General features: G+C 58.3%; 49 protein-coding genes and 6 tRNA genes (2 of these 55 running past the window's edge). 30 read left to right on the top strand and 25 right to left on the bottom strand.

Annotation, left to right across the window (positions count from 1 at the left end; translation table 11 throughout):
• From ACTNA2_RS05115 to ACTNA2_RS05080, 8 genes are all read right to left on the bottom strand, one after another.
• Window positions 1–300, bottom strand: partial view of a hypothetical protein gene (locus ACTNA2_RS05115; protein ID WP_427717870.1) — the 5' portion only. It extends 276 nt beyond the left edge of the window; 300 of the gene's 576 nt are visible here — the first part of the coding sequence; it begins with the start codon at window positions 298–300; its stop codon lies beyond the left edge, outside the window.
• Window positions 301–1,179, bottom strand: a complete 879-nt coding sequence (locus tag ACTNA2_RS05110) for a phosphoribosylaminoimidazolesuccinocarboxamide synthase (RefSeq protein WP_154516897.1) — start codon at window positions 1,177–1,179, stop codon at window positions 301–303.
• Window positions 1,180–1,297: 118 nt separating this feature from the next.
• Window positions 1,298–2,863: a sensor histidine kinase gene (locus ACTNA2_RS05105; protein ID WP_154516828.1), complete on the bottom strand. Its 1,566-nt coding sequence runs from the start codon at window positions 2,861–2,863 to the stop codon at window positions 1,298–1,300.
• Between the two features lie 11 nt (window positions 2,864–2,874).
• Entirely contained in the window at window positions 2,875–3,597 is a 723-nt protein-coding gene (locus ACTNA2_RS05100; RefSeq protein WP_006236208.1) for a response regulator transcription factor, read from the bottom strand.
• A 152-nt stretch (window positions 3,598–3,749) separates the two neighbouring features.
• Window positions 3,750–4,913, bottom strand: a complete 1,164-nt coding sequence (locus ACTNA2_RS05095) for a hypothetical protein (protein ID WP_427794048.1) — start codon at window positions 4,911–4,913, stop codon at window positions 3,750–3,752.
• A 47-nt stretch (window positions 4,914–4,960) separates the two neighbouring features.
• Window positions 4,961–5,224, bottom strand: a complete 264-nt coding sequence (locus ACTNA2_RS05090; RefSeq protein WP_427717875.1) for a TIGR03905 family TSCPD domain-containing protein — start codon at window positions 5,222–5,224, stop codon at window positions 4,961–4,963.
• A 129-nt stretch (window positions 5,225–5,353) separates the two neighbouring features.
• Window positions 5,354–6,700, bottom strand: a complete 1,347-nt coding sequence (gene purB, locus ACTNA2_RS05085; RefSeq protein WP_154516820.1) for an adenylosuccinate lyase — start codon at window positions 6,698–6,700, stop codon at window positions 5,354–5,356.
• A 192-nt stretch (window positions 6,701–6,892) separates the two neighbouring features.
• Window positions 6,893–6,967: transfer RNA gene (locus ACTNA2_RS05080), tRNA-Gly, on the bottom strand.
• 298 nt (window positions 6,968–7,265) lie between these two features.
• On the opposite strand from ACTNA2_RS05080, the gene ACTNA2_RS05075 reads away from it, so the two are divergent.
• Window positions 7,266–10,697 (top strand): SpaA isopeptide-forming pilin-related protein, encoded by a 3,432-nt coding sequence (locus ACTNA2_RS05075; protein WP_441048786.1) that lies wholly within the window; start codon window positions 7,266–7,268, stop codon window positions 10,695–10,697.
• Between the two features lie 62 nt (window positions 10,698–10,759).
• Here ACTNA2_RS05075 and ACTNA2_RS05070 read toward each other — a convergent pair whose 3' ends face one another.
• Window positions 10,760–10,978, bottom strand: a complete 219-nt coding sequence (locus ACTNA2_RS05070) for a hypothetical protein (RefSeq protein ID WP_427729007.1) — start codon at window positions 10,976–10,978, stop codon at window positions 10,760–10,762.
• A 20-nt stretch (window positions 10,979–10,998) separates the two neighbouring features.
• Window positions 10,999–14,109 (bottom strand): hypothetical protein, encoded by a 3,111-nt coding sequence (locus tag ACTNA2_RS05065; protein ID WP_441048785.1) that lies wholly within the window; start codon window positions 14,107–14,109, stop codon window positions 10,999–11,001.
• Window positions 14,110–14,307: 198 nt separating this feature from the next.
• Between ACTNA2_RS05065 and ACTNA2_RS05060 the strand changes: the two genes are divergently transcribed.
• Together ACTNA2_RS05060 and ACTNA2_RS05055 are read left to right on the top strand one after the other, a co-directional pair.
• Window positions 14,308–15,330 (top strand): helix-turn-helix transcriptional regulator, encoded by a 1,023-nt coding sequence (locus tag ACTNA2_RS05060; protein ID WP_441048784.1) that lies wholly within the window; start codon window positions 14,308–14,310, stop codon window positions 15,328–15,330.
• Entirely contained in the window at window positions 15,317–16,234 is a 918-nt protein-coding gene (locus ACTNA2_RS05055) for a helix-turn-helix transcriptional regulator (RefSeq protein ID WP_441048783.1), read from the top strand. The genes ACTNA2_RS05060 and ACTNA2_RS05055 overlap by 14 nt, the downstream gene beginning before the upstream one ends.
• Here the strand turns inward: ACTNA2_RS05055 and ACTNA2_RS05050 are convergent.
• Both ACTNA2_RS05050 and ACTNA2_RS05045 read right to left on the bottom strand, forming a co-directional pair.
• On the bottom strand, window positions 16,231–19,125 hold the full coding sequence (locus tag ACTNA2_RS05050) for a helicase C-terminal domain-containing protein (protein ID WP_441048782.1): 2,895 nt from the start codon (window positions 19,123–19,125) through the stop codon (window positions 16,231–16,233). The two genes, ACTNA2_RS05055 and ACTNA2_RS05050, sit on opposite strands and share 4 nt — an antisense overlap.
• A complete protein-coding gene (locus ACTNA2_RS05045; RefSeq protein ID WP_441048781.1) occupies window positions 19,119–20,084 on the bottom strand; it encodes a D-alanine--D-alanine ligase family protein in 966 nt (321 codons plus the stop codon). Before ACTNA2_RS05045 ends, ACTNA2_RS05050 begins: the two co-directional genes overlap by 7 nt.
• 85 nt (window positions 20,085–20,169) lie before the next feature.
• Here ACTNA2_RS05045 and rlmN point away from each other — a divergent pair, with 85 nt between their 5' ends.
• The gene (rlmN, locus tag ACTNA2_RS05040; RefSeq protein ID WP_441048780.1) at window positions 20,170–21,222 is read left to right on the top strand and encodes a 23S rRNA (adenine(2503)-C(2))-methyltransferase RlmN; all 1,053 of its coding nucleotides are present in this window, start codon (window positions 20,170–20,172) and stop codon (window positions 21,220–21,222) included.
• Window positions 21,223–21,414: 192 nt separating this feature from the next.
• Here rlmN and ACTNA2_RS05035 read toward each other — a convergent pair whose 3' ends face one another.
• The 9 genes from ACTNA2_RS05035 to rpmH all read right to left on the bottom strand — a co-directional run bounded on the left by ACTNA2_RS05035 (window position 21,415) and on the right by rpmH (window position 26,450).
• Window positions 21,415–21,669 carry a hypothetical protein gene (locus tag ACTNA2_RS05035; protein WP_154516796.1) on the bottom strand — a complete coding sequence of 85 codons (255 nt, stop codon included), beginning with the start codon at window positions 21,667–21,669 and terminating at the stop codon, window positions 21,415–21,417.
• Window positions 21,659–22,537 (bottom strand): ParB/RepB/Spo0J family partition protein, encoded by an 879-nt coding sequence (locus tag ACTNA2_RS05030; protein ID WP_427795191.1) that lies wholly within the window; start codon window positions 22,535–22,537, stop codon window positions 21,659–21,661. Before ACTNA2_RS05030 ends, ACTNA2_RS05035 begins: the two co-directional genes overlap by 11 nt.
• 19 nt (window positions 22,538–22,556) lie before the next feature.
• Complete coding sequence (locus tag ACTNA2_RS05025; protein WP_427729019.1) at window positions 22,557–23,357, bottom strand: ParA family protein; 801 nt, start codon at window positions 23,355–23,357, stop codon at window positions 22,557–22,559.
• A 130-nt stretch (window positions 23,358–23,487) separates the two neighbouring features.
• On the bottom strand, window positions 23,488–24,225 hold the full coding sequence (rsmG, locus tag ACTNA2_RS05020; protein ID WP_441048779.1) for a 16S rRNA (guanine(527)-N(7))-methyltransferase RsmG: 738 nt from the start codon (window positions 24,223–24,225) through the stop codon (window positions 23,488–23,490).
• 96 nt (window positions 24,226–24,321) lie between these two features.
• Window positions 24,322–24,891 carry a Jag family protein gene (locus ACTNA2_RS05015; protein WP_441048778.1) on the bottom strand — a complete coding sequence of 190 codons (570 nt, stop codon included), beginning with the start codon at window positions 24,889–24,891 and terminating at the stop codon, window positions 24,322–24,324.
• A gap of 44 nt (window positions 24,892–24,935) precedes the next feature.
• Window positions 24,936–25,706, bottom strand: coding sequence for a YidC/Oxa1 family membrane protein insertase (locus ACTNA2_RS05010; protein WP_154516790.1), 771 nt, complete (start codon window positions 25,704–25,706; stop codon window positions 24,936–24,938).
• Window positions 25,707–25,735: 29 nt separating this feature from the next.
• On the bottom strand, window positions 25,736–25,960 hold the full coding sequence (yidD, locus tag ACTNA2_RS05005) for a membrane protein insertion efficiency factor YidD (protein ID WP_154516787.1): 225 nt from the start codon (window positions 25,958–25,960) through the stop codon (window positions 25,736–25,738).
• Window positions 25,957–26,295, bottom strand: coding sequence for a ribonuclease P protein component (gene rnpA / locus ACTNA2_RS05000; RefSeq protein WP_154516785.1), 339 nt, complete (start codon window positions 26,293–26,295; stop codon window positions 25,957–25,959). Before rnpA ends, yidD begins: the two co-directional genes overlap by 4 nt.
• A gap of 20 nt (window positions 26,296–26,315) precedes the next feature.
• Entirely contained in the window at window positions 26,316–26,450 is a 135-nt protein-coding gene (gene rpmH / locus ACTNA2_RS04995) for a 50S ribosomal protein L34 (RefSeq protein WP_019127408.1), read from the bottom strand.
• A 345-nt stretch (window positions 26,451–26,795) separates the two neighbouring features.
• On the opposite strand from rpmH, the gene ACTNA2_RS04990 reads away from it, so the two are divergent.
• The 14 genes from ACTNA2_RS04990 to typA all read left to right on the top strand — a co-directional run bounded on the left by ACTNA2_RS04990 (window position 26,796) and on the right by typA (window position 42,043).
• Window positions 26,796–28,172, top strand: a complete 1,377-nt coding sequence (locus ACTNA2_RS04990; protein ID WP_441048777.1) for an ATP-binding protein — start codon at window positions 26,796–26,798, stop codon at window positions 28,170–28,172.
• Window positions 28,173–28,187: 15 nt separating this feature from the next.
• Entirely contained in the window at window positions 28,188–29,891 is a 1,704-nt protein-coding gene (locus ACTNA2_RS04985; RefSeq protein ID WP_441048776.1) for a DnaA ATPase domain-containing protein, read from the top strand.
• A gap of 238 nt (window positions 29,892–30,129) precedes the next feature.
• Window positions 30,130–31,233 (top strand): DNA polymerase III subunit beta, encoded by a 1,104-nt coding sequence (dnaN, locus tag ACTNA2_RS04980; protein ID WP_427729028.1) that lies wholly within the window; start codon window positions 30,130–30,132, stop codon window positions 31,231–31,233.
• Window positions 31,234–31,242: 9 nt separating this feature from the next.
• Window positions 31,243–32,349 (top strand): DNA replication/repair protein RecF, encoded by a 1,107-nt coding sequence (recF, locus tag ACTNA2_RS04975; RefSeq protein WP_427717918.1) that lies wholly within the window; start codon window positions 31,243–31,245, stop codon window positions 32,347–32,349.
• Window positions 32,336–32,899, top strand: coding sequence for a DciA family protein (locus ACTNA2_RS04970; RefSeq protein ID WP_441048775.1), 564 nt, complete (start codon window positions 32,336–32,338; stop codon window positions 32,897–32,899). Before recF ends, ACTNA2_RS04970 begins: the two co-directional genes overlap by 14 nt.
• Window positions 32,900–33,003: 104 nt before the next feature.
• Window positions 33,004–35,034 carry a DNA topoisomerase (ATP-hydrolyzing) subunit B gene (gyrB, locus tag ACTNA2_RS04965; protein ID WP_441048774.1) on the top strand — a complete coding sequence of 677 codons (2,031 nt, stop codon included), beginning with the start codon at window positions 33,004–33,006 and terminating at the stop codon, window positions 35,032–35,034.
• A 185-nt stretch (window positions 35,035–35,219) separates the two neighbouring features.
• A complete protein-coding gene (gene gyrA / locus ACTNA2_RS04960; RefSeq protein ID WP_441048788.1) occupies window positions 35,220–37,931 on the top strand; it encodes a DNA gyrase subunit A in 2,712 nt (903 codons plus the stop codon).
• Window positions 37,932–38,229: 298 nt separating this feature from the next.
• A tRNA-Ile gene (locus tag ACTNA2_RS04955) sits at window positions 38,230–38,306 on the top strand.
• 67 nt (window positions 38,307–38,373) lie between these two features.
• Window positions 38,374–38,449: transfer RNA gene (locus ACTNA2_RS04950), tRNA-Ala, on the top strand.
• Window positions 38,450–38,453: 4 nt separating this feature from the next.
• Window positions 38,454–38,530 (top strand) — tRNA-Ile (locus tag ACTNA2_RS04945).
• A 186-nt stretch (window positions 38,531–38,716) separates the two neighbouring features.
• On the top strand, window positions 38,717–39,217 hold the full coding sequence (locus ACTNA2_RS04940) for a bifunctional nuclease family protein (RefSeq protein WP_427748159.1): 501 nt from the start codon (window positions 38,717–38,719) through the stop codon (window positions 39,215–39,217).
• 45 nt (window positions 39,218–39,262) lie between these two features.
• Complete coding sequence (locus ACTNA2_RS04935) at window positions 39,263–39,607, top strand: hypothetical protein (RefSeq protein WP_441048773.1); 345 nt, start codon at window positions 39,263–39,265, stop codon at window positions 39,605–39,607.
• Between the two features lie 30 nt (window positions 39,608–39,637).
• The gene (locus ACTNA2_RS04930; protein WP_154516767.1) at window positions 39,638–40,087 is read left to right on the top strand and encodes a hypothetical protein; all 450 of its coding nucleotides are present in this window, start codon (window positions 39,638–39,640) and stop codon (window positions 40,085–40,087) included.
• Between the two features lie 117 nt (window positions 40,088–40,204).
• Window positions 40,205–42,043: a translational GTPase TypA gene (typA, locus tag ACTNA2_RS04925; RefSeq protein ID WP_154516764.1), complete on the top strand. Its 1,839-nt coding sequence runs from the start codon at window positions 40,205–40,207 to the stop codon at window positions 42,041–42,043.
• A gap of 104 nt (window positions 42,044–42,147) precedes the next feature.
• On the opposite strand, the gene ACTNA2_RS04920 is transcribed toward typA, so the two are convergent.
• From ACTNA2_RS04920 to ACTNA2_RS04905, 4 genes are all read right to left on the bottom strand, one after another.
• Window positions 42,148–43,293 (bottom strand): polymer-forming cytoskeletal protein, encoded by a 1,146-nt coding sequence (locus ACTNA2_RS04920; RefSeq protein ID WP_441048772.1) that lies wholly within the window; start codon window positions 43,291–43,293, stop codon window positions 42,148–42,150.
• Between the two features lie 184 nt (window positions 43,294–43,477).
• Complete coding sequence (locus ACTNA2_RS04915; protein ID WP_229770653.1) at window positions 43,478–44,167, bottom strand: trimeric intracellular cation channel family protein; 690 nt, start codon at window positions 44,165–44,167, stop codon at window positions 43,478–43,480.
• A gap of 301 nt (window positions 44,168–44,468) precedes the next feature.
• Window positions 44,469–44,559: transfer RNA gene (locus ACTNA2_RS04910), tRNA-Ser, on the bottom strand.
• Between the two features lie 48 nt (window positions 44,560–44,607).
• A tRNA-Ser gene (locus tag ACTNA2_RS04905) sits at window positions 44,608–44,698 on the bottom strand.
• A 493-nt stretch (window positions 44,699–45,191) separates the two neighbouring features.
• On the opposite strand from ACTNA2_RS04905, the gene rpsF reads away from it, so the two are divergent.
• The 12 genes from rpsF to carB all read left to right on the top strand — a co-directional run.
• Entirely contained in the window at window positions 45,192–45,485 is a 294-nt protein-coding gene (gene rpsF, locus ACTNA2_RS04900) for a 30S ribosomal protein S6 (protein WP_006235831.1), read from the top strand.
• A gap of 48 nt (window positions 45,486–45,533) precedes the next feature.
• Window positions 45,534–45,986, top strand: a complete 453-nt coding sequence (locus ACTNA2_RS04895; RefSeq protein WP_006235830.1) for a single-stranded DNA-binding protein — start codon at window positions 45,534–45,536, stop codon at window positions 45,984–45,986.
• Window positions 45,987–46,058: 72 nt separating this feature from the next.
• Window positions 46,059–46,325, top strand: coding sequence for a 30S ribosomal protein S18 (gene rpsR / locus ACTNA2_RS04890; RefSeq protein WP_006235829.1), 267 nt, complete (start codon window positions 46,059–46,061; stop codon window positions 46,323–46,325).
• Window positions 46,326–46,340: 15 nt separating this feature from the next.
• Complete coding sequence (gene rplI, locus ACTNA2_RS04885; protein WP_441048771.1) at window positions 46,341–46,880, top strand: 50S ribosomal protein L9; 540 nt, start codon at window positions 46,341–46,343, stop codon at window positions 46,878–46,880.
• 220 nt (window positions 46,881–47,100) lie between these two features.
• The gene (dnaB, locus tag ACTNA2_RS04880) at window positions 47,101–48,498 is read left to right on the top strand and encodes a replicative DNA helicase (protein ID WP_427718155.1); all 1,398 of its coding nucleotides are present in this window, start codon (window positions 47,101–47,103) and stop codon (window positions 48,496–48,498) included.
• 92 nt (window positions 48,499–48,590) lie between these two features.
• The gene (locus tag ACTNA2_RS04875; RefSeq protein ID WP_427717940.1) at window positions 48,591–49,877 is read left to right on the top strand and encodes an adenylosuccinate synthase; all 1,287 of its coding nucleotides are present in this window, start codon (window positions 48,591–48,593) and stop codon (window positions 49,875–49,877) included.
• Window positions 49,878–49,997: 120 nt separating this feature from the next.
• Window positions 49,998–51,302, top strand: coding sequence for a phosphoribosylamine--glycine ligase (gene purD, locus ACTNA2_RS04870; protein ID WP_441048770.1), 1,305 nt, complete (start codon window positions 49,998–50,000; stop codon window positions 51,300–51,302).
• 21 nt (window positions 51,303–51,323) lie between these two features.
• Complete coding sequence (locus tag ACTNA2_RS04865) at window positions 51,324–52,019, top strand: NUDIX domain-containing protein (RefSeq protein ID WP_195838565.1); 696 nt, start codon at window positions 51,324–51,326, stop codon at window positions 52,017–52,019.
• 82 nt (window positions 52,020–52,101) lie between these two features.
• Complete coding sequence (locus tag ACTNA2_RS04860) at window positions 52,102–53,871, top strand: ABC transporter ATP-binding protein (protein ID WP_441048769.1); 1,770 nt, start codon at window positions 52,102–52,104, stop codon at window positions 53,869–53,871.
• Window positions 53,872–53,890: 19 nt separating this feature from the next.
• A complete protein-coding gene (locus ACTNA2_RS04855; RefSeq protein WP_441048768.1) occupies window positions 53,891–54,856 on the top strand; it encodes a hypothetical protein in 966 nt (321 codons plus the stop codon).
• Window positions 54,857–55,267: 411 nt separating this feature from the next.
• The gene (gene carA, locus ACTNA2_RS04850) at window positions 55,268–56,713 is read left to right on the top strand and encodes a glutamine-hydrolyzing carbamoyl-phosphate synthase small subunit (RefSeq protein ID WP_441048767.1); all 1,446 of its coding nucleotides are present in this window, start codon (window positions 55,268–55,270) and stop codon (window positions 56,711–56,713) included.
• 1 nt (window position 56,714) lies between these two features.
• Window positions 56,715–57,671: the 5' portion of a carbamoyl-phosphate synthase large subunit gene (carB, locus tag ACTNA2_RS04845; RefSeq protein ID WP_441048766.1), read on the top strand. The gene runs 2,358 nt beyond the window's last position; 957 of the gene's 3,315 nt are visible here — the first part of the coding sequence; it begins with the start codon at window positions 56,715–56,717; the stop codon falls past the right edge of the window.

Here is a 57,671-nt window from a genome sequence, read left to right as displayed (position 1 = left end):
CCAGATGCGGCGGCGCTTGGTGTAGTCCTCATCCTGCTTGAGAAGGATACTCGACACCGTGTAGATGCGGTCCTCCTTGGCGCGCCGCTTAGCCTTGCGGGCGCGCTTCTCCTCTTTAGAGAGGCCCTCGAGGCTCTCGCCCTTCTCGAGCTCCTTGCGGCGTGCCTTGGATGATGCCGGCACGACGCGAACAGAACTCGCTGCCTGACGAGCTGGCTTGGCGGATGCGGCGGACTTGCGCGCAACCCCGGTAACCTCGTGGGATTGCGTGCGCTTGTTCGTGGCGCTGCGGGTACTCACTTACGCGTTCTCCTTCATGCTTGTAAACTGGGAGCCCGTGATGATCTGGAAGGCCTCGCGATAGCGCTCGGACGTGCCATCGATGACCTCGGCGGGCAGATGCGGGGTCTCCCCCGTCATATCCCAGTTGGCCTTGAGCCAATTGCGGACGAATTGCTTGTCGTAGCTAGGCTGAATCTTACCCTCCTCGTAGCTGGCGGCAGGCCAGAAACGGCTGGAGTCGGGCGTGAGGCACTCGTCGATCAGCGTGACCTTGCCATCGATGACACCAAACTCAAACTTGGTGTCGGCAATGATGATGCCACGGGTCGCTGCATACTCGGCGGCAGCTTTGTAGATCTTAAGAGACAGATCTCGGATCTGCGTGGCGATGTCCTCGCCAACGATCTCGCAGCAACGCTCAAACGAGATATTCTCGTCGTGATCACCGATCTCGGCCTTCGTGGACGGGGTGAACAGCGGCTCGGGGAGCTTGGAGGCCTCGGTCAGGCCCTCAGGCAGCTGGATGCCGCAGACGGTGCCGTTCTCGTCGTAGGTCTTCTTGCCCGAACCGGTCAGATAGCCGCGGACGATGCACTCGATAGGAATCGTCTGGGCCTTCTTAACCAGCATGGCGCGGCCTGCGAGATAGTCACGATACTCGGCAAACTCCTTGGGGAAATCCGCCGGATCGATGGAGACGAGGTGATTGGGGACGATATCGGCAAACTTGTCGAACCAGAACGCCGAGATACGGTTGAGCACCTCTCCCTTAAACGGAATTTCGTCGGGAAGAATAAAGTCGAACGCAGAAATGCGATCGGTGGCGACCATCAACAGGTTTTCGCCGGCATCGTAGATATCACGAACCTTGCCACGGGAATCCGGACGACGCTCCATCGTTGTCACGTGAGTCACTCCTTACCTAAATACGATAGAAATGCGGGTTCTTTCCCGCACGTTTTCGCAAACTCGGAGCGGCAGGGACGCGGCCCCTCCTTCACCGAATAGCGAAAAGCTAGTGCTCCATTGTAGTAGATGCCGCGTCCGCCGTGTGCTCGCGGGGCAGATGAATCGTAAAAGTCGTACCCTTTCCAAGCTCCGACTCCACGGATATGTAGCCATGGTGACGCTCGACGATCTGTTTAGTTACGGCGAGGCCGACGCCCAGGCCGCCAGCTTCGCGGGCGCGGCTGGCATCGGCGCGCCAAAATCGTCCGAAGATACGCGACAGATCGTCCTTGGCAATACCGATACCGGTATCCGAAACGGCAATACTGACATGCTTGCGGTCACTGAGCACCGACACTACGACCCAACCGCCCTCGGGGGTGTAGCGCATGGCGTTGCTCATGAGGTTGATGACGCATTGCGTGATCATGTCGGGATCGGCCTCGACGACATCGTCGTGCCCCTGGGTTTCATCTGCAAAGCGAAGGCGAAGGTCACGGTCGGCAAACAGACGCTCCTGGCCGTTCACAATCGATCGCACGAACGGAACCATGTCCACCGGTTCGAGATTGAGCGGAGCCGTGCTGTTTTCCATACGCGATAGGTCGAGCATCTGCTGCACCAAACGAGCCAGGCGACGCGTCTCGGAAGCGACCGTCTCCAGATGCTCGTCGTCGGTGGGATACACGCCATCTTGCATGGCCTCGACCGTTGCAAGCATGGCCATGAGCGGTGTACGAAGCTCGTGTGCGACATCCGAGGTCAGGCGCTTTTCGTGCTTCATATCTTTCTCGAGTGAGGTGGCCATCTCGTCAAAGGTCTCACCCAGCTGGTCGATTTCGTCATCGCCGCGCAAGCCCGTACGAGCAGACAGATCGCCGTCGCGAATTTGCTTGGCTGTGCTCGTAATACGATGAATCGGCTTGGTAAGCATGCGCGACACGAGCGATCCGATAACGACCGAGATGCAGATTGCAACAACCGCGGCAAGAGCCATGGCGTTAAAGGTCTTCTCCCTAAACGCAGAATCTGCCTTAGTGAGCAGAGCGTCGGAGCCGATAGCCCATAGCTTTACCTGTCCGACATGCTCGCCAGAGGACGTAACGATTTCGACGTTGGCAACGCTATCGGAGTCGGTGGGCGCTGACGAGACCGGGCTATGCGAGGCCTTTTTACCGCTCGAGCTGCTCGACGGCAATTCGCTCTCGCGCACATCGGCGGTCGCACTTGCCGAAGGCCATGAGTCGTCATAAACGACAACGCCCTTTTTGTTGACGACCTGCATACCCAGGTCGTCGGACACCAAGCTCGATGTCGCGACCGTGCGCAGCTCGCCCGCAGTCCAATTGCCGTTTTCCTCATACGACGTCGCAAGCTTTTCGGCAGCAGAATTGGCGATCTCGACGATATTGGAGCGCGTGTAATCCGAAAAGACGGTGCCCCACACAACGGAGACAACGCCCACCAGCACCAATACCGTCATGAGCGATGTCAGGGCAAAAGCCAAAGCCATACGCGAGGGATAGCTCATCGCCGGCCGTGAATCGGAACGAGGCGTGTTCCAACTTGCCTTGGAACCCGCCTCGTTCTCCTGCTTGTGCTTTTGTCCGATTTCAAAGCGCGCAGGTGTCATATGTGATTTACCTATTTCTCGTCCGACTTATCGGTCTTGGCCGGAGCCTCGAAGCGATAACCGACGCCGTGAACGGTATAGAGCCACTTAGGCTTCTTGGGGTCGTCGCCCAGCTTGGCGCGAAGGTTCTTCACGTGGCTGTCGATGGTGCGCTCGTAGCCCTCAAAGTCGTAGCCGAGCACCTTCTCGACCAGCTCCATACGGTTATAGACGCGACCGGGATGGCGAGCAAGCGTGGTAAGCAGCTTAAACTCGGAAGCGGTCAAATCAACTTCCTTGCCCTCGACCAAGATCTTGTGGCCCGAGATATCGATGACCAGATCGCCAAAGTCGAGTACCTCAACGGCGGGCTCGTCTGCCTGGTGAGCACGACGGAACAGGGCGCGAACGCGGGCGACGAGCTCGCGCGGCGAGAACGGCTTGATCAGGTAGTCGTCGGCACCAAGCTCGAGGCCGATGATGCGATCCTCGATCTCGCCCTTGGCGGTAAGCATGATGATGGGCACATCCGAGGTATCGCGGATAGTGCGGCAAACGCGCTCGCCGGGGATCTTGGGGAGCATAAGGTCGAGCACAACCAGGTCGAACTGGTGCTTCTCGAACTCCTCGATCGCAGACTGGCCATCGCCAACGCCAACAACCCAGTAGCCCTCGCGCTCGAGATAGGCAGCGACAGCGTCACGGATCGCCTTCTCGTCCTCGACCAGCAGAATCTTTTTTGCATCTGAAGCCATAACACGGCCCCCCTGTCTCAATTAGCTAAGAACAAGCCCATTTTAACGCACCTGAGCCCACCGGGCATCGCATGGGCGCGACAGCTCGGCGGGCGGTACTCACGGTTACAATGGGCTTATTCCCCCGTTGGCGCCTTTTTAACCCCTCGGCGCTAAAGAGAGAACAGGCGAGCGGTAACCGTCTCGGGAATTCCTTGGCTATTACGCACCGTGGCATAGGTTAAAAACGTATTCGATTTTCCCGCCGTAGCTGGATAGTCGCCATATTCGAGAGCGCGGTCGGGCGACAGCAGCGAACCATAGGTTTTAGCGGAGGTATCGATCAGAAAATGCGATGCCTGAACCTTAACCAGATATTTGCCCTTCCTGCCGGCGGCGCACGCGAGCGGTTCGCGCGATAGAAATTGATACGGGCCGCCCTCGTTACCAATGTAGGTACCCATATTGCCCAGGCCGCCCACGCCGGCATAGGTCGCCTCAATGGAGAACACAAACGTATCGCCCATATATACGGCCTCGAAAGGTGACACCGACGAAGGAAGGACCAGCTGAGCCCTCTTGGTATTGTTGCCGTCCGTCAGGTCGATCGCCGTCATGCCGTAGTAGACGCCCTCGTCATTGCGCACGCGGGGTGAGATAGTCAGGATGCCATCGCTCACGCGCGGTGCAGACGCAAAGCGGCCTGTCGACTTCCAGATTGCCTCCGCTTTAGATTCATCGAGCGAACGGCGGTAGCAATATGAATCGCTGCCGGTCTTATTGCCACCGGTCGAAGGCATCTTGTACCAGATGACCGACGAGTCAAAGGCGGTAAACAGCGGAGGGTCGTAGTCCTCACCGCCGCGATCAAGCTCAACGGCATTACCAGTAAGCGCCGCGCCCGACAGGGTTTGCGCATAGAGCTTCCACGACGAATTCGCGTAGTTCATCTCAACCCACGCAAACACGCTATCGGTGGCGCGAACGTCGTAAAACGCATAACCGGAACCCTCGACAGGATCGTCAATCAACGTGGTGAGTGAGCCGTCCCCCATGTTGAACACGCCAAGCGTGTTGGCATGCAGCGCAGATGCGGGCGCCATCATCGCCGCAGCGTAACCTCCATCGCAGTAGTACAGCAGCGTCCCCAATGGCAACGTCCACGACGCCGTCGGCTTAAGATCAATGTCGACGGCCTCATACTCTTCGGTAATCGAGACGATCTTGGAATCATCTTTGATAACCTGCGGCTCACCGGCAGCATCATCGCTGGTGCCCGTTTTTTTCGAGCACCCCGCAAGCAGCGTGGCAGCACTCGCGGCAGCACCACCCAACACAAATCCTCGGCGCGTTACCCCATTCTTAACGCGATCAAAAATACTCATTAGGCAATCTCGGCACGCGCGGCCTCGATGGCACGCGTAAGCTGGTCGGCACAGGAGGTCTTTTTCGTGCCGCACGTATTGCCGGCCAACACCTCAATCACACGATCGGAAGAAACACCTTCGACCAATTTAGAGATGGCCTTGAGGTTGCCGTTGCAGCCGCCGGTAAACTCAACGCCCAGTACTTTGCTGCCGTCATCGGAAAGATTGAGGTGAATATTGCGAGTACACACGCCCTGGGGCTTGTAATCAAACGAAATCATGCGATCTCCTTCTCAGAATGTCATTCGAGACGACTATTATCCCCGTCTTTCCATAAATGCAACGAGGCGCTTTACCGGCAACACACATTACCAGCAAAGCGCCCTAAAAAGCTAACGTTATGCCCGAACCTACTCGAAGCTCAGCTGCTCCAGACGATCGAAGACCGTATCGATGCGGGTGAGGAAGTCCCACGGATCAAAGATCTCGTCGAGCTTCTCCTGGCTGACGGTGCAGCGCGGATCGGCCTCGAGGCGCTCCTTGAAGGTGGGGCCGGAAACACAGTCCTGCACCTCATGCCAGGTCGCCATGGCGTTTTCCTGCACGATTGCGTAGGCGTCCTCACGGGTAATGCCCGTATCGACGAGGGCCAGCAGAACCTTGGAGGAGAAGATGAGACCGCGGGTCTTGTTGAGGTTGGCCATCATGCGAGCCGGATACAGCTGGAGGCCATCGATAACGCGGATAAGGCACTGGAACATGTGGTCAAGTGCGATAAAGCTATCGGCCTGGGCGACGCGCTCGGCAGAAGAGTGCGAAATGTCACGCTCATGCCACAGGGCGACGTTGTCGAAGGCGACCTGGGCGTTGGACTTCACGACGCGCGACAGGCCGCAGACCTTCTCCATGGTGATGGGGTTACGCTTGTGCGGCATGGCGGAGCTGCCCTTTTGACCCTTGCGGAACGGCTCCTCGGCCTCGAGTGTATCGGTCTTCTGCAGATTGCGAACCTCGGTAGCGATACGCTCGCAGGTGGCCGCCGTGGTGGCGAGGACGCCAGCGAGGTAGGCATGATGGTCGCGGCTGATAACCTGCGTGGACAGCGGGTCGTGAACCAAACCCAGGTGCTCGCAGACATACTCCTCGACAAACGGCTCGATGGAGCTGTAGGTGCCAACGGCACCCGAGATGGCACCGAAGGCGACGTTCTTGCGAGCGTCCTCAAGGCGATCCAGATCGCGCTTGAGCTCCCAGGCCCAAGAGCCAAACTTCATACCAAAGGTCATAGGCTCGGCGTGGATGCCGTGAGTGCGACCGGCGCAGAGCGTGTTACGCTCCTCGAAAGCGCGACGTTTGCAGATCTCGCCGAGTTTCTTGACGTCCTCGATAATTAGGTCGCAGGCCTGGGTGAGCTGATAGCACAGGGCCGTATCGCCCAAGTCAGAGCTGGTCATGCCATAGTGAACCCAACGGCTGGGTTTAGGCTCGCCCTCGGGAACATCGGCGTCGATATACTCCTTCATATTGGTCAGGAAGGCAATGACGTCATGGCGCGTGACTTCTTCGATCTCGTCGACCTTCGCCTTCTCAAAGTTGGCGTGGTCGCGGATCCACTGAGCTTCTTCTTTAGAAATACCGATCTTGCCGAGCTCCGCCTGGGCCTCGCAGGCCAGAACCTCAATCTCCTGCCAAATGGCGTACTTGTTCTCGAGGGAGAAGATGTGTCCCATCTCCGGGCGGGTATAGCGATCGATCATAGCGGCTCCTTTTTGGTTATTGGCACGTTGGTCGTAACTCAACCATTGTACCGTGCGCAGGTGCAAGTATAGGCAGCAGGTATTAACCTAACATTTTGCCATTTGCCTAACGTTCACACCCTGTCGGGTTCGAGTCCCGGCACTTTATTGAAAAAAGCACGGTACCGCAGCGGTGCCGTGCTTTTATTTTTTTGGAGCGGGCAACGGGACTCGAACCCGCGAGTGTCAGCTTGGGAAGCTGATGCCTTACCACTTGGCGATGCCCGCATATGTGGGGGATAGTATAACGCGGTTGTCTTGTTTGATACAAGGGCGCTAACCCTTGTTTTACGCATGGAAAATCATCTTCTTGTTGCTCGAATTGCGAAAACAGGGACTCGAGTAACCTGTTTTACACCGTCTTCTACCTGCTTTTTTGTTTGATTATCTAAAACCGGTCTCCATTTGTTGGGAACTTGGCAAGTTCTTGGTCAGCTCGCGGTACTTACCCGTATGACCCCCGGCGCTAATCTCATCCCACGCGCCGCAATCTCCCAGCGCGGCGCACAAAGGATAAGGAGCAGCCATGTCCAATGCACCCACGCACTCTGTCCACAGCGCAATCGCAACAGCACCGCTGCTCCTATTCCTCTTGTTGTTTCTAGCCTGCGCCACGCCTGGTACCGCCTGCGCCGTCGATGGAAACGATACGCTTAGTTTTCGCACCATCAGCGATATGTGCGGACCGTTTGGCATTGGCAAGTACGAGGCACAAGACGCCTCGATTTCTTACTGCATGAACCAAGACTGCCCCGGCCCCAGCAGCCCAGGAGGACCATGGCGGACCTACAATCAGGGTTGGACATGGCTCGACAACGAGTTTGCCGCCGTCATCTGCCATGGATACCCTTCCGCCACATCATTTGGCGGCCATAACCTAACGGCCGAACGCGCCCGCGCCGCAACCCAGATTGCCGTGTGGATGCTCAAAGGAACCACGCGCCCCGACGGCTCTTTTGCGTATACAAACAACGCCGGCGTTGCCAAAAGCGGCAAGTTCGATCAAGACGCCGAGGTTGTCGCGGCGGCGCGCTGGCTCTACGACAACGCAAAAGCCGGAAATATTAAGGCCGACCCGCATCGCGCCAGACGCTATCACGGACCCGTCTCTAACGAAGGCCGTCACCAGGATATGCTCTACGTTTTGCCCACCATCAACGTATCCTTTGAAAAAAGATCTGCAAACACTGTCATTACCAGCGGGAACGATACGTATCAGTTAGGTGGGGCGACGTTTAACATCTTTGAGAAAAACACGGACAAACACGTCGGCAGCATCAAAATGGACGGCAACGGTCGTGCACGGGCAACGCTTTTGCCCAACACGGCATATTACCTAATCGAAACCAAAGCGCCGACAGGCTATCTGTCCCGACGCGATCGCATTGACTTTACCACCGGAAAAAGCGGCGGACATGTCACAATCAACGAGCAGCCAGGTTCTATCACGCTGCGTGTCGTCAAAACCGATGCCGCCACGAATGCCGGAGCGCAGGCGGGAACCTCGCTCGCCAAAGCCGAATTTACCTGTGTCTCGCAGTCTACCCCTGGGTGGACGCGCACCTTCACGACCGAAGACGATGGCCAGGCGACCTTAAGCGGCATTCCCCTGGGAACCTTTACCCTCTACGAATCGAAAGCACCAGAGGGCTACCTGCTCCCCCATGACAGCTGGACCTATACGGTCGGCCCCAATCAACTAAACGACATGGGCGTCGTTGAGCTCGAACGCCGCATCCCCAATACTCATGTTGCGTTTGACATCGAGATTTCCAAGTTCAAGGATTACGGGAACGGCGAGCAATCGGGATTAGAACAGCCAGCGGAAGGCGTCGTCTTTGAAATCGTCAGCAACAGCTCTAAGCAGGTCGTAGGCACATTGACGACAAATATCTATGGCTTCGCATCCACCAAAGACCAGCCCAAGGCCTGGTTTGGCGCGGGCACACGACCGGACGGCGTCCACGGCGCCATCCCCTACGATCGTGAGGGGTATACCGTTCGCGAGGTCCCGGAAACTGTTCCCACAGGCTTCAAGCGGGCAGAGGATTGGACCATCACGCCCGAGCAAATCGCCGACGGAGCCAAGCTTCAGTACATAGTGGACAATCACACCCTTTCGACACATCTCCAAATCATCAAACGCGATGCCCAGACGGGAGCTTCCGTCCCCCTTGCCGGCTTTAGTTTTCAGCTGCTCAACAGCAACCGTGAACCCATCTCTCAAACATGCTGGTATCCGACGCACAACGTTATGAACACCTTTACCACCAATGCGACCGGCACCGTCACGTTGCCAGAATCGCTCAAGCCGGGCACATATTACGTACGAGAAGTCGCAGCCAAAGCGCCCTACCTTGTGGGCGACGAACTGAAGGTGACGATTCCTGCCGATGCAGATCTCACACCTATCGCCGCCGTCTCGTATTTCAACAGCGCGGCAACCGGAAGCATCGAGATCGCGAAGGCTGACGCAGTAGACGGCAGTGCCCTATCTGGTGCCAAGTTTGAAATTCGCGCTGCCGACGATATCGTTTGTCCCGATGGCCACATTGCCGCCCTTGCCGGTGAAGCCGTTGCTGCCGTCACAACTGATGAACAGGGAAAAGCTCGCGTAGACAACCTTTCGCTGGGTTGCGGAACGGCACGATACGAAGTCGTTGAAACCCAGTCTCCCGACGGCTATCTACTTGATCGGACAGCACATATCGTTGAGCTTGCTTATATCGACCAGAAGGTCCCTGTGGTCGAGTCGCAGATCGAATTGTCCAATGATTACACCAAGGTCGATTTCTCCAAGGTCGATATGACAGGCAAGCATGAAGTTAAAGGCGCCCGACTGGTCTTATGCGACGCCGATGGAACAGAAATTGATTCTTGGATATCATCCGAGCAGCCCCATCGCGTGGAGCACCTTGAACCCGGTTCTTATACCCTATGCGAAACAATGTCCCCGCGTTCCTATGACCTCGCTGAAGACGTATCCTTTGAAGTCGAGGATACGGGGAAGATCCAGGCCGTAACCATGACGGATGCACCGATTGAGATTAAGGGGAGCGTCGACAAGCGACAAGAAATCGCGCGGCCAACCGTAAAGGGAACAGTGGCGAACGGCGACGGTAAAAACCGGGCGGCGACGCAACCCGACAGAAAGGGCTCCTATTCCTACACCATCGACGCTCAAAACGAATCGAGCACCTGGGTCGACGAGTTCACCGTCACCGACGATCTCGAATGTGCCAAAGACGGCACGGCCAAACTTGTCGCCATTAAAACCCCGATCGCCGTCGGCGACTTAAACGGGCTCTGCAATGTTTGGTATCGAACGTCACCGGCAGACAAGTTGGGCATAAAGGAAAAGGCCAACGCCACACTTGACGATGAACACACCAACCCGTGGCTCGAGACAGACGAGGTCAAAGAGCGGCTGGGCGAGGATGTGCGGATTGTCGATTACGATGGCTGGAGTCTTTGGAAAGCCGATGTCTCGACCACGGAGTCTTCCACCCTCGAAGTAAAGGACCTTACGCTTTCGGACGACGCTGTTATCACGGGGATTCGCTTTGAGTATGGCTCGGTTTCCGCAGACTTTACGACCCGGCGCGACAACGATTCTTGGAATCGCAATGGGCTTAAAGACGAGCATGACGACCTTGATGATGCGACGGCATCCCTCAAATCGGATTTACACGGAGCAATCATCCGGATGTGTGCAACCTCATCCTATACGCCCCAAACCGCACTCGCCAACAGTGCCCGTGTTGACCTTTGCCGCAACGGAGGAGGCGAAAAACTCGAGTCGCACGATAAAGATCGTGTTGTTCAAAAATGCGCCATTCCGCAGGATCTTCCAAATACGGGCAATGCACCCATCATCTCTTTTCTCACCGCATTATTGACCGCCGGTGGCACAGCAATTTGGCTCACTTGGCTAAGCTCGGCATCAAAAGAGGAGTAAGTAGAAATAACGGGCGAGCCGATATGCCGGCTCGCCCGTTATCTGGCGTGTGTAACCAAAGGCTATTCCGTAGACGCAGACCCGCCGTCAACAAGTTCCAGATCGCCATCCGAAATGCCGTCGGCACCCAAACTCTGCTCTTGCTCCACCTCTTCGCTCATCGTGGACCTGGGCGTCGACCCCTTAGCGCCCACGATATATGCGGCCCCCAGACCCATAGCAATGGCGATCAAAAACAGAACCACATAGACGGGCCAATGGCGTTTGATGTATGAAAACACGCTAACTCCTTAGAGGTCCGCTACGAACGGCGGATGACCTCGGTGACAACCTCGGACACCGTAGCGATGTTCGTCGGGTTGACGTTGTACGGCAAATCGTCTTCGGTGCGCGCGCAGGCAAGACGCGGGCCATCGACACCGGCAATTGTGAGGGCGCGACGGCTCGCCTCGAGCGCGGCATAGGCATCGGTCTTGGCATAGGGCATCTCAAACGCGCCACAATCAACGTGGAACGACTTGCACACCTTGCTGACCAGATTCATGATGCGGCGATCACCCTTGAGCAACTGCTGCTCGCCTTCGACCGTCACGACCGAAAGCCTACCGGCTCCAATGGACTCAAGATTGATAAAGAACACACCACGCAGCTTATCGCGATGGGCTTCGAGGAACGCCTTCATACCGGCGCCGTCACAATCCGAGGCACCCGTTGCCACAAACCAGATATCATGACCAAGCAGCTCGTCATCACCCATGGAGGCAACAGCCGAAAGCATGTCCTCGGCAGAAGCGCCGTCAGAAGAGGTGGCACCGCCCTTCCAGCCGTTATCATCGTCCTCAAAGTTATCCCAAGAGCCGATACCGCGGCCAGACTTCTTGGCATCGTAGTCATCCTCGACGCCCAGCCAGTCGCTCATGCTGTTCTGCTCATTCTTCTTTTTGCGTCCGAACAAGCCGCCCAGACCACGCTTCTGAGGCTTTGCCTCCTTGGCGACGGGAGCCGGGATGGTTTCGATGGGCTGAGCGCCCGAAGAAACGGGCATGGAGGGGGGAACCGGTGCCGACGTGGGCTCGGGCCCCTGAGCCGTCGCGAAAGGATCGTCGGCCTGAGCCGAGGGGTCGGGGAGATCGAAGAGGGATGTGCGGGATGCGACGTTGGCCTGCTGCATCGAGGGCAGCGACGGATCGGGGACCGAGGCAAGCGGCGAAGAAGAAGGTGTGGGTACCGGAGCAGAAGCGGGATCGGGGATATTCATCTGCGGACGCGGTGCGGCCTTGGACGAAATCTGCGCCATGAGCGAATCAACCGTCTCGACCTGCACCGATGCGGGGTTGGCAACCGTGGAGCCGGGATCGCTCGGGGCAGGCATGGTAAAGATCTGCGTAGAGTACGGCCTGGACTCATCGGCGTTAGAAACCACCGGGGTCTCTTCTTGCTCAACGACGACCGTCGCGTCGGCTTCAATCTCGTCGGCGATGTTCGTCTCGGCGTCAACGTTCTCAACCTGCTCGGCATCGACACTCTCAGCCGGCTCGGCTTCGGGCGCCTCGATCTCATCTGCAGCATCCTGGGACTCATCGGAAACAGAAAGGGGCTCGGCGATGGCAGTACCCTGCTTCTCGAACGTTATCGTGGCATCGAAGTTCGCGGCGTCGAGCGTTTCGGTGGCGTCGATTGGCTGCTGGGCCTCGAAGGACGTCGTAGCCTTGGCGACCTCCGTCGCGGCAGGCTGCTCAGCCTCATGCTGTTCAAATTCCCGCGCCGCACGCTCACGCTCGGCCTCGGCAGCCTGCTGGTGGGCAATAGCCTCCTGCTCTGCCACCTCGCGCGCAGCGGCACGCTTTTCCTCAAGGTCGTCGACAAGTTTTTTACCCTTAGCGAGTGCGCCCTTAAAGAAGCTTGAAGCGCTGGCTCCAATCGAAGAGAACGCAGATGCTATATCGGCATGGGGCGTCGCGACCGGTAGATCGGCCGAAAAATCGGTATCGCTCTCATAGGAAACGCGCTGCGGATACTCATCGTAATCGCTGGCGGAATCGTCGTACACATCCTGAACCACCGGAGCGGATGCAGCGGTGTCCGGCTCGGGTGCAGGGCTGGGCTCGGGTTCCGTCTCTGGCTCGGTATCGACGACGGGCTCGTCGGCAGGCGCGGCGACAGGTTCAACCGAAGCAGGCTCGGGATCGACCGTCGGCTCCTCGCCCTCTTCGTAATCAAGCGTGCACGACTCGGGAAGCATCCCCAGGGCACGAATGGCATCAGAACCAAAGCGAATATTACCGGCAGCATTGCGATACAGCTTAGGCTCGGGCTCGCTCGGCTCGGCGACAGCGGGCGCCCCAATCGACTCGACGGCATCCTCATCCGCGACCGGCTCGGCAGCAACCTCGGCTTCAGCCTGAGCCTCGGGAGCAATGACACCAATCAGGGTTTCGTCAGCTGAGGCACCCTCAAAGCCATCGATCTGCTCGTCAAAAACTTCGCCCTGCTCGGATTCGGGAGCGATCGGCTGGCCAAACTCGTCCTCGGTGTAGGAGGGCTCTTCGTACTCGATCGTGTTGCCGTAGTCGTTTTGCTGCTGGGCAGCGGCATACTCAGCCGCCGCGCGCGCCATCTCCTCGGCACGACGCTTTTGCTCACCAAAATAGTCATCAAACGGAATGTCGTTGGGGAACTCGTTTTCGCCCTGGTAAGGGGCAACGTTATCCATGACACCGAGCATCGCGGCTACAGAAGACTTATTGCAGACCGCACCGGACGTATAGGGAAGAACAAAACGGTTGGCAATGATATTGGCCGCGTTGGCGAGCGCCACAAGAGAGGCGAGGATCGCAACGATCCAAAGCAGAACCTTAAGAGCGCCGGGGAGCGGCAGTATACGCAGAATGGCAACGGCAGCGGGGACAATCGTGGCGACCGGCAGCATCTTGGCGATGAGCGCGCGATACGGCGCGTACGGTTCGCGAGCGAGGAGCTCGGCACGCGGAGAATCGTAATGGGCGACAACAACCACCGGACGGTTGCGCGGAGATGCAAGCGGACCTGTGGCCTTGTGATAGGCAATGACATTTTGACTCACGCCCGTCTTGCCCAGGCGAGAGATAACAGGGCGACCGGTACGCTCGAGCACATACAACACGGCACCGGCGATGGCCAGCAGAACACCGATTAAGCCGATGCTGCCGCCAATACCCATAAGCAGGGCACCGGCAAAAGACAGGATGCCTGTGACGGCAAATGCCAGCCTGCTGGGTGCAGGAGCGTTAAATTCCTGGACTTCGGGATCAAAGCCATGATTGCGGAAGATCTGGGCGATATCCTCGGCAGCCAAACGCTCTTCTTCGCTGCACGCCGGCGTGATGCCCGTGCCCTGCAGCAGGTGATTGATATAGTTCTGGGTGTTCGCCATGTGCGCTCCACATCCATAATCCGACAAATAGGCCCAATGCTTGCACATTAGAACCGTATATAGTCGAAAGTATACCCCGAGCGAACGCAATCGGCCGAAATCTGGGCATCTTAACGCACTGAGCGGACAAGGATATAGCCTAATCTCCATATCGGAATAAAATCATGGCATCAAATAACCTTCCCATGCGAGGATTCTATGACGGTAAGCGATATGACCGCGACAAACAAAACAAATGCGCCAGAACCCGGTTTCGACAAAACCGCCCAGCGTATCCTCAACCTTTTCTTTGTCCTCAACAGTTCCCCCGAGCCCTTAACTACCGAGCAGATCGTGCTGGATTCTGACCTAGGCTACGGATCGGGCAACGTCGACTCGGATAAGCGAAAGTTTCGCCGCGACCGCGACAAGCTGCTCGAGCGGGGCATTGTGATCAAGGAAGTTCGCGCCGCGGGTGCCCAGGAGACCGAGGAGAGCGCCTGGACAATCGACCGTGAGCATACGTTTGCCGCGGGCGGCTTGATCACCGCAGACGATGCCGACATTCTGCTAAACGCTATCGATCAGACCCTCACCACGGGCTCTTCGGCCTTTGCGACCCCGCTCGCCGACATACGCTCCAAAATTGCCTATCTTACCGGCGAGACGAATACGGCCGAGCCCCCCGTTGTTCACTCGCCGACGGTCGATGCGGTATGGAGCGCGTTTGCCGACCGATGCGCGCTGCGTTTTTTGTATCAAAACGGACGGGGTGAGCAACGACAACGCACTGTTTGCGTCTACGGCATGTTCGAGCGCGAAGGAACAGCCTACTTTTGCGGCCTAGATGACGCCACCGGCAAAATCAGAACCTTTCGCTGCGATCGCATCGTTCGTGCGTGGCGTCCATCGCGGGCCTACGCCATTCCCGCGGACTTCAATCTCAACGATTACCTCTTCTTTGAATTCGATTTCTCCGATTGCCAGCCCGTCACGGCAACTTTCTCGTTTGCTCCGCAGGCTCAATCCGACATGGTCCACGGCCTCACACGTGGGCGAGGAAGGCTCGAGCACGCCAAAGAAGGCTGGACCTGGACCGTTGACGTTCGCGACCTGAATGCGGCGGCGTCATTTTGCATGGAACACAGTGTTGACGGTATGAGGCCCGTAGCGCCCAACGAACTCAAGCAGGCGTGGAACCGCCTCATCGAAAGGACAGTGAGCGCTCATGGCCGTGCGTAAGCTCACCAGCGAACAAAGGCTCTCGCGCTCCATCGACATTATGGAGGCACTCTATGCCGCCGGCGAGGCGGGCATGACGCGAGACGAAATCTGCAGTCGCTTCGATATCTCCGGAGCTTCGCTCGACGAGATCATCGGCATCATCTCGACGCTCGCAGACCGCGAATCGGGCGCGCGCATCATTTGCGAATGCCGCGATGAACGTGTGGTTCTCATCGGCGATGCGGGCCGTGTGCTGCCGCTTCGCCTGAGTGCCGCCGAGGGCGCCGTACTCAATCATGAATTGGAGTCACTCGGAATCGAAGAGTGCGCGGCGGCGCGCATCCGGCGCGCACTCCTTCCGGCGGAACTCGGATACAACCAACGCGTTGTCGATACCGTCGCCCGCGGATCTTATTGGCAGCAACTCTGCTGTGCAATCCAGGATGGCGTGCGATGCCTCGTCACCTACCGCTCCCTGGACGACCAGCATCCACGCAGGCGATTGATCGACCCCCTAAAGATCACGACCAATGGCGACCAAACGTACCTGATTGCCTGGGATGTCGAGGCAGACGGGCAGCGCTCCTACCGTATGGACAAGATCGAGGAGCTTCTGCTGACGGAGGACTCCGTCGTGCGTCACACGACCGAAACCACGTCCCTGCACGATTCCCTTGCACAGGCAAGCCAGAGCGTTAAGCTCCTGATGCCGCTCGATATGGCAGAACGCGTGAGGTGGGCAGGTATCAGGTCAATTAAAGCCGATGGGGAGGGTACGGCAAGCGTGACCGTTTTCTATAGCTCCGAAAACTGGCTGTTTAGCCAGATTATCGCAGCGGGCGGAGCCATCCGCATCGCAGACGACCCCTCCCTTTCAAAGCGCCTATGTGATGCCGCCGAGGCAATGGCCTTCCGTTCTTAGCGATGGCATTCGTGCGCTTGGCGCCATAACTGAAGATAGTGGCCGATCTGCGCCGTTTCGATGCGCTGATACGAGCTCGTAGGCAGCGATGTCAGAAATTTCTTGCCGTAACCCTTCGTCACCAGACGCGGGTCGGCCAAAATCAACACGCCGCAATCGGTCGATGAACGAATCAGGCGACCGGCCGCCTGCTTGACCTCGAGAACCGCCTCGGGCAGCGAGTAGCGTACCCAGGCGCGGTCCTCGCGCAGATTGCGCTCGCACGAGAGAGGATCGGTGGGGCTCGAGAATGGCAGCTTGGGGATAATGACGCATCTCAGCGTCTCGCCGCTGGCATCGAAGCCCTCCCAAAAAGCCTTGAGAGCAAAGAGCGACGAGGTCGACTCGTTGATAAAGCGATCGCGCAAGCGACGGGGAGACGAATTGCGCTGCTGGCAATTGAGTTCCAGGCCGGCACGAGCCAGCTTGGGCTCAACCCGAGCATACAGGTCTTCCATATCGCGGCGATTGGTGAACAGCGTGAGTACCGACCCGCCCATAGCAAGATGGGCATCGACCAGTACGCGCTCGAGCGCGGACAGATAGCCCTCGCGGTCGCGAGGGTCGGGAATGTCCCCCGCCACGACTACGGCCATGTTCGAATCGAAGTCATAGCTCGAATCCAGGTGCAGTGACGAGGATGCCGAAGCGCCAATGCGATCGAGGCCTACGGCATGGTTAAAGTGCTCAAAGCTCTTGGACACCGTCATGGTTGCCGAGGCAAAGATGGCCGTATGCACCTCGGGCAGCCACTCGTTCGCCAGGGCCTCGCCGATGTCGATGCGCTCGGCGGTCATGGATTCTCCGCCCGCACGTAGGCGGCGGTTGACCTGCAGCGAGTACACATAATGTTCGTCGGTGCCGTCAATGATGAGCTTGAGGTTCTCGGCCAGCTCGTGCAGACGGCGCGAAATATCGCCCAGGTCGACGACGACCTCGGGTTTATCGGCAGCGACAGCCTGCACCAGCGCGGCAACATTTTTATCCGCCTGCTCCAGGGCATCGATAGCAGCGCTGGCAGACTGCAAGAAGTCATGCCAGTCATCCGACTCGCGCAACTCGGGGCCAATCCACAGATTTGCGCTGTCATAGCCACCGCGGGCGCGACGGCCGAGCTCACGCACGCCGTCAAACACCTCGGCGAGTGCCATGCTCGCGCGTGCGACCGTAGACGTCGCCTTCGCGGTGAGCCCCAGATAAAGCGTGGAGCCTTCGGATGTCGCCAAATCACGAGATACCTGGCTCAATGCACCGGAGCTCGACCCGCCAAGGCGCTCAAATAGCACGCGAGATTCGTCTGCCGAGACCACGCGCGCCCACTGGCGGCGCGCCTCGCGCTCGATGGAATGGGCCTCGTCGATTACCCAGTGGCGGATGGGAGGCAAAATTCTCCCTTCGGCCGCAACGTTGCGAAACAGCAGGGAATGATTTGTGACCACGACATCGGCATGCGCCGCGCGACGACGGGCACCGTGGACGAGGCATTTATCGGGGAAGAACGGGCACAGGCGGCGAGCGCATTCGCGTGAGGCCGTCGTAAAGTCGGGACGGTTGACGCTGCGCCAGCGAATGCCGAGCGAATCGAGGTCACCATCGGCAGATTGGCACACATACGCCATGATCACCGCAACCGCTGTGAGCGTGTCGGCAGGATCGCGCTTGGTGGTAATCTCGGCCTGATTTCGGCTCATGCGCTCGAGTTTACGCAGGCACGGATAGTGGTCATATCCCTTGAGCGCACAGAATGACAAGCCTCCGTCCAGCTGTTCGGCGAGTTTTGGCAGCTCGTGGTACATAAGCTGATCGGCAAGATTATTCGATTTGGTCGCAATGCCAACGGTAATGTTGTTTCGGCGGGCGGCCTCGGCAAAGGGTACGAGATACGCCATCGATTTACCGACGCCCGTACCGGCCTCTATCACGCGATGCGTATCCGTAACCAACGCGTCGCGTACCTCGAGCGCCATGGCAATCTGCTCGTCGCGCGGCTCATAAGTGGGATACATGCGATTGACTAGACCACCAGGGGCATAATCCGCCTCGATCTCTTCGCGGCTCGGCATGCTAAGAACCGGCAGCTCGTCGGCATCCACGCGATCATCGGCGCGATCGGCCTTGAGCACGTCGGCGCGGGCGGCGGCAAGCGAGAAAATCGAGCCGGGGTTTTGACCTGCCAAAAACGAGAAAATGGGACGATAGGACCAAGGAACATCCGCGTGCATATCCGCCAGACGCGCCATAAGGCCCTGCGGCAAATCCGTAAGGGCAACCAGCAGCACGCGCCACACCCCACACAGGGCATCGACATCGGCGTTTGCGCGGTGCGACACGGAGTCGCAGCCAAACAGATCGGCCATAAAGGACAACTTGTGCGATGCCAGGCGCGGCAGCGCGATACGGGACAGCGCCAGCGAATCGATCCAGATGTCGCTGACGTTGACACCGCCCTTGACCGATTCGATGAACGATCGGTCAAACGTGGCATTGTGCGCGATAACCGGGCACCCGCCCACAAAATCGGCGAGCGCAGCCACGGCCTCTACAGCTGAGGGGGCATCGGCCACATCGGCGTTTGTGATGCTTGTGAGCTCAGTGATTTCGGCAGGGATCAGCTGCTTGGGATGCACAAACGTGTCAAAGCGGTCAACGACCTCGCGGCCCGAAAGACGGGCCGCGGAAATCTCGATAAGCTCGTTGTCCTGGACCGAAAGACCCGTGGTCTCGGTATCGAGGACGATAACATCCTCCTCGATAAGGCCAAACGATTGTGTGCGGGCACGCTCGGCGAGCGTTGCATAGGAATCAATGACAAACTGCGGCGTTCCAGGAGATACAGCGTCCTCGATTAGCATGCAATGCCCGCTCGACGGAGACCCATGCGAATCAGATTGTCACAGACCTGCGGGAAGGTCATGTCTTTGGTATGACGAATCTCGTCCGGATACAGCGACGTATCGGTCATACCGGGAATCGTATTGGTCTCGAGGATGACGGGGCCGTCCTCGCTCACGATAAAATCGCTGCGCGAAATGCCCAGACAGCCGAGGGCTTTGTGGGCCGCACAGGCTAGTTCCTGGGCACGAGCATAGTTTTCGGGCGAAATCTGCGCCGGAATACGGTGGATATCCGTGGGATCGACGTACTTCACATCCAGGTCGTAGAACTCACAGTCCTCAGGCTTGCGAATCTCGACGATCGGCAGGGCGCGCACGTCATCCTCGCCGTAGACGCCTACGGTAATCTCGGTTCCCTCGATGCACTTTTCGACCAGCACCTTATCGCCGTACTCAAAGGCCTTGGCGATGGCGGCAGGCAGCTCAGAGGGCTCGTGTACCAGGGAGATGCCGTAGCTGGAGCCGTTGACGGCGGGCTTTACAAAGCAACGCTCGCCGCAAATCTCAACGATGCGATCGATATCGACCTCGTCGCCCGCCTCAAGCGCTAAACCGGGGGCAATGGGGATGCCTGCCTTGGCATACAGAAGCTTTGAAACCTCTTTATCGGCGCCACACGCGCTGGCGAGCACACCCGACGCCGTATAGGGGATACCCAGCGTCTCCATGGCTCCCTGCATGGCGCCATCCTCGCCGCCGGCGCCGTGCATGGCGATAAACGCCACGTCAAAATCGCCAGTTGCCATAGTCACCATAAAATCATCGGCAGCCGTATCGAGCAGCTCCACCGAAGTGTAGCCAGCCTCCTTTAGGGCCACCACGACGTTCTTTCCCGAATTGAGCGAGATCTCGCGCTCGGCGGAATGGCCGCCCGCCAAGACCGCTACGTGCATGTTCTCTAGGCTTTTACCCGGCATGGGCAGACTCCTCCTCTATGATTTCTGCAGCTGATACCATATTGTAGCGATACCCCCTACGTTTCCCCAAAATCGAAAGGCTTCCATGAATCCCAGGACTAAATTTCAGGACATTCGCGACTTGAGCCAAAACGATATTCGCGAGCTCGTGTCCGAACTCGGCCAGCCCGCTTTCCGCGCGAAGCAGCTCATTGAATGGGTTTTTGAGAAGAACGTTTGTTCGTTTGACGATATGACCAACCTTCCCAAGGCTTTCCGCGAGCAGTTAAAGGAGGCATTTGCCTTCGACACGCCGACCGAGCTCACCAAGCAGGTGTCCAAAGACGGCTCTCGTAAATACCTACTCGAGTACCACGATGGCATTTCTGTCGAGACCGTCGGCATGCCCCGTCGTAACAAGCTTTCTGTCTGCGTATCCACCCAAGCCGGCTGCGGAATGGGCTGTGCTTTTTGCGCTACCGGTCTCAACGGCCTCAGGCGCTCGCTGACCGCCCAGGAAATCGTCGACCAGGTACTTCACGTTTCCAATGATTTTGGCGAGCGCGCGACAAGCGTAGTGTTCATGGGCCAGGGCGAGCCTTTTGCCAACTACGATGAGGTTCTTAAGGCGCTGCGCATCCTTAATGACCCCGACGGTATCGGCATTGGGGCGCGCCATCTCACCGTGTCTACCAGCGGTGTTATTCCTGGCATCCGTAAGTTTGCCGACATTCCCGAGCAGTTCACCCTAGCTGTCTCGCTGCACTCCGCTATCCAGTCCACACGCAATAAGCTCATGCCCGGTGTCAAGAAATACACACTCCTGCGCCTTCACGAGGCACTGCAGCTCTACACCGAGAAGACCGGCCGCCGTCCGACGTACGAATATGCCATGATCGAGGGCGTCAACGACACCAACCCCGAAATGCAGGCGCTCTGCGACTTCTGCGAGGGCACGCTGTGCCACGTCAACCTGATTCAGCTCAACGATATTGAGGGCAGCCCGCTCAAGCCGTCACCGATCCATAAGGTAGAAGACCTTCAACGCCGTCTTGAGTCCCGTGGTATCGAGACCACGATCCGCAACTCTCGTGGCAATGATATCGATGCGGCTTGTGGCCAACTCAAGCAGCGTTTCAAAGTTCAGAAGAACGCGTAGGGGCGACCAGCCCAAACGTTTCATGTGAAACATCAGAAAGCCCCGGTTGCTTAATTGCAACCGGGGCTATTTCATATTCATCGATTATCTGCATCATACGATTGTCCAGCATTATTTAGGACGATATTAGGGATCCCTGTACTGGTGATCAGACAAGGAACCCTTCAGAATAGATGAGTCATTGTTAGGTACCTAAAAGCCTACATTTTCCCATTGATGATTAACCCAATCTTGGTTGATCTTGGGATTCTTAGTCATCTGAGCCGTACGCATGGCAACGTCCTCGGTCATAACATCCATTTTCTTTTTTGAGGTATCAACGATATCCTGCGCTCCGCGAAGTAAACGACCACGCAATTCATCATCTGTCGCAATCTTATAACCGGCAAAAGCGCCAACTGCAACAGTAGCAGCCAAAGCGACAGCAGTCAGAACTTTATTCCTCATCCTGACCTCCTTGATCAAACTGAATGATTTCGCCAAGAATGCGAGAGAGTTCCTCTTCATCCTTAAATTCAATCTCGATCTTGTTCTTGCCGCGCGAGCTCTTTACGCGAACGTTCGTGTTAAACACCTGACGCAGAACGCGTGCCGCCTTCTTAAAAGACTGAGGCGTTGCGGTTCGAGGCGTTTTTGGTGTCTCTCCGGCAGAAAACAACGGAGCAAGATTTTCTGTCGCGCGGACGGACAATCCTTCCGCAACAACCTTCTCAGCTAACTTAATGCGTGCATCTTCGTATGGAACTGCAAGAATTGCACGAGCATGGCCAGCAGTCAGCTTACCTTCAAAGATCATCTGCTGAACAACCTCTGGAAGATCAAGTAGGCGCAGCGAATTGGTGATTGCAGAGCGAGACTTGCTAACAGCCTTCGACAAGGCCTCTTGAGTCATACCACTCGCATCGATGAGCTGTCGATATCCCTTAGCCTCTTCGACGGGATTGAGATCAGAGCGTTGCAGATTTTCAATCAATGCAAGCGCAAGCATCTGTTCATCATCAACATCTTTTATGATGACAGGAACTTCCTCAAGTCCAGCGAGCTTAGAAGCCTGATAACGGCGCTCACCCGCGATAATCTCATAGCCATTACCGTGCTTGCGTACAAGAAGTGGCTGAAGAACACCATGCTCCTGAATCGACTCACTCAACTCTCGAAGCTCGGTCTCATTAAAATGAATTCTGGGTTGGTTGGGATTCGGAACGATATCTTCGATTGGAAGTTTAGTTTCCGAAGCAGTATTGGATGCGGACGTCGCAGATCCACCGGTCTCATATTCTGCTTCGGAGACCAATGCATTGAGTCCGCGACCCAAACCGCCACGCTTCCTAGGACTAGGCACGCTTGATCACCTCTTTGGCAAGGTTCATATACGCCTTTGCACCCTTATTTTGCGGCGCATATGTAATTACCGGCTCACCGAACGACGGTGCTTCTGATATTTTAACCGTACGCGGAATCAAGGTCTTAAATGCCTTATCGCCAAAGTACGACTGCACTTCTTCTACAACCTGATTTGAGAGCGATGTTCGCGAATCATACATCGTCATAAGTACGCCATAGGTATCAAGGCTCTTATTTAGGCGTGTTTTGACCATCTTCATCGACTCAAGCAGCTTGGTGACACCTTCGAGTGCGTAATACTCACACTGAATCGGAATCAGAACACTGTCCGCCGCCGTCAACGCATTAATGGTCAACAAGCCAAGTGAAGGCGGACAGTCTATAAATATAAAGTCAAACTCATCCTTAACAGGCTCAAGCAGATCCTTCAAGCGTGTTTCTCGTGCAATTGCGCTTACAAGCTCAATTTCGGCACCTGCAAGCTGGATAGTAGCCGGAATTACAAATACCTTACTGCAATTTGTATCCAGAACAAGCGATTCTGCCGGAACATCATTCAGCAATGCATCATAGATGCAGTTATCGAGTTCTTCTTTTTCGATTCCAAAGCCGCTCGTGCTATTACCCTGTGGATCAAAATCGACAATCAGCGTCTTTCGACCCTGTTCACCCAGTGCTGCTGCAAGGTTTACTGCTGTGGTGGACTTACCCACACCACCCTTTTGATTGATGATTGCAATGATACGCGTGTCTTTTGCGCTCTTTGAACGCTTAACGTCGCGAAATCCCACGGTCCCTCCTGGTGTATTTTAAGCTGTTAAACGGAGGATGTTTCACGTGAAACATTCCGATTCATCATCTGTTATGTTTCACGTGAAACATAACAAGTAATTACTATCCATTATGTTTCACGTGAAACATCTAGGCAAGCGGATTCTTCTTCGCCATGCCATTAGCACGTGGAAGCGAAATAGCTGCCGGACGAGATTTTTTTAGAATGATAAACTCGCGATGACCCAAGCCATTTGGCAAATCTAAATCATCTGTCATAAGTGTGGTGAACCCGCATATGCTAGCGGCAGTTAGACCAGACTGAAGTTCGACGTCTGACGGGTTTCCCTTAGTAATAACAAAGAGACCACTATCTATTAGAAATGGTGAAGCATACTCGACGAGAACTGGTAACGGTGCGAGTGCACGAGCAGTGACAACAGCAAACTGTTTCTTATGGCTTCGGGCATATTCTTCAAGACGATCATGAACCGCGTGAGCACGCTTGAGACCGAGAGCCTCAACAAATGAGTTGACAGCATCAACCTTCTTGCCAACCGAATCGATATAGGTAGCCTTACGTCCGCAAGCAATTGTCAAAGGGATACCAGGAAACCCAGCACCAGTACCCATGTCTAACAAAGCACCTTCTGGAGCTATGTCTATATAGGGAAGCAACACAAGCGAATCAAGAATATGAAGAACAGCCGCATCTTCGATATTTAGGATGCGCGTAAGATTGGTGGTCTTATTAGCCTCCAAAACAAGATCAAGATGCTCAATACAGGAGCGTAGGGCATCATGGGAGACCTTCAAAGAATAGTCTTCGCAATACGAAATTAGACGACTAAGCATCTGGCTTGCCTGCTCATCGGTTAGTACAAACAAGACAAACTCCTATCTGACAAAAATCAGTGTATCAAGAACTTTTGACAAAAAAAGGGGACGTGGAAACCACGCCCCCTTAAGATAAGCTCGTTTAGGTTATCGAGCAACAATCACAACATGACGATCGGGGTCAGAACCCTCGGAATGCGTGTCGACGGCATCGTTGCCGCGAAGAGCAATATGAACCAGACGGCGCTCATAGGCATTCATGGGAGGAAGCGAAACACTTTTGTGAGTGCGAACTGCCCGCTCGGCAGCAGACTGAGCCATAGAGGCAACCTTGTCCTGGCGGCGGCTCTTATATCCCTCGACGTCGACGACAACCGGATACCTAAAGCCAAGCTTGCGGCTCACCAACAGCGAGAACATAACCTGAAGGGCATCAAGGGTGCGACCATGACGACCAATTAGGACGGCAAGGTCGGGAGCCGTTACATCAAGAATCAGTTCGCCCTCGTCGCCCTCATACTCATCGATAGGAGAGTTGGCGGCGTCGAAATGCAAAAGGATGGAACGAAGAATAGAAATCGCAACATCGGCAATGGTGTCGAGCTCTTCATCCGTAAGCTCTTCACCAGCCTTGTAGCGCTGTGCAATCTCGAGATAATCGCCCGCGGCCTGCGGGGCAACCTCCTCAAGCATATCCTCGACGATCTCTTCAGACATAACGTACTCCAAAAGTTAGGTACCTAAATAAGATTACTATACCGCTACTTCTTCTTGTGCGGGCGCGGCTTCTTCTCGCGACGCGTGACCTCAACCTGCAGCGGGGCATTCTTAAGACGCTCCTCCTCTTCGGCCTTAGCCTTCTCGATAACCTTCTGCGTCACAAAGATCTGCTGGATAACCTGCCAGGCAGAAGACACGTCGTAGTACAAAAGAACACCGACGGGCAGGCTCCAACCCATCCAGAGCATCATGACGGTCATGACGACGGCCATCATGCGCATGCTCTGGGCCTGCTGACCAGTCTGATTGCGCGACATGTACAGCTGCGGAATCAGGGTCAGGACAGCAAACAGAATCAGGCAAACCAGCGCAGGCAGTGCGACCATAAAGCCATCGGCAAAAGAGGCGCTCGGCGTGGTAGTCAGATCGGGCAGAATGTTGAAGAACGAGAAGGTGCCCTCGTTAAAGTAATGAGGCAGGTTTTGCAGAAGCGTAAACAGGGCGATGAGGATAGGCATCTGAATCAGAAGCGGCAGGCAGCCGGACAGCGGATTGAACTTGTTCTCGCTGTAGAACTTCTGCATCTCCTCGGCCTGACGCTGGGGATCGTCGGCGTAGCGCTCCTGGATCTCGAGCATCTTGGGCTGCAGCACCTGCATACGGGCCGTCGACTTGGTCGACTTGAGCATGAGCGGCGTCAGCAGCAGACGGACGATGACCACCAGGATAATGATGGACAGGCCCCAGTCGACCGCAAAGGTCTGGATGAGCTTGAGCAGCTCGAAAAGGATGTTAACGATCCAATCCCACATGTAATTTTTCCTCCGATAGCGAGTGCCCGCTAGGGCACAGGGTCATAACCGCCGACGTGCAGGGGATTGCAGCGAGCGATGCGCCTCACGGCAAGCCAGCAGCCTCTACAAACACCGTATTTCTCGATAGCCTGGACGGCGTAATGAGAACACGTTGGATAATAAATGCAGGCGTCAGGCAATAAGGGCGAAATAACCTGTTGATATATGCGAATAGGAGCGATGGCAACACGTCGCAAAACGTGATTGCTCATCGCTCCTCCCCGGCAACGCCGGCGCGTATCACAAGCGAACGCAATGCCTCGTTCATCTCCTCCGGCGACGAGATCCTCGTCTTGGGGGTCGCGAACAAGATGATGTCATAACCCGCAACGGGAAATCCGCAGCTGCGGGCGGCCTCGCGCATCACACGCTTAGAACGATTGCGCACAACTGCGCAACCGAGTCGTTTAGCACCAACGAAGGCGACCCTTCCAGAGTCGCCTTCGCCAACCGATTCACATATGGTCATTCGAATCAGAGGATGATTGAAACGACGCCCCTGACTGAACACATGCTCGAAATCTTGCCGAGACTTAATAGTCTTCATGCGAGATGTGTGTATCGCTGCTAGACAGTGAGACGCTTGCGGCCCTTGGCGCGGCGACGGGCGAGCACGGCACGACCACCCTTGGTGGCCATACGGGCACGGAAGCCATGGGTCTTGGCACGCTTACGCTTATTAGGCTGATACGTACGCTTCATCTTAAGTTCCTCCTGCTGCATTTCGAGTGTCCGCGAGGGCGCGGACGCAGATATAGACACGTGAGCTTGAAGATTGTAGGGAAATCAATGTTCAAATGTCAAGAAATCAAAGGTAAAAGGTTGCGCAGTTCACACGGTTCCGCCATAAGCCGGATGAGTTTTTGAGTATGACTCCAACTTTTCACGATATTTCACCGAGTTTTCGACAGGTCATGTTGGCAATGTTGAGAACTTTTCGCCCATTTTCCAAAGTTTTCAACATGTTTTGAAAACTTGTCGAAAGATGAGAAACATTGCGCGGTGAGCTACTATTTATCCGAAACCTTTTGAAAGATTGCGAGCGGCATGTCTGACGACTTTTACACCATGGTCGATTCCGGTGACCCGGCACCCGACAACGAGCACATCAACGGCGTACGCGAAGAGCGCGAAGAGGGCGAGCAGACATCGAAACAGACACCGAAAACCATGTATGCGGCGCGCATCGCCGTCTATGACGACATGCTTTCGACCCCGCGCGTGATCGTCATCGAGCCGCAAGACATCCGCACGTATCTGGAAGAGACGACTAACACCGTCTACCAGTGCATGAAAGAGCAAGGCGGACACATCTCACTCATGGTTATCCGCGAGATTGTCGAAAACTTTATCCACGCCCACTTTGCCGAGCCCATTATCTCGATCCTGGACGGCGGGGAAACTATCCGCTTTGCCGACCAAGGTCCGGGCATCGACGACAAAGAGCGCGCCTTTGACTTTGGCGTCACCAGCGCAAACAGCAAGATGAAGCGGTATATACGCGGCACCGGGGCAGGTTTTCCCATGGTGCAGGAATACCTGGAAAACGCCGGCGGGGCAGTCTCCATCGAAGATAACATGGGCAACGGCACCGTCGTCACGGTGAGCCTCGACCCCAAGCGCGTGCAGGAAATTGAGCGCGCGGGAGGGCGCGGGGCAGCCGTGCGCCCCGAGGCCCAGGGGTCGGAATACCCACTGCCGGGAGCATTTCCACAGCAAGCAATGATGACTCCGCAGCAAACCATGGCCGCGTCCCCACTGCAACGGCCCATGGTTTCGCAGCAGATGCATCAACCCGGCATGCCGCCCATGCAGGACCCCCAGCCCGCGGGACAGACGACAACTCAAGGCTCGGCAGAGTCCATGGTCCCGGCCGATTCGGATGCAGCCGCGATGCAGCAGGTGACGGGCATGCAAGGAGCTCGGCAGATGGGCTTCCAACCGTACCCGCAGGCATATCCGGGACAATATATGCCGCAGCAGGGATACTCCCAGCAATATATGCAGCAGTATCCCCAGGGCTATCAGCAGCCGTATCAGCAGATGCCGCAGCCGTACAATCCCTGGGCCCAGCAGATGCCGCCGCAGCCATACCAACAGTGGCCGCAAAGTTTTCAACAGCCGATGCCAACCATGCAGAGTTCTCAACAACCAGCAGCTCAAATGATGTATCCTAATGCGGCGAATCAATACGCACAGCCGCAACCGGACGTATTTGTGAGCGAGCGCGGCAACGCGGCGCTGGGATATCTGGCTCAAAACCAAGAGTGCGGCGCCACCGACCTGGCGCGAGCATTTGGAAACTCCGCGCCCACGTGGTCACGCACACTCAATGACTTGGCGCAGGCCGGCTTGGTAATCAAACACGGTCAGAAATACCATCTGACCGAACTCGGCAGCGCTCGCGTGCGTGCCCAAAGTTAAGGAACGGGAGAGACAGTGGACGAGGAAGCAAGCATCATCCTGGAGGATGCCATCGCTTTTTGCCAGCGCGACGGCCAAGATGCACGCCTCATCAACATGTTGGGGCAATCGCGTGCCGTGAGCCTGACCGAGGACACCTTGACCATCGAGGCACCGTCACGCTTTGCCATTGCGCAGCTCAAAAAGCATCAGCCGACTATCGAGCACTACCTAGAAGAGATTGCCTTTGCGCCGATCGCGCTCAACATCGTGGCACCGCAGGGTCCCACGACAGGCGCCACAGGGGCGGCACCCGTCACTCCCCCTTTGACGACCGCCGCCCCTGTGGCGGCTCCGGAGACCAATGCGGGCGATGTTTCCCGTGAAACCATGCCCCACGCAACAGCCGTGCCGGTAGCAACCGCGCCCAGCGTTTCACACATGCCCGTCGCGCACGACGCGGCGCCGGGCGAAGAACCGGGCATCGCGATCAAAAACACGCTGTCGGCCGACGATTTCCGCCGCATGATGAATCAGATGAAGGGCGTGGCACCCGCTAAGAGCGCGAAACCAGTCTCGACATCGCCTGTGAGCGTGCCTGCGGCTGCGGCGCCGGGCGAGCAGAACGCCGACGGCGCGCCCCTCGTGGCCAACTCAAAATTCACCTTCGAAAACTTTGTCTACGGCCCCGAAAACAGCCACGCCTATCGTTCGGCGCTTAAATTCGCCGCACTCGCAGACGAACGCGGTACTTGCACATCCCTGTTCATCTATGGCAAATCGGGCTTAGGCAAGACCCACCTGCTGCTCGCCATCAAAAACGAGCTCGCCGAGAAGTCGCCCGAGATCAAAGTGAAATACGCCAACTCACAGGCATACATCGATGATCTGATGACGGAATTCGACCGCCAAAAGAAGAGTAACGCTCCCATCATGCAGGCATACCACGGCGTGGACGTGCTCATCATCGATGACATCCAAAACATCATCGGCAAGCGCGCGAGCGTGGACTACTTTTTCCAGCTCATGGACGAGTTTATCCGCAACAACAAGAAGGTCGTGATTGCCGCAGACCGTGCGCCCAAGGACCTGAACATGGACGAGCGTCTGACCAGCCGCTTTAACGCCGGCATGCTCTGCTTGGTAGCAGAGCCCAGCTACGAGATGAAGTACAAGATTCTGCAGCGCTATTACGAGAACACGATCGCGGCGGCGCCCGAGGCGGGCGACGACTCGCTGCTGGCGGCCTACGGTGGCGACAGCGGACATCTGACCGACGAGCACTTTAAACATATGGCGGAGGTATCGGGCACCAACATCCGTGAGCTCGAGAGCTTCTGCGAGCGCTGCGCCGGGGAGGCGGGCGACCGCGAGCGCGAGGGTAGCGAGCTGAGCTTCGACGACATCGATGCCATCGCCAGCCAGTACTTCGACACGTCGGCCAAAAAGATCAACGTGCAGACAGTTCAGTCTGTTATCGAGGAGCAGTACGGCGTGACGCATGAGGAGCTCATTGGTCCGCGCCGCAATGCCAATATCGCTAAGGCGCGCCATATCGCCATCTACCTAGCGATCGAGATGTGCGAGATGACAACCACCGCCGTGGGTGCGGAGTTTGGCAACCGCAACCACTCGACCGTCAGCACGAGCTACAAAAAAGTCCAGAAGATGATTCAGGAAGACCGGACCGTGACCGAGGACCTCAAATCGCTACGAGACAAAATTACACTGCGCTCGTAGGGAAATAGGCACACCTGTTGAAAACTTGTCGAAACCGCGGGCATAAGGTGTCTAAAACCCAGCCCGCTCCGATGAAAAGTTTTGCGCAGGTTTTGAACGTGGAAAACGACCCCTGTTGCACACAGGGAATTGTCGATTCTCTTTTTGGGTTTGACCTGCATGTTTGGGAGTAATCAACAGTTTCGTCAGTACTATTACTATTATTGAGATATTTATATCTATAGAAAGGTATTAAAAGATGAAGTTCACCGTCAGCCAGAGCTCGCTTACGCAAGCAATCGGCGTCGTCATGAAGGGTGTCGCTTCGGCATCCACCCTCCCCATTCTGTCGGGCGTGCTCATCAAGGCACAAGACGGCATCTTGGAATTCCAGACCTCTAACTACACTATCTCGATTCGTCACCGCATCGCGGCACATGTGGAAGAGGAAGGTGAGATGGTAATCCCCTGCAAGATGCTCTCCAACATCACCAAGACCCTTCCCGATGCCCCAGTTACCTTTGAGCTTTCGGAGCGCCAGGTGCTGATCGGTTGCGAGAAGAGTTCCTTCCGCCTGAATACGCTCGATGCCAACGATTTCCCCGAGTTCCCGGCCTATGCCATCGAGAGCGCCGTTGAGCTCCCGACCGACATTCTGTCCGAGATGGTCAGCCGCGTGTGGCGCGTCACCTCGACCGACAAGGCCCGCCCCATCCTGGGCGGTGTGCATATGAGGGTCGAAAACAACACCGTGCGCCTGGTGGCGACCGACTCCTTCCGTCTGGCCGTGTGCGATACGCAGGTGGAGACCTCGACGCTCGAGGGCTCCTTTGAGCTCAACGTGCCGGCCGATGCCTTCAACGACGCCCTGAGCATCATGGCGAGCCAGGCGACCATTATGATCGGTGCCACCGACACCCAGGTTGTCTTTGAAGCCGGCAATACCACCTACGTGTCGCGCCGCATAGAGGGTATGTATCCCAACTACAAGCAGCTCATCCCCGATTCGTGCGTAACGAGCGTCAAGATCGACGTGGCGGCTTTTAATGCCGCCCTCAAGCGCGTGGCGGTCATCGCGAGCGCCAACCCCGCCGTCAAGTTTGAGATCGATGTCGAGAACGGCCAGATGGGCCTGTCCTCCATCTCCAATGACCAGGATCTGGCGCAGGAGACGATCGATGTCGAGGCCGAGGGCGAGTCGGGTACCATTGCCTTTAACTACCACTACATCTTTGGCTGTCTCAACGCCCTGTCCAAGGAGAAGGAGATCACGCTGGAGCTCAAGAGCTACTCGCAGGCCGGCATCTTTAAGTCCTACGACAAGATCAACTATCTGTACCTGGTCATGCCGGTGCGCATCTAGCGGCGCCCTATGGCCATGTTCGCCCGCGATCTTTCCGTCGCGCGCTACCGCAGCTTCGATAGCTATCGCCTGGAACTGAGCGATGGCGTGACGGTGCTCGCGGGGCCCAACGCGGCGGGAAAGACCAACCTCATAGAGGCGCTGCAGCTGCTAACGAGCGGCGCCTCGTTTAGGCATTCCACTGCCGTCGAGCTTGTGCACGACGGCACGGGTTTGTGCAAGGCCGAGCTTAGGCTCGAGGGCGATGGCCGCGTGCTGGACATGGGCCTATGCGTGGAGGACGGTAAGCGTTCGTTTAGCCGCAACGGCAAGCGATGTGCCGCCTCTGGCGTGCGCGGCGTGCTGCCGAGTGTTTTGTTCTGCCCCGATCATCTGGATATGGTTAAGCGTGGTGCCAGCGTGCGTCGCGCCGCGCTCGACGACTTTGGCGTGCAGCTGAGCGCCCGCTATGCCGATCTGGCAAGCGCCTACGGCCGCTGCGTGACGCAGCGCAACGCCCTGCTCAAAGAGACATGGTGCTGTCGCGAGATGCTCGGCGCGTGGAATGAGTCGATTGCCCGCGCCGGATCGGCCCTGCTGGTGCACCGCTTGGCCCTGCTCGATCGCTTGGACGCCCACGTGCGCAATGCCTACGGGCTGGTTGCGTCCGGGGAGGAGGCCGATGTGGCCTATGCGTCCACGTTGGGGGAGCTGCCCCAGACCGATGACCGCGAGGAGCTGAGGGGCTGGGCATACGAGCACATGCTCGCGGCGCTCGACGAGCGTGCCGACGAGGAAATCCGCCGCGGCGTGACACTCGTGGGTCCGCACCGCGACGAGATTGAGTTTTCGGTCGCCGGCCGCTCGGCTCGCTCGTTTGCCAGTCAGGGTCAGCAACGTACGTTGGTTCTGGCCTGGAAGGTGGCCGAGGTGGCCGTAGCCCGCGATATTCTGGGTACCGCCCCGCTGCTGCTTTTGGATGACGTGATGAGCGAGCTCGACGGCGATCGCCGCGCCGCTTTTTTGCAGCTGATCGGCGACGACATCCAGACGGTCATAACCACCACCAATTTGGGATACTTTACCGATGAGTTACTTGATCGAGCCAAGGTGGTGAGCATGGGTGAGGCATGCTAATTACGAGCGTGAGAACGGCACGGCTGCCTTCAGTGACTTTTTGGGTGTCGAGCGCCAGCGCATCTTGGCGTCGGCTACGCCCGAGCGTCGTGCGCAAATGGAGGCCGCCGAGGAATCGCGCGCGGTCTACCGTGCTTGGAACGCGGTGTGCTCGGGCACGCGCGAGGGCCGGCATGTGACGGGGCTACGTTATCTTCCCGAGTCCAACGAGCTGCTGGTGTATCTCGATTCGCCCTCGTGGACACAGGAGATGACACTTTTGCGCGAGATAATCCGCGCACGCATGGAGCGTGCCGGCGCGCATGTGGATGGCCTGGTATTTAAGACGACCCGTCCCGGCCACACGCCGCCCGCGGCAAAAGAGCGCCTGCGCCCGGTCGCGACCGAGCGCCCGCCCGCGCCGCATGCCGACCTGAATGAAGCCGAGCGCGCCGAGATCGAGCGCCAGGTATCGCCCATCGAAGACCAAAAACTGCGTGAGGCCCTCCAGAACGCCATGAGGGCCAGTGCCGAGTGGGCCAAGGGCGTGCAAAGCAAAAAAGAGTCTTAAATCGCATCTGGTGGCCTTGTATAGGCAAATACCCTCGTCTCCGAGGGTATTTTTTACGATAAAATAGTAAGGCTATACAGATTTTCTTAACCGAAGGAGGACGTGTGGCAAACGAAAACGATTACGATGGCGGCGAAATTAAGATCCTCGAGGGTCTCGAAGCCGTCCGTAAGCGCCCGGGCATGTATATCGGCTCGACGAGCGCCAGCGGTCTGCACCACCTGGTGTGGGAGATCGTTGACAACTCCGTCGACGAGGCCATGGCCGGTTTCTGCACCGAGATTCAGGTGACGGTCCACGCCGACAACTCCATTACGGTCGTCGATAACGGGCGCGGCATCCCCGTCGACGAGCATCCTGTCAAAAAGATTCCGACGCTCGAGGTCGTCATGACGATCCTTCACGCCGGCGGTAAGTTCGATAACTCGGCCTATAAGGTTTCCGGCGGCCTGCACGGCGTGGGCATCTCCGTTGTCAACGCCCTGTCCAAGCGCGTGGTCGTACAGGTGCGCCGCGACGGCAATATCTACGAGATGGAATTCTCGCGCGGCAAGACCGTCAAGAAGATGGAGGTCGTGGGCGCCTCGGATTCGACGGGCACCACCGTCTCCTTCTGGCCCGACGACGAGATCTTCGAGACCTGCGTCTACGATTTCGATACACTGCACAATCGTCTGCAAGAGACGGCGTTTCTCAACAAGAACCTCAAGATCGTGCTGACTGACGAGCGTGAGGCGGCTCCCCGCGTGGAGGAGTTTTGCTACGAGGGCGGCATCATCGACTTCGTCAAGTTCCTCAACGACGGCAAGGACGTCCCCGAGGCCTTTAAGGAGCCCATCTACATTGAGGGCAAATCGGACCCGGATGCGCCCGTGGCCAAGATGGGCGAGGTCGAGGTGTCCCTGCAGTGGAACGCCGGTTATGGCGAGAACGTCATGTCGTTTGCCAACGACATCTACACCCCCGAGGGCGGCATGCACCTCGAGGGCTTCCGCACCGCCCTCACCCGCGTGATTAACGATTACGCCCGCAAGCAGAACCTGCTTAAGGAGAAAGAGGCCAACCTGAGCGGTGACGACGTGCGCGAGGGTCTCTCGGCCGTCATCTCGGTCAAGCTGCCCGATCCGCAGTTTGAGGGCCAGACCAAGGCCAAGCTCGGTAGTTCCTACATGCGCGCGCTTACGCTCAAGATCGTGACCGACGGTCTTGCCGACTACCTTGAGGAGCACCCCAAGCCCGCCCGCGAGATCGTCAAGAAGGCGCAGCAGGCCTGCAAGGCCCGCAACGCCGCCCGCAAGGCGCGCGAGGCGACCCGTCGCAAGAGCCTGCTCGAGACGGCGTCGCTGCCCGGCAAACTCGCCGACTGCTCGGTGCGCGATGCCGAGCTGACCGAGCTCTTCATCGTAGAGGGCGACTCGGCAGGCGGTTCGGCCAAGGACGGCCGTCGCCGAGACATCCAGGCGATTCTGCCCCTGCGCGGCAAGATTCTGAACGTCGAGCGCGTGGGCGACCATCGTGCGTTCTCGAGCGACACCATCCAGTCGCTGATCACCGCGATCGGTTGCGGCGTCACGACGAGCGCCGGCGACGGCGGCGACTTCGATATCACCAAGGCGCGCTACCACAAGATCATCATCATGACCGATGCAGATGTCGACGGTGCGCATATCCGCATCCTGCTGCTGACGTTCTTCTACAAGTACATGCGTCCGCTGATCGATGCCGGCTATGTCTATGTTGCCTGCCCGCCCATCTTTGGCATTAAGGTGCGCAACAAGATCCACTACGTGTATCCCAACGGCCGACAGCCCGAAGACGAGATACTGCGCGACACCATTCAGAGCCTGGGCCTGAACCCCGACGACAACGACGAGGACGGCAAGGCCAAGGATGGCAAGATCACCAAGAAGCGCAAGGGCTATACCGTCCAGCGCTACAAGGGCCTGGGTGAGATGGACCCCAAGCAGCTTGCCTCGACGACGATGGACCCCAAGACCCGCATTTTGCAGCGCGTGACGATCGAGGATGCCGTGGTGGCGGACCGTGCCGTACGCGAGCTCATGGGTTCCGAGGTGGGCTATCGCCGCGAGTACATTGAAAAACACGCGCATGATGCACGCTTCTTAGATGCCTAACCTGTTCGGCTTTCCCAGCCACCGCACCTTCGCCCTCAATCGTCGGTTGCGTACCCAAGTACGCTTCCCTCTTCTTTCGGGCGAATCTGCGGCACCTGGAAAAGCTGTCTCCGTGGTAGGGAACTAATGGACCACGCAAACCATGAGGAGGTAACGTGGCAGACGATATCAACAACAACGAGGGTATGGACGAGGCCGGCGACGCCGGTATGCCCGATGATCTGAAGCGCCTGCTCGCCCGCGCCGAGCAGGGCGAGGACGGCGATCCGGATTCCTACAACCCCGATGTCGAGGATGAAGAGGAAGAGGATGACGACGCCGAGCTCGAGGAGAGCTTTGGCGCGGTCGATCGCGGTGCCTCGGCCGGCGAGGACATCAACGGCGGCCAGCTCCAGATTTCGGAGTTTGGCCGCGAGATGAAGCAGTCGTTTATCGAGTACTCGATGTCGGTCATTACGGCACGCGCCCTGCCGGACGTGCGCGACGGCTTAAAGCCGGTGCACCGCCGCATCCTGTACGCCATGAACGAGAGCGGCATCTACCCCAACCGCCCGCACAAGAAGTCGGCCTGGACGGTCGGCGAAGTTATCGGTAAGTACCACCCCCACGGCGACTCCGCGGTCTATGAGACCATGGTTCGTCTGGCGCAGTGGTTCTCCATGCGCACGCCGCTTATCGACGGCCACGGCAACTTTGGCAACATCGACGGCGACGGTGCCGCAGCTATGCGTTACACCGAGAGCCGTCTGGCAAAGCCCGCCATGGAGCTGCTCCGCGACCTGCAGAAGGATACCGTCGACTGGCAGCCCAACTACGACGAGTCGCTCGCCGAGCCCGTGGTACTGCCCGCACGCTTCCCCAACCTGCTGGTTAACGGCAGCCAAGGCATCGCTGTAGGCATGGCCACCAATATCGCCCCGCATAACCTCACCGAGGCGATCGAGGCCACCTGCTACCTGATCGACAACCCCGACGCCACCGTCGACGAGCTCATGCAGATTATGCCCGGCCCGGACTTTCCCACCGGTGCCATCATCATGGGTAGCGCCGGCATTAGGCAGAGCTACGAGACCGGCCGCGGTTCCATCACCGTGCGCGCCAAGGCCCATGTGGAGTCCACCAAGACTGGCCGCAGCCGCCTGGTCTTTACCGAGATTCCCTACATGGTCAACAAGGGCACCCTTCAGGAGAAAATCGCCCAGCTCGTAAACGACAAGCGCATCGAGGGCATCTCGGACATGCGCGACGAGTCCAACCAAAAGGGCATCCGTCTGGTCATTGAGCTCAAGAAGGGCGTTATCCCGCAGGTCGTACTTAACAACCTGTATAAGTACACCTCGCTGCAGACCACCTTTGGTGCCAACAATCTGGCGCTCGTCAATGGCGTTCCTAAATGCCTGAGCCTGCGCGAGATGCTGCAACACTACATCGACCACCAGGTCGACGTAGTCACCCGCCGCACCCACTTTGACCTTAAAAAGGCCCAGGCCCGTGCACATATCCTTGAGGGCTACCTTATGGCCCTCGACCATATCGACGAGGTCATTAGCATCATCCGCTCCTCGCAGACCGATGCCGAGGCCAGCAGCCGCCTGATTGAGCGTTTTGGCTTTACGCCCGAGCAGACCACGGCCATCCTCGAGATGAAGCTGCGTCGCCTGACCGGCCTGGAGCGCGACAAGATCCAGGAAGAGCTGGACGGCCTGCGCCGTGCTATCGCCTACTACGAGGACCTGCTGACGCACGAGGAGAAGATTCTGGGCGTCATCAAGGAAGAGATGCGTGAGATCTCCAAGAAGTTTGGCGACAAGCGCCGTACCGAGATCAGCCAGGTCGAGAAGGATCTGGACGTCGAGGACCTCATCGCCGACGAGGACATGGTCGTGACCATCACCCACACCGGCTATGTGAAGCGTATCCCGGTGGCCGCTTACCGCGCCCAGAAGCGCGGCGGCAAGGGCGTGTCGGGCGTCAACCTTAAAGAGGACGACGTTATCGACGAGATGTTTATCGCGTCCACCCACGAGTATGTGCTGTTCTTCTCGAGCAAGGGCAAGGTCTATCGTCTGAAGGTGCACGAGCTGCCGGTTGGTACGCGCCAGGCGCGCGGCACCGCAATCGTCAACCTGCTTCCCTTTGAGGAAGGCGAGAAGATCGCGAGCGTCATTAGCTGTCGTAAGTTCCCCGCCGATGAGTACCTGATGTTTGCCACCAAGAACGGCATGGTCAAGAAGACCGTGATGAGCGCCTATGATCGCAGCCGCCGCGATGGACTCATCGCCATCAACCTGAGGGACGATGACTCGCTGCTCGCCGTGCGCCGCGTACGCGAGGGCGACAAGATCATTATGGCCACCACTGCGGGCAAGGCGATTATGTTCCCCGAGGACCAGGTTCGCGCTACCGGCCGCGACACCAGCGGTGTCCGCGGCATTGGCATGAAGGACGGCGTGAGTGTCCTGGGCATGGAGGTCACCAACGGCGAGGGCGACCTGTTTGTCATTACCGAGTGCGGCTACGGCAAGCGCACGCCGGTCTCGGATTATCCGGAGCAAAACCGCGGCGGCCAGGGTGTCTACACCATCCAAATGACCGAGCGCAAGGGCAACCTTGCGGCCATGAAGGCGGTCGGCCCGCAGCATGAGCTGTTTATCGTGACGGAGGGCGCGACGGTCATTCGCGTCAAGACCGACGAGATCAGCCAGACCGGTCGAACCACGCAGGGTGTCAAGATGATGACTGTAAGCGATGACGACCGTGTGTGCGCCGTTGCCCGCATGACGGCCGCCGAAGAGAAGCCCGAGGGCGAAAGTGCCGAGACCGCAGACGTCACCGAAGAGGCCCCAGTCGACCCAGGCGACGGCAACGACATACCAGAGGATCTCCTAGACGAGTAAGAGGCCCTAGCTGGTAAAAATCATCAGACCCCATATATCGGCGGTCGGCGCACCTGCGCGCCGACCGCTTTTTTGAAAACCTTGGGACCCCATGGTCGCTGGGCTGGCGAGATAGTGTTGGTTTGTTGCGAGTTCCGCACGCAAAGAAGGCCACTTAATGTGGCCTTCGTCTTGCGCAGGACTGCCCGAGCAGCAAACCAACACTATCTCGCCAGCCCAGCGACCACCCCTCCCAAAGATTTTCAAAAAAGTTGTTGACGCGCGCGTAACGACTCGTCTAATATATCCCTTGCGCGATGGACCTGTAGCTCAGTTGGTTAGAGCGTCCGGCTGATAACCGGGAGGTCACAAGTTCGAATCTTGTCAGGTCCACCACTTTCTTTCGCAATAAACACCCCAGCGAGAGCCGAGTCGCCGCTGGGGTGTTTATTACTGTCTCCGTGGGGGTTTAGCTCAGCTGGGAGAGCGCGGGCTTTGCAAGCCTGAGGTCAGGGGTTCGATCCCCCTAACCTCCACCATGATGGACCTGTAGCTCAGTTGGTTAGAGCGTCCGGCTGATAACCGGGAGGTCACAAGTTCGAATCTTGTCAGGTCCACCATCAAAACGTTAAGAGCCCTGGGGTATTGCCTCGGGGCTTTTTTCTAATCCAACAAAAGTAGTCAAAATAGCCCCGTCCCAAATTAACTACTTTGATTTTGTGTGCGGTGCGAAAGTTTGGGTAGTATAGCTATTCAATGCGGCGGAGCTGCCGCGCATGCCAATAACAACGTACCGGAGGTGTTCCATGGTTCGTGTCGACATAGAGACCATCGTCATGGCCGCCGGTCCCGTGCCATCGCTGATCGTCTTGCGCGAGCGTTGCCGTAAGTCGGATTCGTCCGCGCCGCTGCGCTCTCTTTCCATCCAGACCGGTTCCTACGAGGCAGCGGCCATCAGCCGCGGTATCGATACCGGCCGCACCGATCGCCCCATCACCCACGATCTTTTGCTCGATACCATCGAAGTGGTGGGAGCGAAGATCGAGCGTATCGAGATCGTGCGCGCCGAGCCGCCGGTGTTCTACGCGACGGTCGTCGTGCACACCGATAGGGGCGAGCGTATGCTTGACGCACGACCGAGCGACGCTATCGCCCTTGCCGTGCGCAGCAATGCCCCCATGTTTGTGGAGGACGACATCATGAATCGCTTGGGCACCGTCTCTCCGCTTGCCGACGAGGTTGACGACGAGAGTGAGTTCGAGAAGTTTGACGAGTTTGTCCACACGCTCTCGCCCGATGATTTCTAAATGTCGGTTGAGCACGATGCACGGCGAGCGCTGATGGGTACCAGTGTGTCGACCGAAGCAGCCGCTATCGCGCGTGAGGCCCATATGCGCGCCGAGGCATTTGAGGCCGCGCGCATTGCGTATGTGACGCAGGCTCGCACCCTTCGCGAGCGCCGTGACTCCTATATCAAGATGGTTGTTGTCTCCGCGCTTGCCGCGGTAATCTTGTCGCGGCTTCGTGGTACAGTTGGTGCGCTTGGGTTTTCGATTTCGACGGGCCTGGTGATCTGGGGAGTGGTCGATGCGGTAATGCTGACCAACCAGATCAAGGTGCTCGACAAGCGCGCGGCGGATATGGTTCGCGCCCGTGACGCTGCCGCCAGAATCGCGGCCGAGGCACAGGAGTTATAACGACGCCGAATGCGATGGGAAGGTCAAAAGATGGCACAGGATATGCAGGACGCCGGTAACGTCTCCGCCGAGCTCGACGCCATGGTGTGCGATCTGATCGGTGCGTTTTTGGACGACCTTGCCGCCGGTGAAAACCCGGGCGTTGTCGTGGCGATCGAGGATGCCGCCTCCAACCGCTATCTTGCGGCTCTCGACGAGGACGGTGAGGAGGCATGCCTGGAGGCTGCCACCAACTTTATCTCCGAGCACAAGATGGGTCTCAAGGACGAAGGCCTGGGCCGCATCGCCCGCTATGCCATCGGCTACACCGGCTGTGTAGAGATCGAGGGCGGATATCACGACGCTTTGCTCGTTAGCTTCTTCGAGACCACGCTCGAGAGCGGTTTTTCGGCATATGTGCTGTACGAGGGCATGGGCGCCGGCGATGGTTTTATGTGGAGCGACCCTGAACCTGCAGGTGAGGAAACCCCTCTCATCTAGAATCGCTAAAATAAACGAGTTTTCGGTAAAAGGCTCAATATTCCCGCCGAGCGTTGTGTTGCTGGACGGGTCGCATACGCGTGCCGTTTGTATATAGATAGAAGATAGGGGAACTACATGCGCGTAGACAATCTGAGGAACATCGCCATTATCGCCCACGTCGACCACGGTAAGACGACGATGGTCGACAAGCTCCTGCGTGCCACGGACGCCTTCCGTGCCAACCAGCAGGTAGAGGATCGCGTCCTGGACTCCAACGACCAGGAGCGCGAGCGCGGCATCACGATTCTCGCCAAGAACATCTCTATCGAGTACAAGGACGTTAAGATCAACGTCATCGACACCCCGGGCCACGCCGACTTTGGCGGTGAGGTCGAGCGCGTGCTGCGCATGGCCGACGGCGCTCTGCTGCTGGTCGACGCCTTTGAGGGCCCCATGCCCCAGACCCGCTTTGTCCTACGTCACGCCATCGACACCGGCCTTAAGATCATGATCGTCATCAACAAGATCGACCGTCCGGGCGCCAACCCCGAGAAGGCCTATAACGACTGTCTGGACCTTATGGCCGACCTGGGCGCCACCGACGACCAGCTCGAGTTTGCCATGGAGCACGTGGTCTATGCCAGCGCCATGAATGGCTTTGCCCGCCTTGACCCCAACGACGGCAACATGGACATGTACCCGCTGCTCGACATGATCATCGACGACATGCCCGCGCCCGAGGTTGACGAGACCGCGCCGCTCGCTATGCAGTGCGTGACCATCGACCACTCCAACTTTGTCGGCCGCATCGGCATTGGCCGTGTGTACTCCGGCACCATTCGCCAGGGCGATCAGATCCTGGTCGTCAAGAACGACGGTTCCAGCGCCACCGCTACCGTCAAGCAGCTCTTTACCTTCGACTACCTGGGCCGCACCGAGTGCCAGGAAGTCGGCGCCGGCGACATTGCCGCCGTCGTGGGTATCGAGCGCACCGACATCGGCGATGTCTACACCGATCCCGAGAACCCCGTCGAGCTCGAGCCTATCGAGATCGATCCGCCGACCCTGTCCATCGTCTTCGAGGCTTCGACCTCTCCGCTCGTCGGCCGCGATGGCGACATTGTGGGCGCTCGTCAGCTCAAGGAGCGCCTGTTCAATGAGGCCGAGAACAATGTGACCATGAAGATTGAGGAGCTCGAGGACAAGAGCGGCGTCGAGGTCTCGGGCCGCGGCATTCTGCACCTGTCCGTCCTGATGGAGTCCATGCGTCGCGAGGGCTTTGAGTTCCAGGTCGGCCGTCCCCGCGTTCTGTTTAAGAAGGATGAGAACGGCAACAAGATGGAGCCCGTCGAGCAGGCTGTCGTCGAGTGCCCGGACGAGTACTCGGGCAAGGTCGTCGAGGTCTTTGGCACCTCTGGCGGCATTATGACCAGCATGGACACCTCGGGCATCGTGACGCACCTTGAGTTTAAGATCCCGACCCGCGGCATCATGGGCCTTAAGAACCGCATCATGAACGTCACTCACGGCGAGGGCGTGTTCTATCACACCTTCCTGGAGTACGGTCCTTACGCCGGCGAGATCGGCAACCGTCAGAACGGCGCCATGATCTCCATGACCACCGAGAAGGCCGTTGCCTACGCTCTGGGCACGCTGCAGGAGCGCGGCCAGCTGTTTGTTGAGCCGGGTGTCGAGTGCTACGAGGGCATGATCGTGGGCGAGCGCAGCAAGGCCGGCGACATGGTCGTCAACATCGCCCGTACCAAGAACCTGGGCAACCAGCGTTCCTCGACCTCCGATATCTCCGTGCAGCTGGTGCCGCCTCGCACCTTCTCGCTGGAGGAGGCGCTGGAGTACATCGCCGATGACGAACTGGTGGAGATCACCCCCAAGAACATCCGTCTGCGCAAGCGTCTGCTCAACGCCACCGATCGCAAGAAGGCTGCCGTTCGCGCCGGTCAGGTCAACAAATAAGCGCTGAGCTCTGTAGCATTCACAAGAAAGGGCGTCGACCGTCGCGGCCGGCGCCCTTTTTGTACTACCACAAAGAGGAAGGAAACCTTTGCGGTGGTTGGCGGTTAGGCGGAGGGAAGGCCCGGGGTGTTGGGGGCCTGTTGCGGCTTGACGTGGGCGTTGCGCCAGATGATCTGAATGAGATAGCCCAGCATAAAGACGAAGGCTACGCCGCTGATAAAGTTGCCCATAAGGGGAAGTGCTGTAAGGGCGCCGGCGATGGCGCCGCCCACGGCGGCCATGGCGTAGCGGTTCTGGCTGTGCCCGACCATGCGTGCGACCGCGGTGCCCGCAAAGGACGCCGAGACCAGGGCGATGCCGATGACGCCGCACATCAGGGCTCCGGCGAGCGACAGGCCGGCAATAGAGATGATGAGCAGCAAGATGGCGGGAACGGCGGCTACCGTGCCCAAAAGACCGCTCACCCACAGCGGGACGGGGTGCTGGTGAAGCATGCCGGCCGCGCTGGCTGTTGCACGCGGAAAGACGAGCTCAAGGAGAATCGCGACAAAGCAGGTGGAAAGAGCTGCGGCAACGATGCCGCCGATGACGTCGTTGATGGTGGAGGTGTCCTCGTTCTCGGTGCGGTCGATCTTGAGGGCTCCCACTTTGGCGCCGTCGGCGCGTTCGGGATCCTGTGAGACATGAGCGTTTACGGTGCCGGTGATGTTGGCGTTTTTGCCGAGCACCAGCTTGTCGGCCCAGACCTCAACATCGCCATCGACAGTGCCGTCGATGGTTACCGTACTGCCCGCGAGCACTGCCGACTTGGCGGAGCCGCGCAGGGCAACCGTCTCACCTGCGGCATAGAAGCAATTGGCGGTACTGCCGGAGTTAAGTACGACGTGCTGAGCGGCAACTGTCACGCTTCCATCAATGGTGGTCTTGGCGATATCGATGGTGCGCGCCGCCAGGCGAACGGCGCCGCCTACGGTGCAGTCGCGAATCGACAGGCTTTCGCCGGCGGCGATGATATCGCGGTCGATGGACGCGTCGTCCAGGCTAAGGCTTTGACCGGCCCAGTACAGATCGCCCCCGACGCCGGATGGACTGGAATCCCCGTCGGACACGAAAACATTGCCCGCGGTGTCGGTGCCGGCGAATGCCATGGAAGGCAGCGCGGTAAACGCCAGCGCGATAAGCGCGAAGGCCATAATGAGGTGTCCGCGCATGTTGTGACGTTGCGCCGCCGCGGGTTGGTTGTGAGGCATGGTGAATCCTTTGCTTGGTGATTTGCATACGACCAATATGGTACCCATTGCGCCTTCGCTCTAAAAGAAACTCGCGGTTGCAGTATTCTGCATGGGCAATTGCCTACGTAAGGCGTCGCGGGATATCGGGCCTGCGGCCGGTTGTAGATAGGCTGTCACCTTGCGATGGGCCGGGCCGTGCAATCTATTTTTTACGATGTAGGAAACGCGCGATATCGTCCTCGGTGGGGCTTTTGATGTCAAAGCGCAGCGAGAGCCAGCGCAGGCCCATGGTCACTGCGACGCAAACGACCAGCGCGACGACATTGCTGACCAAGCCGCTCATGACAAGGCAAACATAGCTTGCCGATCCAGCGATAGCCGCGATGGCATAGAAGTTGGTGCGCTGGAAAATACCCGGCACCACGCCCATAAAACCATCGCGCAGCATGCCGCCGCCTACCGCGGTAAAAAAGCCCATCATGATGCACACGACCGGTGCAAATCCGTACACGAGCGCCTTATCTGCGCCGGTTGCCGCATAAATACCCACCGAGATGATGTCGAGCAGGGGGATGAGCTTGTCGGGCTTGTCGACGATGGCAGGGAAGATGTAGATGATGGCCGCCGTGGCGATGGACAGCGGCAGCGCCATGGGCTGGTTAAGGATGTAGACGTTGCCCACCTGGAGCGTCATATCGCGCAAAAGACCGCCGCCCAGACCGCAGACCACGGCGAGCGCGACGGCGCCCACCAGATCGAGTTTGTGCTCGCGCGCAACCAGTACACCCGAAATCGATGCCGCGACGACAGCGAACATCTCGAGCCAAAACGGGATGGCAACCATGGCATCCGAGGCGTGTGCGGTAACGATTACAGTGGCGATGACGGGCAAGGTGGGTTCCTTTGGGTAGTTGGATTGGAAAATGCCCGTACATAGTACATGGTTGTGGGAGGTCGTGACCCCATTGCTCGGTAAACGGTCGGAACTGGGCGCGGTCACAGGTTCCAAACATGTACATCAGCATCCAAAAACGACATTTTTTTGACATCTTTGGAGGGTGATGTACATGTTTGGAGATCTGGGTTGGTGTTGAACGCCCTGGCGGGTTCGAACCCCTCCTCCGCCGCCGTATTTGTCTGTAAGGGAATCAAAACAAAAAAGCTCCCTTTGTTGGGAGCTTTCTCAACCAAAATGGCGGAGGAGGAGGGATTCGAACCCTCGTGACCTTATACAGGCCAAACGGTTTTCGAGACCGCCGCATTCAACCACTCTGCCACCCCTCCGCGTGGGGTAAAAACAAAGCAGGCACAAAGGCCTGCTTTGGAATTAACTGGCGGAGAGTCAGGGATTTGAACCCTGGAGACGCTTTTGACGCCTACACGATTTCCAATCGTGCTCCTTCGGCCACTCGGACAACTCTCCGTTAAATGCGAAAGTCAGTATACACGAGGAATCGCAAAGTGCAAACCAAAAACTTGGCATTTTTTAAATTGCATCGCTCCGTCGTTTGCCCAACCGTGCCGAAACCAATCGATGACCTGCGTAATCGGCCCAGGCGAACTGTTCAAATGAGGTAGTTACGGACGGTCGGGAATCAAGTTTAATAATTCAAAATGTCGCGTTGTACCGCTGGTATGCATTTTGCGACCGCAGCCATGCTGCGAGCGACTTGCGGTTATCTGGCAGAAAGTCGGTATGTACCCGCCCTTGTCCTCAAATCCGTCAAGCTCTTGGACAGCATTTGGTTGGAATATGCAAGAAAGGCCGTGCGAGTATGGGCATATGTGGAGGTCATGAGGTTGTAGCTGCATATTCTTGCAGCCTGGGAGGTTGAAAGATACTATTACCAAGTCTTTTCCTGCTTCAGGCGCACCTTCACGACCTGAAGCCACATTTGTCCAGAGGAGGTGACAATATGAAGGCTTATGAACTGCTGTTCTTTGTTGACCCGTCGCTCGACCCCGAGACTCGTCTCGCTGTTATGAAGCGTATCGATACCACGATCGCTGAGGGCGCTGGCAAGGTCGACTCCGTTGACGAGTGGGGCAAGCGCAAGCTCGCCTACGAGATCAACGACCTCACCGATGGTGACTACACCCTCATCAACTTCCACGCAGATCCTACCCAGATCGCCGAGCTTGATCGCGTCCTGCGCATCACCGACGCTGTGGTCCGCCACATGATCGTCCGTCGCGACGACCAGGAGTAAGACTGTCGTTTTGGACTGGGCTTGTGCCCCAAGAGGAAGTAGTGAGTAATGAGCATCAATCGAGTGAACATCACCGGTAACCTCACCCGCGATCCCGAGCTGCGCGCCACTGCCGGCGGAACCCAGGTTCTGTCCTTTGGCGTCGCCGTGAACGATCGCCGCCGCAATGCGCAGACTGGCGAGTGGGAGGACTATCCCAACTTTGTCGACTGCACTATGTTCGGCACCCGCGCCGAGGCCGTGAGCCGTTTCCTGGCAAAGGGAAACAAGGTCGCGATCGAGGGCAAGCTGCGCTACAGCTCTTGGGAGCGCGACGGTCAGCGCAGGAGCAAGCTTGAGGTCATCGTCGATGAGATCGAGTTTATGAGCTCCCGTGGTGGCCAGGGTGGCTACGATCAGGGCGGTTACGCCCCCGCAGCTCCCGCGCCCGCAGCACGTCCTGCCGCACCGGTGGCTACGCCGCCCGCGGTCGACGTCTACGATGAGGACATCCCGTTTTAAGGGTTGTTCACCTATTTTTGAGTGAGAGGCGGCTTCGGTTCGCCGAAGTTGCCAAATGAAAGGTATTTTGACATGGCTAATGATTTTTCTGCACGTCAGCCGCGTCGTAAGTACTGCCAGTTCTGCAAGGAGAACACTGAGTTCATCGACTATAAGGACACTCAGCTTCTCCGTAAGTACATGACCGACCGTGGCAAGATCAAGCCCCGTCGCGTCACTGGCGCTTGCACGCAGCATCAGCATGACATCGCCAACGCCATCAAGCGTGCCCGCGAGATGGCTCTCCTGCCGTACACCGTCCCCGTGGTTTCCTCTCGTGGCAACCGCGACCGCGGCTAAGAAGGGAGACGCATCATGAAGGTTATTCTTCTCGATGAGATCAAGGGCAAGGGCGGCGAGGGTGACGTCGTAGAGGTCGCTCAGGGTTACGCTGAGAACTTCCTGTTCCCCAAGAAGCTCGCTGTTGCCGCCACCAAGGGCAACCTCAAGCAGCTTGACGAGCGTCGCAACAACATCGCCAAGCGCGAGGCCGTCCGTCTGGCTACCGCCAACGAGACCAAGGCTGCCCTCGAGGGCAAGCAGGTCACCGTCGACGTCAAGGTCGGCGACGAGGGCATCCTCTTTGGCTCCGTCACCGCCGCTATGATCGCTGACGCCATCAAGGATCAGCTCGGTATGGACATCGACCGCAAGCGCGTCGAGCTCGGCAAGCCCATCAAGGTTGCCGGTGCCCACACCGTTGCCATCTCGCTGTACCGCGAGATCAAGGCCGAGGTTGTCGTTCTCGTCGGCGTTACCGCCGAGGAGCTCGCTGCCGAGGCTGAGGCCGAGGAGGCCGCTGAGGTCGCCGAGGCCGAGACCGCCGAGGTCGAGACCGAGGCTGCTGCCGAGTAGCATTTGCTGCAACGCAACAATCTTGTTCTAAGAAGGGCGCTCTGGGAGACCGGGGCGCCCTTTTATTTTTTTTGCGCTGAGTGGGTGTCACGTCATACATTGAGATGCAGTCCCACATAAGGGACCGTTCATCCGTTTGGTTCGGTGATGATTGTTAAGGCGCGCCTCGATTTAAAGCTGTGGCTGATACTATGGATGCTCGCAAGCGATATGAATGAGGATGCTCATGGCATATGACGATAGGGAGACATGGCTGACGGTCGAGGACCGCGGCTCCAAGTTGGGTCTCCCCCAAAACCAAGATGCAGAGGCCAACGTGCTGGCCGCCATGCTGCTATCGCCCGAAGTGGTCGAAGAAGCCCAGGTCGAGCTGCAGCCCGATGATTTCTACCGGCCCATTCATAAGACCATCTATACCGCGATGGTCGATATGTACAACAGTCGCATCCCCATCGACTCCATCTCGCTGATCGATTACCTGCGAAGCATCAACAAGCTCGATGCCGTGGGCGGCGAGGCGTACATTTTGGAGCTGATGGGTCAGACCCTGTCGCTCGTCAACTGGCAGCACCATGCCGCCATCGTTCGTCGCGACTCGATGCTGCGTGAGCTGATCGGCGCCACCAACGAGATTAACGCGCTGGCCTATAACGCCCCCACCGATACCAAAGAGGTCGTGGAGCTGGCCGAGAGCAAGCTGCTCAAGGTTACGGCGCGCGAGGTTAAGTCGAGCTACAAGACACTGACCGAGTTTATGGTCGAGGCCTATAACGAGGCCGAGGAAGTGTGCCAGGCCGGTGGCCAGGCAGCGGGCGTTCCCACGGGCTTCCCGTCACTCGACCGCATGCTTATGGGCTTCCGCGAGGGCCAGCTCATCATTATCGGCGCCCGCCCCGCCGTGGGTAAGACCTCGTTCGCTCTAAACCTGGCGCTCAATGCCGCCGCTGCGGGCTACACCGTCGGCTTTTTCTCGCTGGAGATGTCGGGCAAGGAAATTGCCCAGCGCCTGATTTGCGCCTATGCCATGATTTCGATCAGTGATTTTCGCATGGGTCGCATTAGCCCCGAGCAGTGGGCCAATATCAACGAGGCCACGCAGACCTTGTCCAAGCTCGATATTCTGATTGACGATACGCCCGGCACCACGGTGACCGAGATTCGCGCCAAGAGCCGCCGCATGCTCCACAACAAGGAGAAGGCCATCATTATCTTGGACTACCTGCAGCTGGTGAGTCCTCCGCCGGGACGTCGTTCCGAGAGTCGCACCGTCGAGGTCTCCGAGATGTCTCGTGGCTTAAAGATTATGGCCAAGGAACTCAAGATTCCGCTGATCGCGCTGTCTCAGCTGTCGCGTCAGGTCGAATCCCGTACCGGCAAGCGCCCGCAGCTTTCCGACCTGCGCGAATCGGGCTCCATCGAGCAGGACGCCGATATCGTCATGTTCTTGGACCGTTCCGCCGACGAGGCTGAGGCCTCGCGCGACGACCGACCCGACGAGGGCGTCACGCGTATTGTCGTGGCCAAGAACCGCTCGGGCCCGATCGGCGACGTCGACCTGATGTTCCTGCCGGCGTCTACCAAGTTCTATGAGCTTGATGGGGTGCATACCGAGGAGTAGGACAGGCGCCCGTTGCACGGGTATACTGGGAATGTTTTGTGCTTCTGCCCGCCGTGTGGCGCGCAGACAGTCCATGTATGTAAGGAGTAAACATGCCGTCAACCGTTTTGGTCGGTGCCCAGTGGGGCGATGAGGGCAAGGGTAAGATCTGCGACCTGATCGCCGGCGACTTCGATGCCGTCGTGCGCTATTCGGGCGGCAACAACGCCGGCCACACCATCGTTGTCAACGGCAAGAAGTACGGCCTGCACCAGGTGCCCTCCGGCATCATGTACGCCGACCACGTGTCGGTGATTGGCAACGGCTGCGTCGTCAACCCCAAGGTTGTCCTTGAGGAGATCGACATGTTCGAGGCCGATGGCATCACCACCAAGAACCTCAAGATCAGCGGCAACGCACACGTGATCATGCCGTATCACGTCGACCTGGACGGCGCCTTTGAGCAGAAGCTCGGCAAGAAGAGCATCGGTACCACCAAGCGCGGCATTGGCCCGTGCTATCAGGACAAGATGGCTCGTATTGGTCTTCGTATGCAGGACATGCTGGACGAGGAGCTCTTCCGCGACAAGCTGGAAACCGCTCTTGCCCGCGTGAATCCCGAGCTCGAGCTGCTTTACGGCCTGCCCACCTACACCGTGGACCAGATCTGTGAAGAGTACCTGCCCATGGCCGAGCGCCTGCGCCCGTACATCACCGAGACGAGCCTGCTGCTCAACAACATGATCGATGAGGGCAAGACCCTGCTCTTTGAGGGCGCCCAGGCAACATTGCTCGATATCGACCACGGCACCTATCCGTTTGTCACATCTTCTAACTGCACCGCCGGCGGCGCGATCACCGGTTCTGGTGTTGGCATGAAAAACGTCGATCGCGTGCTGGGCGTCATGAAGGCCTACATCACCCGCGTCGGTGCAGGCCCCATGCCCACTGAGCTTTCCTACGAGTCCGAGGCCGGCCATACGCTGACCGAGGAGGGCTATGAGTACGGCGTGACCACCGGTCGCCGTCGCCGCTGCGGCTGGTTTGACGGTCCCATCGCCAACTACGCCTCGCGCGTCAACGGTCTTACCGACATCGCCCTGACCAAGCTCGACGTGCTTTCGGTCTTCGACACCATTAAGGTGTGCGTGGCCTATGACGTCGACGGCGAGCGCTACACCAGCGTGCCCGAGCACCAGGTGCGCTTTGAGCATGCCAAGCCCATCTACGAGGAGCTTCCTGGCTGGAAGTGCGATATCACCGGCTGCCGCAGCTTTGAGGAGCTGCCGCAGGAGGCTCAGGACTACGTGGCATTTGTCGAGGATCTGGCGCACACGCGCGTGACGTTTGTCGGTGTTGGCGCCGGCCGCGAGCAGATCATCAACCGATTCTGGAAGTAATCGGCGTTATTTGGTCATTGCGATATACCCCTTCGCAGCCCGGACGGGCGGCCGAGGGGTATATTTGCTTGTAATGGGCCCGCATGGTTGACGGGCCGTTAATCCATAGAGGAGGCACCCTTGAAGGCGGACACTCAAACCATCGACATCCTGTTGTTGGGCAGCGGCGGCCGCGAGCATGCTTTGGCAGCCAAGCTCGCGGCATCACCGCGCGCCGGCAAGCTCTACATCGCCCCGGGCAACGGCGGCACCGCGAGCTGCGGCGAGAACGTGGTTCTCGACGATTGCGATCCTGCTGCCGTGGCGGCGTTTGCACAGAGCCACGGATGCGGACTCGTGGTGATTGGCCCCGAGGCTCCGCTCGTGGCGGGCGTGGCCGACGCCGTGCGCGCGGCGGGTATTCCCTGCTTTGGCCCGGGTGCCGAGGGTGCTCAGATGGAGGGCTCTAAGCTGTTCTCCAAGCAGCTCATGGAGCGCGCGGGCATTCCGACGGCCGCCTACGGCTCGTTTACCGACGAGGCTTCGGCTCTCGCCTATGTGCGCGAGCAGGGCGCTCCGCTGGTCGTGAAGGCCGACGGTCTTGCCGCGGGCAAGGGCGTTATTGTGGCAACTGAGCTTTCGCAGGCCGAAGAGGCCGTGCGCGAGTGCTTTGGCGGCACCTTTGGCGACGCCGGCAACACCGTGGTTATCGAGGAGATGCTCGTTGGCCCCGAGTGCTCGCTGCTGGCCTTTACCGACGGCAAGACCGTGCGCCCCATGGCCACCTCGCAGGACCACAAGCGCGCGCTTGAGGGCGACCTTGGTCCCAACACGGGCGGCATGGGCGTCTACAGCCCGGTGCCCATCGTGACCGACGATGAGCACGCCACCATGGTGAAGGTCATGGAGCAGACCGTGGCCGAGCTCGCCGCCGAGGGCATCGATTACCGTGGCTGCCTGTACGGCGGCTTTATGCTTACCCCCGCCGGCCCCAAGGTGCTGGAGTTTAACGCCCGCTTTGGCGACCCCGAGACGCAGGTCGTGCTGCCGCGCCTTAAGAACGACCTGGTCGAGGTCATGCTTGCCTGCGCCAACTGCGAGCTCGACCAGATTGAGCTCGATTGGCGTGACGAGTGGGCGGTGGCCGTTGTCCTGACGAGCGCGGGTTATCCCGGCAGCTACGAGAAGGGCAAGGTCATCACCGGCATCGAGGACGCCGAGGCCATGGAGAACGTGACCGTGTATCACGCCGGCACCGCCGTGGTGGACGGCCAGCTCGTGACCAACGGCGGCCGCGTGCTCGCCGTGACCGCGCTGGGCGACACGTTCGAGAACGCTCGCAACCTTGCCTACGAGGCTTGCGAGAAGATCGATTTTGAGGGCAAGACCCTGCGTCACGACATTGGCCTGCGCGCGCTGCGCGGCCGCGACGCCTGGGATGCCTAAAATCCGAGAGGAATGAGACGGATGGACGAGAAGAACGAAGAGCTCGTGGACGCGCAAATCGTCGAAGAGGACAGCCGCATGTATGGGCACGCCGAGGGCGAGCCTGGTGGCGAGGTCGCTGACGAGCCGGCGCTGGTGCTGGGCGACGACGACCCGCACGATGCCGAGCTGCACGAGAAGATTCTTTCGGAGGAGTGCGCCTGGAAGGGCAAGATCCTCGACGTCCACCGTCTTGAGGTTGAGCTGCCCAACGGTCACCGCAGCGCCCGCGATATCGTTCGCCATCCGGGTGCGGCGGCCGTTGTGGCGCTGACCGAGAGCGGCAAGATCGTACTGGTGCGTCAGTACCGCACCGCCATCGACCGCGTGACGGTTGAGATTCCCGCCGGCAAGCTCGACCCAGGCGAGGACCCGCTCGATTGTGCCAGGCGCGAGCTGCATGAGGAGACGGGCTTTAAGGCCGGGCGCATTCGCTTTTTAACGTCTATTGTCACGACCTGCGGTTTTTGCGACGAGATTATTCACATCTACCTGGCCACCAAGCTCGAGTTCGATGCGCCCAACCCCGACGATGACGAGTTTGTCAACGTTGACCTGGTGCCGCTGCACGAGCTGATCGATGCCGTGCTCGACGGCAAGATCGAGGATGCCAAGACCGTCGTGGGCGCGCTCGCCTGCGACAGCATCGCGCACCGCCTTGGTGGTTCTGAACTGTAACGAGTGGGGATAGCCCTGGGACAAGTACTACTGATTGCTTTGTCCCAGGGTCTTACGTTGCTGATATTTCTTTGAGGATCACATGCTGAAGCGTTTTCTGTCTTACTACAAGCCCCAGATGGGGCTTTTTGTTGCCGATACCATTTGCGCCCTGGTGCTCGCCGCCATTGACCTGGCGTTTCCCATTATCCTGCGCAATCTGTGCGGCGGGCTGTTTACCCAGGGCCAGACTGCCATTATGCAGGCGCTCGGTATGATCGCGGTGGGACTGGTGCTGATGTATGCCACCCGCTGCGCCTGCCGCTACTTTGTGAGCTATTGGGGCCACGTGATGGGCGCGCGCATGGAGTCCAAGATGCGTGAGGACTTGTTCGATCAGTACGAGCGTTTTAGCTTTGCGTACTTTGATCGCAACAGCTCGGGTGACATGATGAGCCGCGTGGTCAACGACCTGTTCGATATCTGCGAGGCGGCGCACCACGTGCCCGAATGGATCATTATTTGCGGTATCGAGATCATTGGCTCGTTTGTGATTCTGTTTACCATTGCGCCGGTGCTCGCACTCGTCATGGCCGTGGTGACGGCGGTGTTCGCGGTCATTATGTTTTGGCAGAATATGCGCATGCGCGAGGTCTTTAGCGATAACCGCAAAAAGATCAGCGGCATCAATGCGCAGCTGCAGGATTCGCTGGCGGGCATGCGTGTGGTCAAAAGCTTTGCCAATGAGCAGACCGAACGCTCTAAGTTCCGTGCCTCTAACGATCGCTACCTTTCGTCCAAGGAAAACATGTATCACGCCATGGGCGTCTACACCGCGACGTATGGTCTGCTCTCGGGCGTGCTCTATGTGATCGTGGTGCTGCTGGGCGGTTGGCTCGTTGCCCAAGGCCAGCTGCAGGCGGTCGATATGGCAACCTTCGCGCTCTACATTTCGCTGTTCTGCACGCCGCTTGAGACGCTCGTCAATTCGGCCGAGACGTATCAGAAAGCCATCGCCGGCTTTAAGCGCATGGACGAGGTGCTCTCGACTGTCCCCGATATTCAGGATAAGCCGGGTGCTGCGGATCTGCAGGTGACGGCCGGCTCTGTTGAGTATCGCGACGTGTGCTTTAGCTACGAGGATGTCGAGCTGGGCGCGGGCGACGGGACGCGTCCCGTTATCGACCATATGGATCTGTCCATTAAGCCCGGTCAAACCATCGCTTTGGTTGGTCCCTCGGGCGGCGGCAAATCAACGACTTGTTCGCTGTTGCCGCGCTTTTACGACGTTTCCGCCGGCTCCATTAGCATTGACGGCCAGGATGTGCGCGACGTGACGCAGCGTAGCCTGCGCCGATCCATCGGCCTGGTGCAGCAAGATGTCTATCTGTTCGACGGAACGATTGGCGAGAACATCGCCTATGGCAAGCCGGGCGCCACGGCAGAAGAAATCGCCGAGGCGGCCCATCGCGCCAACATCGATGCTTTTATCGAGTCGCTTCCGCAGGGCTATGACACCGTGGTGGGCGAGCGCGGCAGCCGTCTTTCTGGTGGTCAAAAGCAGCGCGTCGCCATCGCGCGCGTGTTTCTCAAAAATCCCAAGATCCTTATTTTGGATGAGGCGACCAGTGCTCTGGATAACGAGAGCGAGGAGGCGGTGCAGGAGTCGCTCGAGCGCTTGGCGCGCGGCCGCACCACGATCATCATCGCTCACCGTCTCTCGACCATTAAGCATGCCGACGAGATTGCGACCGTTGAGCATGGTCGCGTTGTGGAACGTGGCACGCACGAGGAGCTTCTCGCCCGTGGCGGCACTTATGCCCGTTACTATCGAATGCAGTTCGAAGGTGCGCGTGCGCACGAGCTCGACTGATTGATATGGCAGGAAGGTTATGGCTGATAAGAACCATCTGACTCCGGAAGAAGTGACGGAGTTATTCTCCGAAATCGATGCATCCGGCGTCTTGGATCCTACACTCGCCAAAAAGCGTACCGAGCGCATGCGCGAGAAAGAGTCTGCCGTCAAACGCGGTGACAAGGCGACACTGGCGCGGCTGCGCAGCGAGGATCGCGCGAGCCAGGCAAAACATATCGACCCGCTGTCCGAGGACGATCCTTCGGGTTCGCAGGTGAGCCATACCATTACGAAAACTGCCATGGCCGTGGTTATCGGCATCCTGGTGCTGATTGTGGGCATGCAGATCGGCTACGGCGTGATGCGACGCCTGAACACCGCGAACCTCTCCGAGAGCGTTTCGGTGGATACCGTCTCGACCGCGCTCAAAGGTGGACTTGAATGGGGCAACGGCTTTACGCAGTTCCCGCTCGATTTTACCGTCGACGAGGCCGACGAGAGTGCGGGCACGGTTGAGGTGACGGTGCTGGACACGTCTTCTGCCAATGAGCTCGAGTTGCTGTCCAACGGTCAGATTCAGGCGGCGGCGCTCGCAACCAATGCCCTGCTCAACGACAAGATTGACCGTGTGGTGTATAACGTCCACGCCTATATCGACGAGGACAGCAGGATTCAGCATGATTCCTTCTTTGGCATGTTTCCCGCCCAGGGCCACCAGAGCGCCATCCTGACGTTCGTCTGGACCAAGAGCTCTTCCAACGCCACCAATATCGACTGGAAGATGCGTATCGTGAGCATGGATGACACCATTGCCGAGCGTATTCAGAAACAGGTGAACTCGGTATCGTCGCTCATCGAGGACCCGGCGGTGAGCCAGACTGAGATTGACGAGGAAAAGGCCGAACGTGACCTGGAGCACCGCCTGCACGGCCGCGAGATTTTCCGTGGCGGCAAGCTTGGCCGCACCCCGTCCGAATTACTTGAGCAGGACAAGCAAAAGTAGTCCCCAGCCATATAGAACGATGACATCCCGCGTGAGCCGCAAGTCCACGCGGGATGATTTTTCTGGGACGGGGATTAAAAAATTATTCTGTCATGTATGCGGTTGGCGAGTAGTCAATTTGGGACGGGGCTATTTTAGCTACCCCGGCTGGTGGCACGACGGTTAGGTTGATTGACGGACGGGGCAGCTAAAATAGCCCCGTCCCAAATTGACTACTCAGCGACAAAGCTCTGCTTTCAGAATGATTTTTTAATCCCCGTCCCAGAAAAATCATTATGCATAAGAAGTCATAATTATCATTTTGTAAACAATTCTATGTAATTAACGCCATAAGTCATACTTACGGTTAGAATACCGCGAGGCCTAACTACACACCTTTAAGCCGGTCCCGAGAGACCGGGAAGGAGAACTATGGCGAACAACCATATTGCGGGCGCTGCCGCCCGCACCATCGCGCCCAGCGAACTGTGCCAGCGCATGCTGGCCAAAACCAGCAAGGGTGCTTGCGGTCCCTGCATCCTGTACCTTGAGGATGGGACCATTTTTTATGGCCGTGCATGTGGTGCCGAGGGCACCGCGACCGGCGAAGTCTGCTTCAATACCTCACTCGAGGGTTACTTTGAGGTTATGACCGACCCGAGCTATGCTGGCCAGATCGTTACCATGACCTATCCGCAGATTGGCAATTATGGCATCGACGAGACCGATGTCCAGTCCGCCTTCCCCGGCGATGACGTACGCCCTGCGAGTGCTCCCGCCATGCGCGGCATGATCGTGCGCGACATGTGTGCCACGCCTTCTAACTGGCGCTCGGCCGTCAGCGTGCCGGAGTACCTGCGCGCACACGGCATCGTCGCTATCGAGGGCGTCGACACCCGAGCCCTGGTGCGCCACCTGCGCGACAATGGCTCCAAGATGGGCATTATCTCGACCGAGGTCCTCGACATCGACGAGCTTGCCGAGCGCTTGGCCTCTGCTCCCACGTTGGTGGGGGAGAACCTGGTCAAGACCGTGAGCTGCCCTGCACCCCATCCGTTCGCCGGAAGCGATCTGCCTGCCGAGCATGGCTTTGCGCTTGCGGCCCCCGCTCCCGCCCGCCACAACGTGGTCGCGTACGACTGCGGTGTCAAGCGTGGCATCCTGGAGGGTCTGGTCCGTGCTGGCTGCGACCTCACCGTCGTGCCGTGGGATACACCCGCGCGTCAGGTACTCGACATGAATCCCGATGGCGTCTTTTTGTCCAACGGTCCCGGCGACCCCGATGCCGTGGTAGAGACCTACGAGCAGGTGCAGCAGCTGATCGGCAAGGTGCCCGTCTTTGGCATTTGCCTGGGTCACCAGATGATCAGCTTGGCATGCGGCGCCCAGATGGAAAAACTCAAATTCGGTCACCGTGGCGGTAACCAGCCGGTTATGAACCTGGTCAGCCGCCGCGTGGAAATTACCGCGCAAAACCATGGCTTTGGCTTGCTGTTCCCCAGCTTGGGCAAGCTTGTCCCCGAACTTTCGGGCGGCGAGACCGAGCATGCGGCCGACGGCGATCTGCGCGTCTGGGTGCGCCGTGGTATCGCGCCCGTCGTGATGAACGAGCGCTTTGGCCGCATTCGACTGACACACGTGAACCTCAACGACGGCACCGCCGAGGGCATTCAGCTGCTCGACGCCCCGTGCTTCTCGGTCCAGTACCACCCCGAGGCCTCGCCCGGCCCCACCGATGCCCACTATCTCTTTACCGCCTTTACGCGACTCATGGACGGCGAGGAGAACTACCTGGACATCGACACCGCGAAGGACCGCCTGCAGGGCTGGAACTTTGCCGACAATGGTTCCGCCACGACCGAGACCGAGGAGAACTAACATGCCTAAGCGTACTGACATCAAGCGTATCCTCGTCATTGGCTCGGGTCCCATCGTCATTGGCCAGGCCTGCGAGTTCGATTACTCCGGCGCCCAGGCCTGCAAGGTGCTCAAGGAGGATGGCTTTGAGGTCATCCTGGTCAACTCCAACCCGGCGACCATCATGACCGACCCGGGCCTGGCCGACCGCACCTATGTCGAGCCCATCACCGCCGAATTTATCGAGCGCGTGATCAAGAAGGAGCGCCCGGACGCGCTGCTGCCCACGCTGGGCGGCCAGACCGGTCTGAACGCCGCCGTCGAGCTGGCAAAGGACGGCACGCTCGACCAGTACGGCGTCGAGATGATCGGCTGCGACCTTGCCGCCATCGAGCGCGGCGAGGACCGCAAGCTCTTTAACGAGGCCATGGCCGAGATCGGCCTGGAGGTCGCGCGCTCGGGCTATGCCTACAGCGTGGCCGACGCCGAGGCCATCGCCGAGCGCGTGGGATATCCCTGCGTGCTGCGCCCGAGCTTTACCCTGGGCGGCGCCGGCGGCGGCATCGCGCACACCCACGAGGAGCTCGTCTCCATCGTGAACCAGGGCCTTGAGCTCTCGCCCGCCCACGAGGTGCTGGTCGAGGAGTCCATCGAGGGTTGGAAAGAGTACGAGATGGAGGTCATGCGCGACCACGCCGGCAACGGCATCATCGTGTGCTCCATCGAGAACCTCGACCCCATGGGCGTGCATACCGGCGACTCCATCACCGTGGCGCCGGCGCAGACCCTCTCCGACCTTGAGTATCAGCGCATGCGTGTCGCCTCGCTCGCCATTCTGGAGAAGATCGGCGTCGAGACCGGTGGCTCCAACGTGCAGTTTGCCGTGAACCCGCAGACCGGTCGCCTGATCGTCATCGAGATGAACCCGCGCGTGAGCCGTTCGTCCGCACTGGCCTCCAAGGCCACGGGCTTCCCCATC

The sequence above is a fragment of the Collinsella sp. HCP28S3_E9 genome (assembly GCF_052065455.1).
Lineage (GTDB): Bacteria > Actinomycetota > Coriobacteriia > Coriobacteriales > Coriobacteriaceae > Collinsella.
This window is presented reverse-complemented; position numbering and strand designations above follow the sequence as displayed.

Bases quoted from the DNA above. Each gene is read 5' to 3' on its own strand.
- ACTNA2_RS05110 (WP_154516897.1), bottom strand. From the start codon at position 1,179: ATGGAGCGTCGTCCGGATTCCCGTGGCAAGGTTCGTGATATCTACGAT.
- ACTNA2_RS05105 (WP_154516828.1), bottom strand. From the start codon at position 2,863: ATGACACCTGCGCGCTTTGAAATCGGACAAAAGCACAAGCAGGAGAAC.
- ACTNA2_RS05100 (WP_006236208.1), bottom strand. From the start codon at position 3,597: ATGGCTTCAGATGCAAAAAAGATTCTGCTGGTCGAGGACGAGAAGGCG.
- ACTNA2_RS05090 (WP_427717875.1), bottom strand. From the start codon at position 5,224: ATGATTTCGTTTGATTACAAGCCCCAGGGCGTGTGTACTCGCAATATT.
- purB (WP_154516820.1), bottom strand. From the start codon at position 6,700: ATGATCGATCGCTATACCCGCCCGGAGATGGGACACATCTTCTCCCTC.
- ACTNA2_RS05075 (WP_441048786.1), top strand. From the start codon at position 7,266: ATGTCCAATGCACCCACGCACTCTGTCCACAGCGCAATCGCAACAGCA.
- ACTNA2_RS05065 (WP_441048785.1), bottom strand. From the start codon at position 14,109: ATGGCGAACACCCAGAACTATATCAATCACCTGCTGCAGGGCACGGGC.
- ACTNA2_RS05060 (WP_441048784.1), top strand. From the start codon at position 14,308: ATGACGGTAAGCGATATGACCGCGACAAACAAAACAAATGCGCCAGAA.
- ACTNA2_RS05055 (WP_441048783.1), top strand. From the start codon at position 15,317: ATGGCCGTGCGTAAGCTCACCAGCGAACAAAGGCTCTCGCGCTCCATC.
- ACTNA2_RS05050 (WP_441048782.1), bottom strand. From the start codon at position 19,125: ATGCTAATCGAGGACGCTGTATCTCCTGGAACGCCGCAGTTTGTCATT.
- ACTNA2_RS05045 (WP_441048781.1), bottom strand. From the start codon at position 20,084: ATGCCGGGTAAAAGCCTAGAGAACATGCACGTAGCGGTCTTGGCGGGC.
- rlmN (WP_441048780.1), top strand. From the start codon at position 20,170: ATGAATCCCAGGACTAAATTTCAGGACATTCGCGACTTGAGCCAAAAC.
- ACTNA2_RS05035 (WP_154516796.1), bottom strand. From the start codon at position 21,669: ATGAGGAATAAAGTTCTGACTGCTGTCGCTTTGGCTGCTACTGTTGCA.
- ACTNA2_RS05015 (WP_441048778.1), bottom strand. From the start codon at position 24,891: ATGTCTGAAGAGATCGTCGAGGATATGCTTGAGGAGGTTGCCCCGCAG.
- ACTNA2_RS05010 (WP_154516790.1), bottom strand. From the start codon at position 25,706: ATGTGGGATTGGATCGTTAACATCCTTTTCGAGCTGCTCAAGCTCATC.
- yidD (WP_154516787.1), bottom strand. From the start codon at position 25,960: ATGAGCAATCACGTTTTGCGACGTGTTGCCATCGCTCCTATTCGCATA.
- rnpA (WP_154516785.1), bottom strand. From the start codon at position 26,295: ATGAAGACTATTAAGTCTCGGCAAGATTTCGAGCATGTGTTCAGTCAG.
- rpmH (WP_019127408.1), bottom strand. From the start codon at position 26,450: ATGAAGCGTACGTATCAGCCTAATAAGCGTAAGCGTGCCAAGACCCAT.
- ACTNA2_RS04990 (WP_441048777.1), top strand. From the start codon at position 26,796: ATGTCTGACGACTTTTACACCATGGTCGATTCCGGTGACCCGGCACCC.
- dnaN (WP_427729028.1), top strand. From the start codon at position 30,130: ATGAAGTTCACCGTCAGCCAGAGCTCGCTTACGCAAGCAATCGGCGTC.
- recF (WP_427717918.1), top strand. From the start codon at position 31,243: ATGGCCATGTTCGCCCGCGATCTTTCCGTCGCGCGCTACCGCAGCTTC.
- gyrA (WP_441048788.1), top strand. From the start codon at position 35,220: ATGGACGAGGCCGGCGACGCCGGTATGCCCGATGATCTGAAGCGCCTG.
- ACTNA2_RS04940 (WP_427748159.1), top strand. From the start codon at position 38,717: ATGGTTCGTGTCGACATAGAGACCATCGTCATGGCCGCCGGTCCCGTG.
- ACTNA2_RS04930 (WP_154516767.1), top strand. From the start codon at position 39,638: ATGGCACAGGATATGCAGGACGCCGGTAACGTCTCCGCCGAGCTCGAC.
- typA (WP_154516764.1), top strand. From the start codon at position 40,205: ATGCGCGTAGACAATCTGAGGAACATCGCCATTATCGCCCACGTCGAC.
- ACTNA2_RS04920 (WP_441048772.1), bottom strand. From the start codon at position 43,293: ATGCCTCACAACCAACCCGCGGCGGCGCAACGTCACAACATGCGCGGA.
- rpsF (WP_006235831.1), top strand. From the start codon at position 45,192: ATGAAGGCTTATGAACTGCTGTTCTTTGTTGACCCGTCGCTCGACCCC.
- ACTNA2_RS04895 (WP_006235830.1), top strand. From the start codon at position 45,534: ATGAGCATCAATCGAGTGAACATCACCGGTAACCTCACCCGCGATCCC.
- rpsR (WP_006235829.1), top strand. From the start codon at position 46,059: ATGGCTAATGATTTTTCTGCACGTCAGCCGCGTCGTAAGTACTGCCAG.
- rplI (WP_441048771.1), top strand. From the start codon at position 46,341: ATGAAGGTTATTCTTCTCGATGAGATCAAGGGCAAGGGCGGCGAGGGT.
- dnaB (WP_427718155.1), top strand. From the start codon at position 47,101: ATGCTCATGGCATATGACGATAGGGAGACATGGCTGACGGTCGAGGAC.
- ACTNA2_RS04875 (WP_427717940.1), top strand. From the start codon at position 48,591: ATGCCGTCAACCGTTTTGGTCGGTGCCCAGTGGGGCGATGAGGGCAAG.
- ACTNA2_RS04865 (WP_195838565.1), top strand. From the start codon at position 51,324: ATGGACGAGAAGAACGAAGAGCTCGTGGACGCGCAAATCGTCGAAGAG.
- ACTNA2_RS04860 (WP_441048769.1), top strand. From the start codon at position 52,102: ATGCTGAAGCGTTTTCTGTCTTACTACAAGCCCCAGATGGGGCTTTTT.
- ACTNA2_RS04855 (WP_441048768.1), top strand. From the start codon at position 53,891: ATGGCTGATAAGAACCATCTGACTCCGGAAGAAGTGACGGAGTTATTC.
- carA (WP_441048767.1), top strand. From the start codon at position 55,268: ATGGCGAACAACCATATTGCGGGCGCTGCCGCCCGCACCATCGCGCCC.